This window comes from Candidatus Macondimonas diazotrophica (assembly GCF_004684205.1).
GTDB lineage: Bacteria > Pseudomonadota > Gammaproteobacteria > UBA5335 > UBA5335 > Macondimonas > Macondimonas diazotrophica.
Window position 1 is genome coordinate 1 of the sequence record NZ_SRIO01000017.1, and the last position, 40,503, is coordinate 40,503.

The following is a 40,503-nucleotide window of genomic DNA, read 5'->3' on the forward strand; positions in this document are numbered from 1 at the left end:
TATAACCGACGTTGGCTTAGAGCAGATGACTGTTACAGGCTGGAAATCCTATTGCCACGTTGGAACTGGAACTACAACTCCATCAGAAACAGACTCTGCTTTAGCTTCTCCTGTTATGAGCACTAACGCAAGAAGCAATGGTAGTGATAGTAATGCTGGGGCTCCTTCTTATTATTCCCAAGTTTCTGTAGATTATACATTTCCAGTGCAAGCGGGGACTTGGACAGAAGTAGGCGTATCAAATAAAGCCCATACAGACGGTACCCAAGTATTGTATAGCAGGGCACTTATTGTAGATGGTGCAGGTAACCCCACATCTATTACTACTTTGGCAGATGAGTATCTAGTAGTTACATATAGATTGCGTTTGTATCCTCCTTTAGCAGATGTGAATGGGGAAGTTTCTATTCTAGCGGATACATATAATTACACTTTAAGGGCTGCAAGTGTTAGCAGCTCTTTTAATTGGGCTGAAGCCCTGCAGGACAATGGGAAATCCGTATTATTTAATGGCCAAAGCGGCCAGTATTTAAAAGCTTATTTTTATGCAGGCGATATCAGGACCATAACAGATGGTGCCCCCTATTCGCCTGAAGTATATGATAGCTCCAATTCTGATTTTACTGCCCACTCTTATGTAGGAGGCTCGTTAAGGACTACAGGAGCCGTCAGACTCCCTTACGGTTCTGGCAATAGCTCTGGGTATATTAGAAGTATTATGTGGCGCCAAATGAGAAATTCTGGAGGTGCTTGGAGCTTTCAAAGATACCAATGCCAATTTTTTCCTGATATTCCAAAAGACAACACCTATCAGTATACATTCAGTTTGGGTGTAGGCTGGGGCAGATATGTCGCTTCCTAACTCTAAAATCCCATCTAATCCTACGGTGGCTTCTAGCTTTGAAGTCCCGATAGAGTCCAAGTTGGATGAAGATTACGAATATGGGGGTGTAGCTATTCAAGATCCTTCACAAGGATATAATGTAAAAATATGGACAGCTAGAATATCACAAGGTGGAAAGTACATACTAATTGGGGCTCCTGGAGTAGCTGAAACCGTTTGGTACACTTCAGAGTATGGGTACCTTACAGAGGTTTCATTAGCTTTCGACCAAAATATGCGCCCTGTAATAGCCTTTGTAGAATTAAACCAATGCAAATTCCAGTGGTATGACACCTCCATAGAGCAGCAAGTTGTTACCACCTTGGTAGCGGGGACTGCTAACCCAAGAGCTTCTATGGATGAAAAGCGCCCGTATTTTGGAACCACTAATGATGTAATTTTGTCTTACTTAAGAGACAGAAATTTGTATGTTAGAGTTGGGCGAGACAGATATGAAGTGGAGTATTTAATACAAGAGGATATTCCAGAAGGTTATTATTTACACAAAACTGGAAGAAATACAGGACTCCGGTTTCAATGGGAATTTAGGAAACCTTGGGACTCTGGTACGGCTTTGGACTACTATCTTGCCAATGCAGCTGACCCAGGTACGGATGTAACGCCACCAGAGCAAGACCCTTCAATTGAGATTCCAGGGTTGGATAGCTAATATGGCACAAATACCTGTAAGACTTACAACTAGAGAAATGTATTTTCCTTTGCTTAGCAACCAGCAAGGGCCGACAGTTATTGATGGCAGAGGAGATTTGACATTTATTAAAGGAGCTTCATCAGAAGCTAGAGATTCCCCCTCTGCTTTAGGTTATCCTGGTGTCTATTATGCCCACAATGTACTACCTTCTACTTATGGGTGGCAATCTGTAGGCTACACGGATCAATGGGAGGCTTCAGCTACAACTGGTTTTTACGATATAGAAGTTTGTCAGGGGGCTACTTTACAGGATAACTATCCCAGCAGTACAACTAGGCGTACCTATATTGCGGCTGTTTACGACAGTGGGTTAGGAACAACTAGTTTGTATTATAGAACAGAGCTAGGTGCCTGGGATACCCCTCTAATTGATGGACTTGGCACTCCACTTACAGTAGGAGGAAAGCCCCAACTAACTACTGCAAACTTAAATGGTGTAACTTATATTTATTTTCAAGGTGCCCCTGGAGCTTATGTATTAGATACTACCCTTGGGACTCTTTACTTGCGCACTTTGGCAGGTTTAAGTATTGGAAATATACGGGGCATATTCTCATCCAGCGGCTACATGCTAGCTTGGTCTAATAGTGGAGTATCTTGGTCCAGTGTAATTGATGTTGAAGATTTTGTACCTTCAGATGTTACAGATGCTGGGGGCGGAGCTATCCAAGAAATCAGGGGGGAAATTATATACTGTAGACCCTGCGATCTCGGTTTTATAGTTTTCTCTGATATTAATGCAGTTATAGCTCTGTATACAGCTAACTCTAAGTTCCCTTTTGAGTTTAGAGAGTTGTCCTCTTCTGGTGGGGTAGCTTCCCAAGTACAAGTATCCAGGGAAGATGTAGAAGGTAAAACTTATGCATACACAACCTCTGGAATTCAAGCTATTAATCAAATTAGTGTAGATAATGTACTGACGCAAGTAGCAGATTTTGTATCTAATAAAATTTTTGAGGATTTTGACGAAGCTACTTTAACCTTTACAGCGCAGACTCTAGAACAAGACATGGGGCGCGCAGTGGAAGTTATAGCTAACAGGTATGTAATAATTTCTTATTCCTCTGGCAGCTTAACTAATTTCACCCATGCCATTGTTATAGATAGTAAGTATCAGCGCATGGGTAAACTTAAGTGCCCTCATGTGTCTGCATTTCCTTATAAAGAGATTCAAGGTGGAGTACTGCAAGATTCAAAATCTAAAATAGCGTTTCTGCAAACAGACGGTACAGTAAAAGTTTTAGATTTTAATATAGAAACAACTAACAATTCCGGTGTTATTTTATTCGGGAAATTCCAGTACGCCAGAACCCGCTGGTTACAAATGCAACAAGTAGAAATGGAGAATGGCAGCAGGTTTGGGTCTTTAGACGCCATGCTTTACACTAGTTATACAGGCGAAGATTTGCTTGGGCCTATAAGTGGCTACCCAGAATCCCCGGATATTACTACAGCTAGAAGAAAATCTTGGTATTTTACTTCTGCTGGTAAAAACCTATCGCTTCTTTTTATTGGCGGTTTCGATATTATATCCCTTGTTATACATTTTAATTTGCACGGTAAATATTAAAATGTCTAATTACGAATCTAGAATTAACATTGGATTGCCTGTCAGGGCTCCCGTATCAGATCCCCAAGTATTTCCAGCTGTTCAAAATCTGCATAATGCTGTGCATACTTTAAATGCAGCTTTTGATCAAGTAGTGGATCTTATAACGCCCCCTAAAGATGCCAGCTTCAACAACTTAAGTTTCTCTTTTAGAATGTCATCTTTTTGGGGTACCATTGCCCCAGGACAGGAGCTGGAAGTTAATAAGCCTGCAACACTTAAAGGGGATGGTTTCCATAAAGGAGCTTATGCTTTTTTGCTTAGTCCCCATGATGGCAGACCTATGACAGTTGCCTATGGTTGGGTGCTAGAAATTGATGAAGAAAATTCACAGGCTCTTATGGGCTGGCCTCCTGCTATAGTAGAAGTTACAGGGGTGTCTGTAGGCGACGTATTATATGCTAAAGAAAAATCAGGGCAGTTCTTTCTAAAGAATATGGCAGATGGTTTGCCGGGAAGCTCCGATGGAATTAATGGTTATAAGTTCCACCCCATAGGCCATGCAGTTGGAACAGACCAATTGTTACTAGCTCAAAATTTGGTCAAACATAAACTCTTTAATGAGAATTGAATTATGGCAGGTATCAACGATATTACTAATTTGGCGGCAGCTATCCAAGCTGTTACGGGGTCAGAAACGGAACAGACTCAGCAAACTAAGATAACCCCAGAAGGTGTTACTCGACTTGTAAATGATATTCTTTCTGGAGAAAGTGGGCTAGGACGTATTGGATCTTCAACACGAAGGTCCGGCCTGTACAACTCTACTACACAAGAACTTCTTGTAAATGACCTGCTTTCAAGAGCAGCTACCAGAGCACAACTTGCCGGAGCTCCTACCACAACTACAACGGATGTTAAAGGTGCAGGTTTGATGCCGCTTGTTAGCACAATTGGCGGATCTATGTTACTTAACAGCGTGCTTAAAAATGGAGTCTCTAATACTTTGGGGCCGCTTTTAGGCAAAGGAGCTGGCAAAGGAGCAGCGGCAACTTCTGCTGTAACTACTGGAACTGTGCCCCCTGTAGCAAATTTAACTACTGGAGGGGCTGCCGGAGCTTCAGGTGCCGCTGGGTCTATTCAATCTTTCTTAGGCGGAAATGCTGCCCAACTTGGAGGTGGCTTGCTTTCAGGTATTTTGCAAGGTGAAGATGCTTTAGAGCCTGAAAACTTGCTGCTTACTAGCGCACTTGGGTTTCTTACTGGAGGCTTTCCTGGCCTTGGTTCTGCTCTGCTTGGTACAGGCATTGGGTCTTTTGGCGAAGATGTCTTTGGCAAAATTGGCGACATCGGCAAAGACATTATAGATAGCATTGGAGACTTCTTTGGAGACCTATTCTAATGGCTACTGTAACTTTGTCAGAGATCATTGAAACTGCAAATAAATTAAGCCAAAATAGCCGCGGTTTGGCAGAACAGGCAGCAGCGGCAACCCAAGAGCGGTCATCTGCTGCTAGGCAGGTAGCAGACAACACAAGAGAAGCGGGCAAGATTGTAAATGATCTAGAACAGAAAAGGTCTCTAGCCCAGTTGGAAGCTAAGAAGCTGGCTAAGAATAATGCCGCTGCTATGGGTTTAGATGCTACAGCTTCCAATGAAATTATCACACAAGTTGGCTCCCAGATGCGGGAAGATATGCTTAAGTATATTTCAGCATCTAAGCAGTTGGAGCAAATTGACGCTAATGATAATCTACTCAGCAACCCACTTGGGTGGTTTAATTCATTAATGAATCGCCAAGAAGTTGAAGCAGTTGCTGAGCAATCATTAGCTCGTATGAATAATGCATCTACAATGATGTCTCGTTTGTATGCACTTAGCGATTCTGACTTTAAAACCCAATTGGCTCTAGCAGAAACGGCGGATGCTAATGACATAGCGTTGGGGGCAAAAGCAGCAGCACTTAATGCAGAGTCCAACGCTCTGAAAGCTGAAATAGATGCTGCTGGATATGATATTGAAGGCTATAGAATACTTACCCAACTAGGCACTGATGAATTTAATCGCAGGGTTGGTATATATAATATGTTGCAAGACCAGCAACGCCATTCTGAGTCAATGCGTATGCAAGGAATGCAGCTAGATATTATGCGCAGAAATTTTGCTAGGGCTGAAGCACAGGATAAAGCAGGAGACTATTTGGCTGCAACTGCTAATGTAGGAGCTAGGATTCTTGGGTTTGGCGAACTTCCTAAAGAATTAATTCTGGATAATTATGGTAAAGCCACCCCAATTGGACAGCGACTTGCTTTGCTTGAGTTGGTGGGTACTAAATCTATGTTGAGCAATTCTGCCACTATTGGCGAATCTCCTATGATTACCAGAGAAATTATTCAATCAACAGGAGGCAACTTTCCTCAATCCATGGACCCTGCTATTGTTGATACTTTTGCAGAAGCTGACGAAGAGCTTAATAGGGTTATTAGTCAAGCTTCTGCTATTTCGGGACTTGCTGGTGTAACTGCTACAGCAAATACTTATGGGCTTAACGCGGATACAATTGATAACCCAGAGCTGGTAGCGGAGGCATACAATAAGATATTCAATGAGCGGCTTGAGAAAAAGTACAAAGGAATTCCCCATAAATCTTTGACTTTTTCTGAGCTAGAGAAATTACCAGATTTTAGAAGTATTGCCACTTCTCCTACATATCAAAAAGTAATTGCACCTCTTGCAGCTTCTGCTGATACCCCAATTACTATTCCAAGACTGGCTCCAATTGTAGCAGAGGCAGTTGCTTCCGGAGAAGTTTCTAGTGAGCAAGCTTCTAGTGACATGGCTAAGTTGAGTAAGATTGCTTACGCTAACTACGCTTCTGCTTCTGGGGCTCGTATGATTGGAGCCAAGTTACCAGCGGGGGATTTTAGCAAAATAGTAATTGAGACTGGAGAGACTTTTAGTATCTGGAAAGCTCTTACTGCTCCTGTAGGCTCATTTGGTGTGTACAACCCAACTAAAGAAGCTGCTACTTTCCATCAGCGGGGGCGAGTAAAAGATACAATTAACCTTGATACAACAAGTCCCTCAGATTGGAGCACTTATTTCCAGATACTTAAAGCCACAAAAAATAAAAAAGAAGTGGCAGAAAAGCTGAGTGAGGAACTCAACAAATGAAATTTGAAAGCGCGCCAGATTTTGTAAAATCAGCTGATGCCCATAACATAGCAGCGTCAGGTACTAGCGTATTCGACTTTTCTACCTCCACACCTTATGATGATTCTTCCACCGCAGAATTTATACAAGAGTCTGGGGAAGATAAATTTGGTCCTGATATTTTATACGAACCTGCCAAAGGCATTCCGGCAGCTGTAATATCTGGCGGGGTTGGGATAGCAAATAGTATCACTGGCTTGCTAAATCTGACGCTGCCTGCTGATAAAGAATTCCAGCCTATTGATACAATGGAGGTGATGGCTAGTCTAGACTCCAATCTGGCTGATTATTACGCACAACATAAAACAAGTGTTGACTTCTGGGGCTTTGCAGCTGGGGCAATTGTGCCTTCTACCCTAGCAATTAAAGGCTTGCGTGCGGGTCAAATGGCAATGAGAGGGGCTGCTTCTGGAGAAATTGGGACCAATACCTCTTTAGCCACCCGGCTGCTAGTACCAAACACAGAATTACAAGTAAAAATACATGGGGCACAATTGGCTTCTAGAAATGCCACATGGAAGTTGCTCAATGGCAACACACTTAAAACAGTAGCTTCCGGGGCACACCAAGGAGCATTGGAAGCGGCTGTTGCTGAAGCTGCTATACTAGCCACAAGTTTTAAATCTCCTATATTTGACAATTGGGATCTTGGGGATTTTGCAATTAACTACGCAGTTGGCGTAGGTCTTGGCATTCCTTTTGGGGCTGTAGGCGGGCTTGGAGCCAGTTACTTTGGCACCAAAAATTTGATGCGTAATGCTCAAGCGCGTGAATGGAGTATGGCTACTAAAGCTACTACACTGCTTAGCAGTATGGAGGATTTGAAATCTGGCAGAAAACTTGGAGACATCTTAGATGACAATGATGGATTCTTGCCTACAGATTTAGCTGATGACATTCTGCGAGCAAGTGATGATATTACTCAAGTAGCTAAGCCAGTTACCTATGATGATGTGCTTACAGCTAAAAAAGCTCAAGGTGAATCAGGTTACAGTATTTCCCCAGATGCTGTTAATGAGGAGGTGATTTTTCTTAATAGGCAGCGGGATTTAAATATTGAAAAACTTAAAAATGAAATGCGCACAAACATTAGAGCGTTGGAAAATTCGCCTAATGCTAAGAAAGATTTAGAATTTGGCAACTTGGTAGCTGATCTGTATATACATGCTCCACAAGAATCTGTAGCTTCTGCATTTACACGAATGCGCGAATTCATGCGTTTAGGGGAAAGCAGCTCCTATGAAAGAATGGTTAAAAAAGCCATGCGCACTATGCGGCTTTCCAAAGAAGAAACAGAATTGTACCTTGGCAGTGACCCCACTAGATATATAAAACTGCACTCTGGGCTCATCGGAGAAACTCTGACAGATGCCCCAAGAAACTTGCGCCTCGCTGACACTCTAAATAAAAAAGATGTAACTAAAATTATAGCTAAAGAACTAACAAAGTTTAAAGGTTCCATAGAGAATTTTGCAGAAACAGGTAAAAACATTACAGGAGCTGCATTAAAGCGCATGGAAGCTAGGTGGGCAGCTTCTAAGCATATCACTGCCGCTAAACTAGAGAAATTTGGCACAGCAGAAATGCCTGTGTATGCTACAGATTTACCTCTTATGCGAGCGTTGTTGCAGTCGGATGTGCAAGACCGGAGCTTTGTAGTATACAAAGAAATTAACGGTGTCTGGGAACCTCACATTGTAGCAAACAAAGCGGATTTAAAGCAGCTGTATAATAACACGCAGTTGGAGCTAGCATATAAACTAGGGAGAGCTGGGCACGCTTCAGATGTAATTGAGCATATTACAGATTTACGCGCAGACGTTTTAAGTGGAGCAGCTAGAGTTCCAGATAATGTGGAGACTTTCTATTCCGCACAAGATTACCATGCTGCAACATTGTCCGATAAACTCGGCAAGGAAATTACACCTGCTGATTTGTATACACTGCCAAAATATGCTAAGGTTACTTATGCTGAAGATGTAATTGAAGAAGAGTCTGGGAATATTCTGCGGGGTATGCAGGGAATCCAATATAGGCAGAAAGTATATGCAGAGGCAACAGAAAGGGCAGCTGCTAAATATTTAAAAGAGTGGAATGCTAGGTTTGTACCTATCACTGATAGCTTACTTGCTAAAGCTTGGAGAGGTGGTGTAGGTCAAGGCTTTGTTAGAAATGCAGGGGGCAGCTTTGGTTCTTTAGAAGCTGCTATTTCCCAAAATGCTAATATTGTAGCTAATGCAGAAAAAGAAATCCTAGCTAACCTGAAGCAAAGCTTAGAAAACGAAGTGCAATCACTACTGCGTAATCGAGAAGTAGCAGTAAAATTTTCTGGCTTAAATGAAATGCTTGCAGGCATGACGGAAAGGTTTACCTTGTCATCTGACGAAGTTGGCCTCATCCCAGTTAAATTGGCCAAGTGGGAAGATGAGGTGCAGCAGTCTGGTAACTACGGACCAAAGCCAGCTCTAGCTAAAGGCACCCCAGAATTTATTGAAATTGACAGCCCAGAATTGCTTGCTGTTGTTAAGAAACACATGCAACTAGATTTCATTCGGAATGGGCACAAAAGAAACATAAACTCTGTTTTCGGTCCTGGCAATAATACAGACTATGCTTTTTATCCTGTACGTCAAGACCCTAGGGATTATAAGCATGTTGCTTTTGTTGTTGATACCAGCATGGCAGGAGTAGGACATAAAAGAATGCTGCTTGCCAGAAATGCTGCTGAACTCCAAGAGCAGATTAGACTAGTACCAAAGGAGCCTAGCATTAAAATTGTTACTGACCCCCAGTCCCAGGAGTTTCATAAAGCAGTAGGGGATTGGATGTACGATGCTACACTTCATGACAACTATTTGGATGCAGAACTAACTTCCAAAGGGGTACGTAGCAACTTTTTTCCTATGACAGATCCGCAGCTAATTGCTGATACCTTTTTGCAGCATCATATTAGGAAAGAAACTGCTCTATTCCGAGAGGTGCTAAAAGTTAAATTTGCTAAGCCTATTGAAGTACTAGAGCGCAGAGGTCGGCTGTATGCCAACATTGCAGAATCTAGTACTGATCATGTATCCAAGTTGCAAGAATCTTCAAGAAACAACCCATATATGGCAATGGTTAAATCTTTGCTAAATATTACACGTCTTGAAGATATTCCAGGATTTTGGCTTAGTGCTCAACGGGCTTTAGATGAGAACATAAGCAAAGCATGGAATGCTGGAGTAAATGCAGTATGGAGAAATAGAAAGCTTACAGAGTCTAAAGTAATTGAAGCCACAAGAAATGCGCTTGGACAGCTGCCTGTATTTCATAAAGAGTTTTCCGCCTTTACTAATATGGGGCAAGCTTTGAGCTTTATTGCTACTAAATCTGGCAATAAGTTTGAGCGGGTGCTAGCTACTAAAATGCAAGAGACTCTTAAAGATGTGCCTTTCCATGTAGCAGAATCAGGCGTTAGTATTCCAGGTGGATTTGATCCTGAGTCTGCAAGGTCTTTTGGAACTTGGTTTCCTGAAGGGGGAATTCATGGAAGGGTAGTTGTAAAAGGCGCTTCCTTTGGATCTAAGACAGCTGGGATTACCAACAGAACGGTGCTGCATGAAGCTTTGCACGCGTTTCTTGAAGCTAAACGTTTTGTTGGGGAAAGCCGACTAGCTAGTGATCCAGCAGCTATCTCATTTAGCACCCGCTGGGAAGAGCTTAGAGCTAGATTCCTAGCAGCTACAGAGGACTACGCACACCTTGTCCCTGCTGAATGGGGACCAAGATACCTTATAAAGGAAAAATCAGCAGAGCTTCTTACTTATGGCTTAACCAATCCCAGACTGAGAAAAGCTTTAGAACAGATGCCTGGAACTACTAAAGGAAGCACTTTAGGTTCTGAATTTGTAGAGCTAGCTACAGAAGCTCTCGGCCTCAAGAAATCTGATAGTAACATGTTAATTGATCTGCTAAACACAACAGAGATAGGAAGCAACGTAAGACTTACGGATAAAGCAGCGGATTGGTACAATTCATTAGAGTCAAACTATACATTAGTTGACAACATCATTGCTGAGAGTGATGCAGCTTTTGGGAGCATAGGGTTTCGTTCCGCTTATTGGGGGGCAGCAGAGCAAATTTTTGCTAACACTCGTATAGATAGGGGAGTGCTATCTACTTTTATTAGAACAGCTAACACTTTCTTAACCAATACAGTGCTGCGTTGGGATCCTATCAATACTGCAATTAATAAGATAAGCCTCCCGGTTATAATGATGCCAGAGATTAAATCACTTATCAATGCAATTAAAAGCGGAAATGAGCAAGCTGCTGGAGAGCTATCTCGTTTAGCAGAGGTTGTAGTACCTGGGTCGGATGGAGCTAGAATACTTTCCCCGTATAAATTAATTGCGAATGCCTATAAAATTCTGCACTCAGATCAAGCTGGGCCTATATTGCAGGAGTTTAAAAAGCGGGGTATTGTAGTAGATACACTAGACCAGCATTATAAAGGCATGGATGCTTTAACACTCACTGGGCATGAAACTGCTAAAGATTTGCAAAAGAAAACAATTCAGCTAAGGCAGCTTCTTAAAGACTGGGGAAACATAGCCGCAGTAGCTACCGGCAACGAGTGGGCCGAAAGAACTAACAGGGCTGTGGCTGCTTTGGTAATGAAACAGCTAACAGACCTAGGCGTTAAGTATGGGAAACTTAGCGAAAAAGAATCTTGGGCCTACATTAATTTGTTCACTAACAGGGTGAATGGAGTTATCAGGGCAGCTGAGCGCCCCCTTATGTTCCAAGGCCCAATTGGACAAGCCATGGGACTATTTCAATCTTACCAGTTTAACTTAATGCAGCAAGCTTTTAGGCATATTGGCGAAGGGAATTTAAAGTACGCGGCTATGATGGCAGGATTACAAGGCAGTATTTTTGGTGCATCGTCCTTGCCTGGATTTGATTTAATCAATGACAGTCTCGTGGGTAATGCTGCGGGGAATAAGAACCACACAGATGCATATATGGTAGCGTCTGATTGGGTTCTATACGGTATGCCAAGTTACTTTACTAGTACAGCTTTATTTACTCGCGGGGATGTTAACCCTAGAACTTGGACAGTTGTTCCCAATCCTACCAATCCTACAGAGCTGCCTATTTTTTCCTCTATAGCGAAGGCTGTTAGTTCTGTCAAAACAGCTTTTGGTTCTTGGACAGAAGGAGCTCCAGCTTGGGATTCTTTCTTATTAGGACTTGAGCACCTTGGACTATCAAGGCCTCTTTCTGGTTTAGCTGTGTCTTTGCGTGGATTAACTAATGATGAATTGCGCGCTCATTCTACACAAAAGAATGCGCAGTTTCTATATGCAAACGATTTGATGTCAATAACAACCCTAACTAGAATTGCAGGTGCGAAACCTTTAGATGAAGCTAAGATGTTAAATAACTTTTATCGCATAAATGCCTATGCCAGTGAAGATAGAAGGCGACGCATGGATTTAGGAATTGCCATGAAGGTATCACTAGGTTCAGGTAATGTTCCAGATGCGGAAACCCTGGGGGATTTTGCTGCGGAATATGTGGCGAGAGGGGGGAGTCCAAAAAGATATAATTCTTATTTTATGGATCAATACAAGAATGCTAATGTATCACAAGCTAAACAACTTTCCGAACGCTTGAACTCTCCTTATGCTAGGAATATGCAATTTCTGCTTGGCGGTACAGAAGGTCTTACATATTTAGAATGAAGCGCGTTGTCTCCGGTGATTGGAGATGCCCCCTTCCTTGGGGGCTTTTTTATTTCTGATTAACTAGAAAGATCGCTATCGCAGAAAGGGCACCTGCTGGTGTAACATACTAAAGGCTGAGGTGCGGCAGAGCAGCTGGGCTGATAAAAGTTTTCGGCTTCATAATAACTAAAATAATAATTTGATTTATATGCTATGGAAAGATTCTCAAGCCGCATACAACAATATAATTTCATACTCTGTTTCTCTTTGTCTAATACAAATGTAGCTTACTTCCTTAGCCAAGCTTCTGCCTCTTCTTTAAGTTTGCATATAGACTTGCAAGATATGCCCTGGTAATCGGCTATATACCTAAAAGCAGCCTCCTCCCCTTGGCTATAAAAAATTTGATATGCCGCATCTAGTAAACTATTGCAGAAAGTACAGCCAATTACTGAGTTTTCTTTTTCAATTATAGCAAGAAACCCAAGAGGTTTCGGGGAGGTAACCTGACTTTCCAACCGGGCTACTTCTGCTTTAGCATAAAATAGAATCTTTTTAGCATCCCGCAATTCATCACTATGAGAAGAGCTGCCATACCTGTAACAAGATCTGAAAATTTCTCCGATCTGCGCATTCATATTTCTGTGAGAAATCAGATCCTGGAGCTCTACTGCTCCGGCGGGTAATTTATAATAAGAAGCGGTTGAACCGTCGCTTTTTTCCTTGCCAGTTGGCATCTTTAAATTCCTCCATTTTTACTTGGGAATACTTCTGTTACATCTTGGAAGTAATCTGCGTAAACTCTCTGGACTCTAAATCCAGCTGCGTGCTTATGTCCACCCCCTCCGAACTTAGCTGCAATTTCTGCAACATTTAAACCCTCTGAATCTGACCTAAGACTAAACACTCTACCTTCTGGAGTGTCCCAATAACAAGCCGCAAATGGATGGCCTTTTGCCATAATATGCCCAGCATCACTGGCCAAAGTATAAGGCAAATTAGCTGCAGGAACTACATAGTTATCTATTACAAATTTACGTTGAGTTACTTTTAGAAGCTCTTCAATGTCTTTGTTTTTCTTTCTTAAGAGTGCGGTTCCTTCTACTTTTAAATTGTAAATAAGATCATCATTGTGCATATACAGATCCCAGACATTAAAATTATAGGGGTATGAAAATATCGCTTCATTTACTTCTTTAGAATCCGGTAATTGAAACCGCCACAAATCTCTATCTTCAATGTATTCTAGCAACTTAGGAACAGGTTCATCCGGGAGTAAAGTTTTCCAAGTAAGTACAGCTCCAGAATGTGCCATATCAAATACGCAGTCAAAAGTAGATCCGCTTGGAGGAGAGAAATTCTTAAATTCATTTACAGCAGATTCATGATGATCTATAATTAAAATCTCTTTGGCTTTGCACAGCATCTCCGAAATTACATCTTTTTTATAACTGAAATCTACAAGTATAACATCTCTATCAGTTACATCAGGAGGAGGATTCTGATATACTCCAGGGTAGAAATCTACATTGCTTTCTCCATAAGCCTCTCTAACTGCCATAGCTGCACCAAAGCCATCTGCGCAATTGGCATGATATATACAAAGAAGTTTGTTACTCATGTCCTAATTCCTCAGCTGTGAGATATTTAGAATCAACCGTTCCATCATTTTTAAATTTCAGTTTTCTTCTACTTGCTGTAAAGCCTTCAGCGGAATATTTTATTTTACCTGCTGTAACTAGATTGCGGGTAACTCTTGCCAGCTCATCTAAATCTGATAGATCATGGTGAACCAGTTCCCATATTGCAGCAAAATCCAAAGGACGCTCAGCTGCTTCAAGTATTTCTACCACCTTATGAGCGACCCCAGCATTTTTACCTCTGCCAAACTCACCAAAAGCTTTTGGCATATAATGCTCTGCATAAGAGAGTACAGTATTAGCATATACAACATCCTCTGGTTCTATAATATTAGAGCATCTAGCTGCTGCATGAATAGTTATTAGTTTCAATAGGTGTATGAGTCTACGACTGCTATAATGGGCAAAACGTTCATCTTCTACAGGACTCCAAGTTTTGTAAATTTTATCCACTAAAGCTACAGCTTCTTCAGTTATATCTAATGCACCATTGCAGTTCAGTTTAATTGCTTTTAGTTTTGTTATAAAATCTTCCAACTGTTCTTCACTTGGGGCGGCAGGAAATGTTATACGCTTTTTAGTAGGCTCAGAAAATACAGCTATTATTCGGCTGAAAAACCCCTGGCCCAAAGCCTCTGGTGGAAAGGTATTAGCAAGAGTTGTTTGGGTGTTCCCTGCCAGCAACGATATTACAGGATCACGTATTTCAACTTGTGCTCCATTTTTAATCCTACTCTTATACACTCCAGAATAATCCCAAAGAACTCCAAGTGTAGCAAGAAAATCAAATATGTTGTTGCCAAAGAAATCATTGAATTCATCTGCGGTAATAAAAGACTCTGCCATATCATTATCAAAAGGGGAATCCAATAAGTCAGCTTCTTCCATACCAGCTAAGTCCATAAGAAATTTCTCTTTTGTTGTTTTCTCAGCTGCAAATGCATCATAGCCTGCTCGCATCAAAACTTTCTTTGCTCGTTTTATTGCACTAGACTTTTTTACTCCAGATGCTCCCATTAGCAGCACATACAAATTTGGGTACAGTTCCATTCCACTAAATTTAAAATAAGCATCTCGTCCAATCCAGGCTCCCATTGCAGTTATTATTGCCCATCTTCTATATATTGCAGGTACTTCAGTGCCTTCAGTCATGTGTATGTAATCTTTAAATATGTCATACATCATCCCCTCCCCAGCTATTACCCAACTTTTTTAAGTCCACTGGGATGGTCATATTTCGTAAAGTGCCAAAGCAGTCTCTAACTGGAATTGTATTTGTCATAAGCTCTTTTACTCTGTGCGCTAAATGATCGTGCCCCTTTCGTACTTGGAAAAAAATAGAATCATGAATCTGTGCCAGCAACTTAAAATCAGGATTATTGCCCAGCTCTTTAAATGCAGCCAGAAATGCTCTGTCTAGCAACATGGCAATCAGAGACTGCGTAACATGGGCTATATACATATTTAATGCACGCTTACTTTTGTAAGGATCTGAAAAGCAGTACCGAACCCAGCCAGTATCGCCAACAAGTTTTTTGGATACTCTTACCTCTTTCTTAATTGAATTATAATAATCAGTTTTTACCACTCTGAATTTCAGTTCATACAGATTAAGTAGATACGCAGCCACATCTAACACTGACATCCTTGCGGGTAAATTCAATAACTTCTTTGCTTCCAGTAGAGCAACAGTGCCCATTGTTTGTGCCAGAACAGCTGCCCCCATATTATAATTAGCCCCGTGGTTAATGCGCTTGCCAAGCTTTCTTACTGGGGCATTAACTTCTTCTACTGGCATACCAAAAAACATGGAAGCTTTAACTGTATGGCTATCCTGGCCGGATTCAAATATGCGGAGTAATTCTGGATCGCCTGATTTGTAAGCTACTCCTCTATCTTCAGCTTGTGAGTAATCAGCTTCCCATAGCTCAAAGCCGGGATCTGCAACTAAGGTACTTTTAACAGGTCCGGCTGCAGGGATATTTTGAATTTGCAAGCCGCACCAGAAATGATGAGCTGCGCTGCTATTTCTTCCAGTATCTGTGCCGTGGGGATTTATACTGTATAGTATCCTGCCCTTATACTCTGAAGCCTCTGACCCAGTTTTTAAATAAGTGCTGCTGAGTTTTCTTCTGCCCCTGTATTCTAATATAGCTTCAGCAAAATAGGCAGTAAGAGGGTGCTTAAGCATAGCCTCTTTGAGATCAGCTTCTGCACTACTTTTCAACCCTTTGTGCCCCAGTATATGAAGTAATGCAAGCACTTGTTTAGGGGAGCTGGGGTTAAATTTAGGGGTTCCTGCGGCTCTTTGTAACTTAGCTAAAATTGCGTCTTGTTCTTCTTGTTCTATCTGAGCAACTTCTCTGAGCTTAGCTTCGTCCCTAGCTATACCCCGCATCTCGCACATATGGGAAGGGAAGTTCATGGGGAATTTATGTAAGTAATTTTGCACTGCCCAATCAGGAGCTTCTTGTAACCAAGCAACTGCGCTATCTACTGTTGCCCAGGTATCTAGTGCATTGTATTTATATTGATCTTCTTTATTCCCGCTTGCTAAATCTTTCCAGTACATGCTGTTGCGGACAAAAAAAGCAGATACACTTCCCAAGTCTTTAGGCAATTCAGAATACCAAGCATGTAGCATATTAGCAGTATCAAAGTACCATCCATGCAGCGGCGCTCCGTATTTAAAAAACCAAGCAGCATCATACTTACCATTCTGCATTACCTTTGGGGGATCTAGCGTATTTAATCTACGCATTTTATATACAGCTTCCATACTATCAATTGGCAGTACAAAAGCTTTAGATGTGTTTGAAGCTAGATCAATGCCACAATATCCTACCATAGTCATAGCTAATTTGGGCTTTGAAACTGTTTCAATATCTACCCCTATAAGATCGCTATGGCGCAGCCAAGAAAGAGCTTCTTCATAATCTGCTTCAGTTTTTATGGTTTGCCAAATCAGCTTAGAGCTAGAAGGCCAAGTGGCAGGAGCAACAAATTTACTAATATACCTGCTGGCTAGGAATTCCCCATAAGGCACAGTTACCAGTTGCTTAAGAGGATGAATAAATAAAAATTCTATGCCCTCATGTTCAATGATACTGCCAGCATAGTTGTCTATTTTAGCTACCCTGCGCACCCCCGCAGGTACAAGTTTCATAAGCAAATCTGGGCGGGTACTAATTACATGTTTAATGCCAGCTTTCTGTAGGGGTAATATCAACTCGGATAACGTTGTAATGGGCTTCTTAAGAACTCTTACAGCTACACCTTGTAAGGCTGGAAATAATCTACTCACATAAGGAGTGTCATCCTCCGTAATAACTATTACTATTCCCTCTGGTCTATTCATTTGCAAACTCCCGTACCAGAAATTTGTACAATGGCGCTGTTTCTGCTGTAGCAATAACTGGCGGTAGCACCGAGTTTCCGAAAAAAAGAGAGGGCCATATAGACCCTCCCCAAGTGCTATTATTCTACTACAATAGCGGCAAGCGTGTTGTAAGCTCGGTCTTTGTCTTTTCTGTCTTTCCGAACTTTAAGGGTGCAAATTGCTTCTGCTCCTTTAGCTGCTCGCATAACATCTCGGGAGCTGTCACCGCCAAAAGATTCCCTAAGAACCCCAAGCAACTCTCGCAGTTGTCCTTGTCCTACTTCGTTGGGTTCTCCGTCACTTTTGTACAACATGTAAAGAATGCTTCCTGTCTTTCCAGGCTCAGGAGCAGTATCACTGAGATTTGCCAGCTCGATTGTCTCCCGATTTACAAAGGAGAATTCCACAGCAGGCTTACCATTGACTTCCTTCTCTGCAAAATCAATAGAGAGTCGATAAGTACCTGGAGGAAAAGGCTCAAAACCTTCAAGTTCTACCAAATCTTCTACTGATTGGTCAAGCAGATCAAAGTTTACATTGCTCATTTTAAGTTACCTTCAGTTTAGAAAACAAAAATAAAAGTTGGATTTCACAATTAACATTAAGTATCAGGTCATACTTCATCTCCTTCTTTTTCAGCGGCAGGGATTTTATACTTAATCGTGTCCATGCGCTAGTTTCCGCAAGCCATCTTTTGCAACTGCTCTGGCTTGGTACTCATCATATTTAATGTAGCGTCCATTGACTTTAACATAGCAGTCATCTGCAAATACCCACATTACTTGGTGCCCAGACATCTTGCCAAAAGAGTTACACTTGTATCTACCGCTACTATAGAATGCAAAAAGTATTAAGCTAGTTATTGAGCACGTTACTATGAGTAAGATAAGCAGAACCTGCATTAATTCTTTAATCATCCCCTGGTTCCTATTCTAACTCTTTCACAAACTTACCATTAACCATTGTACCTTTCCTATCTTTGATCTGATTCCAGGCATGAGCTAGACATTCCTGCATACTTACACCAGAAAGTCTCATTGCTTGTATAAGACAGACTAATATATCTCCAAATGCATCTATCCCTTCGCTGTGAGCTTCATATTCAAAACTTTCATAACATTCATGTTGCAGTTCGCCTCTGTGATTGATAAGAAATTCTAATGTATGCTCAGCTTGAAACCACTCAATTACTTCTTCCATGCATTTATACATTTGGGATTCAGGGGTAGCCCCACCTAGGGTGGTGATGTTTCGTTGGACTCCCCAGTTATTAATCTTCTTTACCAGCGTTTCCAAAGAATCACTCATGCACATTTTCTCCTGCGTCATTGCCTTTGATGAGTTTCTCTATCATAAGAGCGTTCTTTAATACTTCGAAAGCAGCCGCTTTTTTAATCCCTTTTGGATCATTGTCTCTGTAGGCTGGAGGGTACTTATCAATGTACCATTGCTCCCGCTCTTCCCAAGTATAATAGTCGGGTTCAGAAGTCATTGAAATATCTCCAGTAGGTTTGGAATATCTTTGGTTTCCAGCTGCACTCCAGCCCTACTACCTGTGATAATGTTTGATTTGTAAGTGGTGCTACTTCCCATTTTATGCTTTTTATTTACCACTTCGCAATATACTACTTCCCCAAAATACTTTGCTGCATTCCTAGAAAAGTTCCTTGTGCCAGCTACCGGTACCAATTTCTCAGATTTATCCGGCATATCTACTGCAACTTCATGGGATATGCAAACAATATTTCTTTCCCAATTTTGTACATGGGATAGAAATATATCAAATAACTTGCCAAGATGCCCCCAATCGTCCCAGTCTAGTTTGTAATCATCTGGCCTATTTCTGGTCATGTTGGAAATCAGGCTGTTTGTAAACTGGGTCAGGGAATCAAATACTATAATATCATTTGGCCCCATGTCCTGCATACAAACTTCAGTTATTAGTGCCCCTGCTTTGGGCTCTTTTGTTTTTATGTCCATGCAATGGGGGCAACTTATTTTACCGTGCTCCCAGCAGATCAAGCATTTATGGCCCCTGATTATTTTTAGCAGAGTTTCTGCTGCAATTGGATAGTCTCGGGTGTCTGGGATTCGTACAATATCAATATTGGCTTTCATCTCCGGGGGTAATTTGAATATGGTATCCCTGCCATTTTCTATATCAACATAAATGAGATTGTATTTTTCAGCTAGTTTTGCTGCTGCCTCAGTTTTACCTGATTTCGGTGGTCCATATAGCAGCACTTTTTTTGCCGCACTTTGCTCAACTTCTGTTGCTCTTACCATGATTCAGGTCTCCCAGTTGCTTTTTCAGTTCGTCTGCCTTGCAGAAATTTGTGCTCAACGGCACGCAAATCTTCTTTAAATTTGGCTAAGAGTTTCTCTACTTCTTGGTTATGCTCTGTAGAGCCAAGCGGGTTGCTTATAGTGCAGTAGGCTACTGTAGCTTCCAGCAGAAGCTTCTGTATAGAATGCAATGCTTGTATTGTTGCATCTTTCATTAGACGTATCTCACTTCCTTTGCTATAGCTGCTGCTATACAAGCGGAACAAATATCTACATCGAATACATTCGGCTTTTCTACATTTGTATCTGACTGTTTACTTATAGTTATATGCCTGCACACTACTTTCCACGGACCCACAGAAAACCTTATATTCGGATTTCCTTCTTTTATGTACACAGTCTCTGGCATTTCTCTTTTGCAAATATCACAATAGTATCTTTTCACTTCAGTATGTCCTCTACATTGAACTCAAACTGAGCTTCTACTGGATCCTCCAAATCAGCTTCTGTAGGAGCTGTAATTAGATTAGCTGTTTCTAGGTGACAAATATCCATGAATTCACAAACACGACCAAAAGCTGTACAGGATTCCCCTCGCATAGGCCAATGCCCATAGTTTCCCACTGTCTGTACAAAGTATTCTATCTGTGCTATGTCATGAAAGATGCTTTCAATCCAGCGGGCTTTTTGTACTTTATTTTTAACAAAAGGAAAGGTTTCCCAGCGTTTTAATTTTGTCATATAGATATTGTAAAGCACTTCATACGCACTATCTTCGGGCTCTAGCACGTCTAGGATAACAGAGTATCCAAGAGCTTGGGCGGAGTTTTTGTATGAAAAATGATTTACCCAATTACCCGAAGATGTTTTATTCTCGATAACAACCACCCGTCCGGTTTCTTCATCTCGCATTACTAGGTCCATGAACCCCCGGAAAGAATAGATCCCAAGAGTCCCAGGAATCCTTATTTTAAAACCCAATTCAATTGCCGGCTTATCATGCCAGTGCATTACCTGCAAATTTTTCAGCTCTGTATTTTCTTGCATAGCAGTCTCAAAAATCTCCAGAGCTAGTATTACATGAGGTAAAGATTTTTGCTGTTTCTCATTGCAATCTTCAAAGCCTACATCCCAAGATTGAACAGCTTTCCAAATTGCTGCATCTAAATCTTTGGTTAGAAGTAATTCAGCTACGCCATCCCCCACTGCATGACCAAAAGCAAAAGTCACATTTGTAGAGCGATCTTCTTTTTGCTGGGCTCTAAGGCGGTGTAGTTGATACTTTCTTGGACAAGCGTGTAACAGTTGGAGAGAAGAATAGGATTGAAACAAAAGGCGGGGATCTAATTGTGTGCCATCATCTACAATTTCTATTACAGGAATTTTATTTTCCTGCTCTGTAGGTGATCCATCAAGTAAATCGTCAAGAATTGAGAAGTCCATAGCTATTTCCTGTTAAGTAGTCTCAGAGCAGAAGCAAAACCCATTTCAAGCCATGAATAATGCACATTAAATTTCAGAGATAACTGTTGAATTTCATACTGCAAAGATTGTGCCATTACTGATCCTTTACATCTATAGCAGTGAGAGCGCAGACATCGACCAGTAGAGTTAAAATAGTTTGTACATATGCATATGTCAGGCCAATCTGTCCCGGTAAGGTACTCAGTGTATGCGGGGTTATTGGCATCCACACAGACAGAAAACAGTTTTATTCCAGTCTCCATGTAATTAATATAGCAAAGTTTTCGACATTTTAGATACAAGCAACAAAACAGGAATATATCATCTTCGGGAGAATCAGAATAAAATTTACAAGTCTGCTGCGGTAACCGGCTGTCTTTTAGCTTTTGCAGAAGATTGTTTAGATACTGGGATTTCGAGATTGGCATGACGTTTCAGGCCCTCAACAACAAGAGCAATTTCAGAATCTTCTAAAATGGTAACAACTTCGGGATCTTTTTTCATGTGATCATATATATCTTTTAGCACAGTTTGCATGCCCGGCAATCTATTCTCCAGGGCTTGTTGCAGGCTCAAAATTTTATCTTTAATTTGTTCAACGCTCATAGTTTACTCCTGTAGGATTCCAGGAATTTTTTTGGCATTGTATCATTGCGGGAAAACTGCAATTGTATTGTAAGGGTGTCTCGCAAAGATACAGACATAAATCTATAAGACTTCTTAAGTTCAGCACAAGCTAACCTGAAACCTCGGTCTTTATGAGATTCGTATCTGAATCTTCTCATGATACGGCGGTGTTGAGATTTGTCTATTTGTATCTCAATCTGTTTTCCGGTTTTCAATACTTCCCAGAGAGACTCAAAGTTCATCAGGAATCTACCCAAGCTAAAAACACAGAATCCCCCAACTGGTTAGGCTGAGGGATTCTGCACACTGGATTTTAAAGCGCGTCGGCTGATACTTGTACTTGCATCAAGCTTTCTACTTTATTGAGTGCCCAAGTAAGAGCTTTTTCATTTCGAGTCACTACATCATCAGGCGCATTTTCAGCAAAGGTAACCAACTGATCTTGCAGAATTGCCAAAACAGACTCATCCCCAGCAGCACGTTTGAAACGCTCTACAATAAGCTGAGCTGCTGCTTTGACCCTGGCTACGTCTTTGCCAGTGATTCCCGGCATGGTTTCAATGTAGTCAGAAGCAAAGGCTTCCAGCTCCTCTTTAGACATGGTATTGCGATCAGCTTTCGGAATGTTCGCAATGTGTTTCAGAGAGAGTTTGCCTTCTTCTGCCAGAGCATCACAAGTTTCTTGCGTGAAGTCCAGATCATTATCAACAAAGGAGCGCAGATGAGAAGTTACTACGCCATGAACTGCGTCTAGCACCAAATCTCGCACATTCGGGTCATCCCCATTTAGTGCAGCAATGATGCCATCTTTTGAAGGTGCAGGTACGTCCAGTTGTACATTAGGGCGCTTCCAATTACTGTCCTTATTTTTACGGAAGCCAAAGTTGACTGAAATTACGGTAGTGTCTGACATATCTATTTCCTTTCGTTGGTTGGGTTTATATCTGCCCTATGGGCGGCAGCGAGGACATGATCGCACGGGGCGGGCAGCATGTCAAGTGGCCGGGTGCTATAGTTTATTCAAGTCTGAAATAAATTTATTTAATGCATCTAGCGCAGCTAATTTAACTTTCTGTTTTAACTCTGCCAAATCTTCTTTTTTTAGCTCTTGACTTTGCATAGCCTCTGTTCTCCATTTGTATAAAGTAGCTTTAGAGATGTTAAATCTCTCTGACACCTTTTGTACACTTGCTCCATCTTCTAAAAGTTCTGCCAAAGCAGCTTCTTTTGTTTTTGATTTAATTGCATTCATTGCAAGGCTCCTTTTTCAGGGGGAACGACAACGTTTCCGGTCACTGGATGAATACCAAGCACCAGCTGAGCTGTTTCTATGTCCCAGATATTATAAATTTCGGGGGGAAACAGATTTGCTCTGTAATCTATGGCCTCTTTGAGAGTTTTAACCTCATATGAAACATCCGGTACCTCTAATAAGTCTTTAAAGTCTATGTATTTAGGAAGTATAATGTAGCATCTGGCTGTCATTTAATTGCCCCCGATAATAAAATGATTGCAAATAGAAGCCAAGCTAAAGCAAAACCTGTTACAATATTTAGCAACTTATTCAGCTTTTCCAGATTCTTTTCCGCTTTAGTTTTCATTGATATTACCTCTTAGAAGGAATTCAGTGCCAAGAACATCAGTTTGTGGGTTGCTCACATTTTGGGCTTTCTCCATATTAGCTAGTTTATTGAAGGCTTCTATTTTATCTTGTAGCGTGTCTCCTGGGATTCGTTGAGAGTTGATACCTTTTACAAAAGTGCTAGGCTCACAAATTATATGCAGCTCTTTTGCAGCTCTGGTAACTGCTGTATATAGGAGCTCTCTGTACCACATATTGCTTTGGGTGTGGTGGGTCACAAACAGAACCCGGTCCCACTCACTGCCAATACTTTTATGTACTGTAATTGCATAACCTAAGTCCAAAACATTTATATCCCCACTGCTGGACAAGGTTTGGTGAATATCTAAGGTAGCATTGTATATTTCTATGGTGTGGGATGCCTCTCTTGATATTTTTTCTGCTCCTTCTGTATGGGAAGCTAGGTGCTCTAGCATTCTATCTATATCTTCCTCCCCTTCCATGCCAGCATAAGCTGCTTTTTCACTGCAAGGCACCCTATCTAGGCCATTGTAATCTAAAGTTGCTGATGGTCGTCTTGGTAACTTGCCGTAATAGTTGCCGTTTCTTGATATTTTTGTAATCTGGCCTTCCATGCCTCTGTATATTATTTTATCTCCTTCTCTGAAGTATTTCTTTTGAATCCCTGAGAAAACTTCAGTTACAGGAGCTTCTGCTTTCTTTGCAAGATATGTAGCTATCTCAGCATTTATTGCCAAGGTGCCAAAACTTTTGTTAAAAGGAGTAAGTATGATGTCATTAAATGGATCATGCTCTCCTGCTTCTATCTTTTTTATTATAAAATCACACACTGTAATTACAGCTACTCGCTCATCTAGCTGCTTTTTCCATGGAGTTATTTTTACTGCTCCTTGTTCAGAAGTTACAGCAAAATCAGGTAAGTCCTTCGCTGCTAATTGTTTTCCATCTTTTATTCTGTGGGCTAAGTTGATTATGGGGGAATTTTTAGCTTGTCTATATATGTGAGTTAGTTCTACAGTGGCAATGCCAAGTTGTAGGGCTGCTACAAATATGGATTTGCCGAATACTGGGGGGAGCTGGTGAATGTCACCTACTATGATTATTTGTGGTATGTAGGCAATAGCTTCTACTAGCTGGTTCCAAAGGTCCACCTGTACGGTAGTGCCTTCATCTATTAGGATGATTGCTAGTTTTGGAAGCGGCTTGTATTGGTTGCGGGAAGGTACAAATTTCATAGATTTTTTAATATCACCTGAATTCGGATCTATTGTTTCGTAAAAGTCAGGTATAAATTCTAGGAGCTTGTGAATTGTCATACAGTTTTCAGCAAGGTCTGCTGGTAGCATTCTTTTTATATTTTGGATTGCTTTGTTAGTGAAGCTGATACAGGCAATATTAGGGCTCCCACTCTGTAGGGTTTTGTGTCCATCAGCTTTTAGAGGTTCCAACTTATTAGCCTTTATCACTTCGTTTACAGCTAATTTAACAAGGGTAGTTTTGCCGCTACCTGCTGGCCCCATAATTAAAACAGATTCACCATTGACTATTTTTTGTATTCCTAATTGCTGCTGTGGGTTGTATTCATACCCGTCCTGTTCGCTTCTATTTGTTTGTGCCTGTACTTGGCCTTGAGTTTTTACACGATTTAATAAAGCTTGCAATTTGGCATTTTCCACGGGGAGTATCCTTTACTGTTTTACTATGAAGTCAATTGTTGGCCACTTACGCCGTATTACTGCAAGTTTCAGTTCCTTGTAATGAAGCAAACGAACTTTAAATAATACATCATTATATGGATTTTTATACATTGAAAAATGTTCAGGGTTTTTAAAAGTTGGCCAAGCTTCATGCATCCATATTGCATCATACTTAAATTGCCCATGTGCAATGTGTGCATAATTTGCTGTTGTTATGTTTGCAAGGTGGCGAAAATCGAATAAGACATCTTCGCAATGGGTAATGTGGCGAGTATGCTGGTTAGGTATATTTGGAAGAATCAATTCCCGAAGTAATTCTAAATCACAAATCATTTGAAGCTCTCCAGACTTTTTTAGCTGCTAGGAATTCCGCAATGTTTTTATACTGGGAAAGTTGAGGTTCCCCTTCTTTGTATTCTTTTATTTGGGTATTACCTAACAGGGCAGCAATGGTATCCCCAGAAGCTACAAGTATTTTGCCCGGTCTAAATTCTTCCAATACGCTTATAGCATCTCTTAGTTTTTTAAGCAGCAATAAAGAATGCAAGGTACCAACTTCAATAGTTTGTTCACAGTGTTCTAGCAATTCAGCAATATCCTCCTGCTGTACCGTGTCACTTAGCAAGGCTACAGGAGAATCACTACTGAACAATTTTACAATGATACTTTTCCAATATTCATGCAGTGGCATTTGTGTTCCATCAGCATCAATGGGCACAGAAGTTTTTGGGAATTTTCCTACTGAAGCTGCCCAAGCTGCCATTAATTCAGGTAATTTATTTTTATCCCTGGTGCTGGCTACTTTATTTAAAGTGTTTCTTACAATTCGCAATATGGCTTCTTCTGCTCTGTCTTTTATTACTGAGGTTTCTATGAATGCGGATTCTCGCAAATCTGTTATTGCAGAATTTAAGGCTCGCATGTAGCCTTTTATTGCAGCAGGATCATTTGTGGCTTTTGTTATTCTGAATTTTGGGAGGTCTGCAACTCTGCGGTCATCATAGCGCAAAGCTACAACTGAGAGATTTTCTACTAAAGCTCCCCAATCCTCCTGCCACAATTCTAGCGGTAAATAGGTTTCCCACATTACAGGCAATTTATTGATTAGGGCGCAACCAAATAGGTGAGATTCTTCAAGGGTAAGTCTACCTGCCATGAATGGCTCTAGCTGACCTTTTATCAGGGATTTTACAGGTAAATTAAATATTGGATGCGGCACTCTGCCATGACCATAGCCTATGTTGCAGGTGTAGGATATGCCACTTTTAGGACAGTGTAATTTCACGTTTTATTACTCCCTTTATTTTACATATCTGTTTAAAATTTTCTCAGCGGTTTTCCAGCCTTCTGGCTCATTATATATTAGATAGCTAGAGAGTATTTCTGTAGCTAGAGATATATAGTTTTTGCCTAAAGCAATTTGTATTGCCCAGAAGGTGAGAGACTTTTTCTGATATTCTGGACTTGCCATATTTGTCCCCAAATATAGGAAATTAGAAGCTATAAAGTGACCATATAATGTTGTCTTTGGGTGCAGCAATTTTTCTATCTTAGTAATTGATCTTTTTTTCTCCCATTCTGAGCAATTACTGCGATCTATAGCATGACACATATATGGTGCGCCTTTATGCCATGAAGCGTAATATGGCATTGCTTTAATCAGGACATTTGCAAACTGAGCTTGATTCATTTTTCAGCTACCCTTTCTACTTTACATAGTGGTTTAAAAGTTTTTTAGTGAGTTCCCAACCTTCAATGTCATCGTGTCTTATATAACTCCAAAGAAGTTTTTGCATGTCTAAATTAGGATTTTTACCTTCAAGTATTAGATCGGTCCAAAATGCGAGAGCTTTTCTTTGATATTCGGTTTCACGTATTTCAACATCGTAACGGATATAACCTTTTTCTATAAAATTGTCATATAAATAGGCGCAAGGGTGAAGTATATCTGCTATTTTATTTTTTGCTCTTTCGCCTTTTTTAGACCAAAAGTAGCGTCCATAATATTTATTTATTGCAAAACACATGCAATTTCTGGTTTTTGGGTGATCCTTATTTTTAATTCCAATTGCATAGCTTCTGTAGTATGGCATTGATTTAATTAACACATCAGCAAATTCTGCATTATCCATTTTAAACTCTCCTGCGTCTCAGATTTCAAGAACCAATAAAATATCTTCTGCATTCCAGAGATTTAAATTTTGGTTATGCAAAGCAAGTAGCAATCTCTGTATAATAGAAAATGGCGCTTCAGTGATGCTAGCAATATAATATGCCCAAAATTGCAGGGCCTTTTTATCATAGTTGGTGCTAGCAAATTCAATGTCTTTGCGCAGTTTGCCAGTTTCTGTTAGGTATTCTAACAAACTTGAATAGGGCCAGAGGCGTTTGTTAATTTCAAGTTTAGCCTCTTTTGCTTTTTCTTCCTCCAATAAGCCATCTTTTGCCATATATGCCAAAGTATCACACATTCTGTAAGAGTATATATTAACGCCTTTATTTGGAAACTCAAAATGGAAAGGAGCATAATATGGCATTGCCTGTCTCAATATTTCCGCCATTGTTTCTGGGTTCATACTACTGTCCCCCAATGATATATTTTCCAATGAAATTGATTTCCTCTTTGCTAAGCTCTGCTGGTTGTTTTGATTGCAGTGCTATTGCAATATCTGCTGCTTCCATTTCCTGCCTAGCTTCTTGGAAGGAATTAAAACTTGCATACTTTTCTGCTAGCATCGCAGCAAGTGCAGATTTTTTTGGCTCCGCTTTCTTGTTTTTGCTGTTGCTGCCAACTTGGGCCCGGTATAGTAGCAAATCCAGCTTTCTTATCAATGCCACCACAACTTCTGTATCTTCTGAATACTGTTGCAGAGCTTTCATAATTAGCTGTACTTCATCTTCTGTGAGTACAGGTCTGTATTTCATATTCCGTACTCCCTTAATTCTGCGGCTACAATTTGCAACTCTTGCGCCCAAGTTTTTGTCATTTCCGCAAATGCATTTGCACCTACTTTTTGGTTAATCGCACTCAGTTGCATAGCTACAAAGCCGGAAATGCCAGAATAGAAAGCACTTTTCAATGCCATTTTGCTAGCTTCTGAGCAATCTTCTGCAATCATAATGCTGCTGAAATGTTCCCATAATTCCTGAATTGTGTTTGCTTGCATTGTCATGTTTAAATCTCCCGAAATTTATTGATTCGTGTATTTTGCGCCATATAACGCTGCCACTGGTTCACTTCATTATAGAAAATATCTGGCAATTCCTTATTTGTTTTCAGCACCAGCTGAATTCTATGATGCATTTCAATTTCACTGACGCCAGATTCTATGGCGTACTTAACTGCCGCTACCACTGAAGTAGTTTTAAACATTGGTTTCTCCTCTGGAAGCTTCTACCGGACAGCCTGAAATTGCAGTTTCAGACTCCTTTGGAGCCATCTTTACTTCCACACGTGCTAGATTAATAAAGCTCAGTATTGCATTGTAAAATGTTTCTTTGTGTGCAGTTCTTTCCTGGGGCGTACAATTTGCTAGGTAATTATTGGATTCTGAAAAATCCTTCCATAGTGCTTCTATTATGTTCATGTGTTAGTTTCCTTGTTTTGAGTTGCTTGTGGCGGATGCGCCCTGACTGACTGCCTGACGGACGGACGGACCGCATGACTAGGGTACCATGCCCGCCGGCCACCGTCCATGCCCCAGCCTGCTAGTATTGCATCTTACCTAAGTACCTATATCCTGATTGCTACCTATACCTTGCTTACCTTATCCTATACACTTGGCGTATATTTTAGGGAGGTACTTAAAATTTAAAGAAAAAATTAGAAAATAGTTAATTAATTAAAAGAGGGTATATAAGGGAATATAAGATGGTAACATGGGTATATGATAGTAGCAGGGATGCAATGTGTGATAGGTGGGGAAGTTATGGAAGTATAGTTAATTAGTGGTGGGAGGTGCATGTGTGGGGCGGTGCGTCACTCGGTCAGTCTGTCAGTCCGTCAGTCACACGGGCACTGTGTCACTGTGACATTGTGACCTGCTGACCGGCTGACGCGCCACCAGAAAATAAAAAGCCCCACCAGCCGAAACTAATGGGGCATGGATAACTAATTGAATGTATCAGAGTGCAGCGGCATCCACTGTTACATTGCGACATTCCGCCAACAATTCCAACAACTTCTCAAACACTGGCGCATGTTCTGCCAATTGTTCCATTTCCTCCGAATCTTCGCTATCTGCAACAGCAGCAACTAGTGCTTCAATGTTGTTCATCATGGCATCCGCTACTGCCGGATTACCCGCTGCCGCTTTGCATTTCTCGCGGATAATGCGGCTTCCAGCAGTAGCGGCAGCTTGGTCTTTTCCGAGTAAGCGGATTGAGGCAGAGAAGTAATAGCTTCCGGCAGCATCCAAAGTTACTTTAGTAAGTACTCTAGACCAGCCGCCCCGCTCAGCATCAAGACTCTGTACCAATGCTTCCAGATTGCAGTTTTCTGGCGTAGGCTGGAAGTCCCAGTTGTCGCCATTTTCTAGCAACAACTTTCTTCCGAACGCCTCAATAGCAGCATTGATCGCCTTTGCTTCCGGGCAGCTTGGTTCAAATCCAGCATACTGCCATTCTAGATTCTCCCGCTTTTGCCCGTAGCGAGGAGAGTTTTTGGCACTGACTTTATGAAAGTAGCTGCTAGCTTTCTGCACTTGCGGAATCAGATTGACGTTGCTCATGTCATGCACCTTCTAATCAGTTACGTTGTCCTACTGGCACCATGCCAGCAAGCACTTGCAGCCTAACATACACTGCGCTAAGCTGCAAGGGTTTGCTGACTCATCGGTTCATTTCACACCTCGTCAAGAATACGTTCTAGGCCAATATCCAACGCTCTAAGTAAATGACTCTTATGAGGAGCCAACCTAAAAATTTCCCCACCATCCAACACGACGACCATAGCACATTTATCTTCTCCCAAATCAGTAACGTCGATTTTTACGCCCATTTCCATAGCCGTCAACAGCCGGTTAAGGAATGCATCACGTTCTTTCGCTTTCATACAAGTAACCTCACCTTTCATAACATTCACCAATGGAATTCCAATAGTGCCGCAACTTACAACAGAATGCAAGCTGTTGGAAAGTAAATTGTAGACTATCTTTGCTGCTGTAGTCACAGTAAATACAAATGATAATGATATGCAATTGTAAAGAAGGTAGGGGCAGGGTACCCTTTTTTACTTATTTGTGGCGGCCCTATCCTATACCACTTCAAAAATTTTTCTAAACTTTTTTACTTCCCAAGAAGTTTCAATACCCTTAAATCCTCCCCCAACATTATATAATTACCTCAATAGCGGCAAAGGGGCACCTTCATGAATACTGAGCGAGCCATACAACTATTAGGGCAGGGGCACCAGCCTAGCGTAGTAGCAGCGGCCCTTGGTGTAACGGAATCTGCTATCTCCCAATTGCTTTCCCAAGATACTTATGCAAAAGAAGTAGCAGAAAAAAGGGCTGCCGCACTTAGCCGCTACTCAGATTTAGACAGTAAGTGGAATAACTTAGAAGATAAGTTACTGGATAAATTAGAAAAAGTTGTTCCACTTCTGATGAAGCCTAGGGATATTTTGCATGCACTAGATAAAGTGAATGGAGCCAAACGTCGCGGATCTTTTGCTCCACAAGAATCTCTGCCTCAAGATAGAGTTGTAATGCTTGAATTGCCCCCCAGCGTACAGTATAATATTGTAACAAACATTAACAAGCAGGTAATAGAAATCCAAGGATCAGATGGTAAAAGTCAAAGTTTGGTGACTATTCCTACCAACCAATTGGATGGATTAGCAAATGAAAAGCGCAAAAGAGAGGCTATTGCAAGCGGATCAGCAAAGAGCTCAGAAACTGAAAATTCAAATTCTCAAGCTCTGCTCAGCAAACCGCCAGAAAGTCTCGCGGATAGCTTGTGAAAGAAGCGGTACTTAATGCCCATGAGGTAATAGAGGCAGCAAAAGAGCATTTAGATTTTCTATCTGCTCTTTCAATGCCTACTATCCATGAGTATTCTTGGCCTCCATTATACCAAGGTATCTGGGATTGGTTCCGAAAGCTAGCAAGTGCTTCTAGGGAATCTGGTTGCTCAGTAGATGAATTATTTGAAAAAGTAGCTCTGGGGCTCCCTCGCGGGTTTGCTAAATCTACTTTTATCCGCTTGTATGTATTGTACATAATTTTATTCACTGACCGCAAATTCATCATCATATTTTGCGCTACTGCAACTCACGCCAGAAACGCACTTTCTGATATTGCTGATATGCTAGATGAAAGCAACATTAAGAAAGTATTTGGGGATTGGCGGGTTGGCATGGAGCAGGATACTCAAGATGTTAAGAAATTTGGGTTCCGGGGCAGAAATGTTGTATTAGCTGGTATTGGTGCTGGTGGCGCAGTCCGGGGCCTCCTTACAAAAGGCGATCGTCCTGATGTAATGATATTTGATGATGTACAAACTAAGGAAGATTCTGAATCCAAAGTAGTAAGTGATTCTTTATATACTTGGTTGATTGGTACTGCAATGAAAGCTAAATCACCAAAAAGGTGTTTAACACTTTTCATTGCCAACATGTACCCAACTGAGAATTCAATTCTGCGCAAACTTAAAGCTAATCCGGAATGGACCAAGTTTATTGCTGGTGGCATACTATCAGATGGCACTTCTCTCTGGGAAGATTTGCAGCCAATAGAGCAGCTTTTAGCAGAATACAGAAACGATGTTGCAGCCGGTAAGCCTGAGATATTTCATGCTGAAGTTCTAAATGATGAATTTGCTGCGGTTAACAACCTACTGGACTTTTCATCTATTCCTGAATTTCCAGCAGCTGAGGGGGATATTCATCTAGGTAGTTATATAATCATTGACCCATCAAATGATAAGCACAACTCTGATTCGGTGGCTATTGGGTATTTTGAAGTTCATGGAAACCAAATACCTTGTTTGATGCAATTAGTGGAAGAGCGGTTGTCTCCTGGTGATACAATAAAAAAAGCTTTGCAGCTAGCCATAGATAATTCTTGCTCTCTTATAGCCATTGAATCCAATGCTTACCAATACTCCCTACTGTACTGGTTTAACCTATTCTGTCAGCAGCTGGGTCTCGTAGGAATCAATGTAGTGCCTATCTATTCGGGTTCTAGGTCAAAGAATTCTCGCATTCTGGATTTCTTTAAAGCCTATATGGCAGGGGAAATTTCTGTGCACCCCAAAGTAAAGGCTATACTAGAAGCCCAGATGAGATCCTTCAACCCAATGAAAACAGACAACATAGATAACACTCTGGATCTTATGACATATTCCCCTAGAGTACTTACTGAGTTTGCAGATCAGCTTAAAAACTACACAGTAGTTGGAGCCCAAGAATGGCAGGAAGATTCTAATAAAGCTTCGCTATTTTCTGATGAAACAATTTGTTCTTCTTTTTGAGGTTACATAATGCTACCTTACCTACTATCAGAAAAGTCAGCCTCAGCTGTTATAGCCTTTTACAGGGAAGCTATTCGTCTGAGTTTTGGGCAGCAAAACTTCAGAAACAGCTTTAGAAAAACAGATATGGATTACTTGCGCACTCTGGACCTAACAGAGGAGCAGTTTAAAGCTAAGTACGCGCAAGAGTTAGGGGATCCTACTAAATTTCAGAATGTTATTCTACCTGTTGTAATGCCCCAAGTTGAAGAAGCTTTGGCATTTCAGCAAGAAGTCTTTCTTTCAGGTACTCCTATTTTTGGTGCAGTAGCTCCTCCTATCCATATGAATGCTGCATCCCAAATGGACGCTATCATATTGGATCAACAAATTAAAGCCCGTTGGGTACCTGAACTCCTTAAAACTCTGCGCAACGGACTTAAATATAATTTTGGCCCAACTGAAATCGCAGATGTAACTCAAGTATCCTATTCTATTGAGGATGTACGTAAAGCTGGGAAACGGGCTAAAGAAGAAAATAAAGAGATCCTGTGGTTAGGAAATAAAATAAAATCTTTAGACCCTTACAATACCATATTTGACCCAAGAGTTAATCCTACAGATTTGCCTACCAGAGGTGAGTTTGCTGGGTACTCAGAATTGTATCCTAGAACAGCTTTTAAAGCTTTTGCTGCTTCCCTGCCTTTTCGTACTAGCATGCGGGAAGCTCTAGAATCAAGACCTCCAGCTCTCACTGCAAGTAATGCGGAAGAAGTAAATTCTTTCTATGTACCAGATTTAGATCCTTGCAGTTCTTACATAAATGATACAAACCCTCTGTATAATGCAGGTAGTATGAATTGGTTTAAATGGGTAGGGATCGCAGACCCAGAAAACCAGCCCCGTATTAATTACACTGACATGTATGTTGTCACTACTCTGTATGGCAGGATTCTACCTGAAGATTTTGGTATTAGGGATGTGCCTGGCATTAATACACCACAGATTTGGAAATTTATAATTGTAAATGGGTCTGTGGTGATTTATGCTGAGCGGTTAACTAACATGCATAACTTGATCCCTATTATTATTGGTGTTCCTAAAGATGATGGGTTAGGTTATCAATCTAAATCTGTAGCACACGATGTCCAACCTTTCCAAGCGCTCACCACAGCTTTAGCTAATAGTGTGATTGCGGCTCGTCGTAGAGCTATTAGTGATAGACTTCTTTTTGACCCCCTAAAAATTTCCCCTTCTTCTATCCGCAGTGATTCTCCAGTAGCTAGAATCCCTGTAAGATTGGGACCATTAGGTGGAACCATAAAAGACGCAGTACACCAACTGCCTTTTAATGACGCCCAATCTCAATATGCCGCGCAGAATATAAATTTGTTTCTTGGGCTCGCTGATCAAACTACAGGACTTAACCCAGCAAGGCGGGGGCAATTTGTTAAGGGCAATAAAACTCGCTTTGAATTTGCGGAGACTATGAGCGGTTCAACTTCTAGAGACCGCACTATGGCGTTAGCATTAGAAGGTAATTTATTTCAACCTATCAAACAAATTTTGAAGGCTAACATACTGCAATTCCAAGGGGCCTCTTCTATTTTCAATTCTGAGACACAAGAAGTTGTTGAAGTTGACCCTGTGCTATTGCGCAAAGCCAACATAGAGTTTAAGCTAAGTGATGGAATGCTCCCCAGTGATAAGATGATAGACGGTGAAACTCTAACAGCAGCCTTTCAAGTTCTCTCTCAATCCCCTGAGTTGGCAAGTAATTATAATTTGGGTCCAATGTTTTCATACTTAATGAATTCAAGAGGGGCTAAATTGCGCAATTTTGAGAAATCCCCAGAGCAAGTTGCGTATGAACAAGCTGTACAGGCTTGGCAACAGGCCGCACTAACATTAGCTCAGTCTCTTACACAAATGGAAAATCCTCCAACTCCAGAGGAGCTACAAAAATACTTGCCGCCTCAACCTACTCCTCAAGATTTTAATTACACTCCAGGAGTTCCCACTAATGCTATTTCTCCTATAAGTTCCAGCGTAATGCAACAGTACAAAGAATCTATAGACAAAGTAAATCAGGCCAGAGCCCAGGCAGGTAATAATGCAAATGTTCAGCAACGATGATTATAACTATTTTCAAAGAATCCCAATGACAGAGGAGGAGCAGAAGGCTGGAGCTACTTTCAACCCACTTCAAAAAGTTTTTATTCAAAATTACATATCCCAACTAGCTGGCAGTCTGTTATCTGTAGGGGCTAATTTAGAAACTCCTGCTAAGGCGGAAATAGAGCGCGGTTATTTGCGCGGTCAGATTGACGCCCTTAAATCCTTAATTGACATTGATCCCAACGAGGAAGATTAAAATGAAATTCTCCGATATTTTTCGTAGCTCTCCCGCAACCGAGCCTGTTTCTGCTCCTGCGGAATCTAATCAAGAAGAATCAACAGAACCAAAAGTTTCACCCCTGGAAGCGTTCAAAGATATATGGCAATCTGACACCACTGAAGCAGAGCAGGACGATGCTGATCTTTCCTCCCTATTCAGCATTGACCCAGAAAAAATCAATTCTACTGTCTCCAACATTGACTTTACTAAGTCTCTCGATCCGCAAGTTTTAGAATCTATAGCAGCTGGTGGAGAAGATGCCCAGAAAGCGTTTTTAACTTCTCTTAATTCAGTAGCTCGTGATGTTTTCTCTCAGTCTATGCTTGCTAACGGAATGCTAGTCAAGCAAGCCCTCACCAAAGCCCAAGACAAGATTGATACTCGCACTTCGCGGAGTTACAATCGTCTTAAAGCTTCAGAAGCACTTACCTCCTCAAACCCCCTTTTAAAAGATCCTGCTGTAGAGCCTATGATCTCTGCTATTCAGGAAAGGCTTCATAAGAAGTATCCTGATGCAGATAGTGAATCTATCAAACAGCAAGCTGAAGAATATCTACTTAAGTTTGCAGATGTGATTCGTGGCCCCTCAGAGCAGCGTAAACAAGAGGAGACTTCAGCTAAGGAGACGGATTTCAGTACCTTTTTAGACTTTTAATTAATTGGAGATAGAAATGGCAATTGTCAAGAAAGTACAAGTAGTAGCAGAAGATACGGTTGCAGGTGTAGTTGGCCTTCCTTCATACGCACCACTTCAAAGTGGTCTTGTGCAGGCGGATGCAATTACGGATGCAGCAGTACCTTTTGCAGACCTTACAGCCGCGGCCACTAAAGTAAATGAAATTTTGGCTGCTTTGCGAACTGCTGGCGTAATCGCTTCAGCTTAATAGGAGTAACTTAGATGCCCCCGACCACCCAAGGAATTTTTAATTCTAGCCGCTTTACCCAGGATCATGCGAAGAAGTCTTTCGCTGCTATGATTACTAGGCTTATGCCTAATGGGACAGCTCCGCTGTTTGCCCTTTCTTCTATGCTGTCCAGAAAAACGGCAGTACAAGTAGAGCACGGGTTTTTTACTAAAACTGCGGTTTTTCCTAACTTCACCCTGACCGCTAATATTAGTGCTGGTGACACTGTTTTCACTATTGCTGATACTTCTACTCTTATTCCTGGACAGCTCCACCGTTTGCAGGAATCTGGGGAAGTTGTGATTATCAATAGTGTTGACTCTGCTACCCAAATCACAGTAGGCCGTTCTGTTGGTACTGTAGCTGCTGCCGCTATTGATGTAGGCACAGATATTACTACTGCTTACCAAGTGGGTAATGCTTTTGAGGAAGCCTCAATTCGACCCAATGCTCTGTCTGTTCAAGTAGAGCGAGTTACCAATCTTACCCATATCTTTCGAGATACTTGGGCACTTTCTGGTAGTTCTGCTGCTACTCGGGTCATTGCAGGGGATTCCCCAATTGCAGAAAATAAAGCAGATGGTGCAGCTTTCCATGCTGGCGCAATTGAGAAAGCTTTGTTTTTCAGCCAAAAATCACAAGGTACGCGAAATGGTCAACCCTTCCGTACTATGGATGGACTGATTAACATTGTAAGCGATCTCACTTACTACCCTGATTCTTACAGTGTGCCCAATGTGTATACTGCTGGTGCTACTACTACTTATGACCAGCTGGTTGCAATGTTGGACCCTGTATTTAATCAGGTAACTGACCCAATGGGCCCACAAGAGCGGTTGCTTTTTGTAGGCGGCGGGGCTCGGAACGTACTGCACCAAATTGGCAGGCTGTCTGGACAGTACGAAATCATGAACTCCCAAACTAACTTTGGGCTGCAATTTGATTCTTTCAAGATTCCTCGTGGATCTTTTAAAATCATTGAGCACCCGCTGTTTAATACCAACCCTTACTGGAGTAAAATGGCAGTAGCCGTTGATCCTGCGAGCTTCAGCATTGCATATCTGGAAGGCCGGGATACTCAACACTTGGAATTTAATTCTAAGGGTGTTCCTGTTGATAATGGTATTGATGCTGTTGGTGGTACACTCACTACAGAATGTACCGTTGAAGTCCGCAACCCCCCAGCTAACGCAGTGGTTTGGAACCTTACTGCCGGCGCTGCTTCTTAATCCCTCCCCCTAGCGCGCAAGGATGCGCCGCTCCCTAGGAGATATAAAATGTACAGACTGTTTAAAAACAAGCAGCCCCAAGTAGCGGTTATTTTGTCTGATGCTTCTCGCGTAGAGTTCCTTAATGGTATATATATTACTAACAAGGAAGCAGAAATTGCCCAACTGGAATCTATGGCAAAGACTAAAGAATGTGGTGTATATTTTGATGCAGATGATACTAAAGTAAGCGAAGAGAATTTGCAAGAGTTGCGTTCCCGATATGTACCTGTGCGCCGCAGCAAGGCAGCAAAAAATCGCATTCGCTCCCCCGGTATTGGCAGTTCTAAATCTCTTACAGGCAGTCAATTTCAGGCAGGTGTATCAAACACTGTTACAGTTCTAGGCTCACAAGAAAATAAAATTGAAGAAGCTGTAAAAGTATCAGGAGACCCAAAAAATGTTTCAGCTGCTGAAGCTCTTAAAAACCGCCTTGCCTCTAAGTAGAGGGGCTGTATACGGAGGTCTAATAGCAGCTCTTGCAGCTTGTGTTATTTATCTGCAATTTCAACTAACCAATTTATTGAAAGCTGAATTGGAGCACAGAGAGCAAGAGCTAGAAATTCAAGCAGACATGTATGAAATGAGAGTTCAGCGCCTACTTGATTTAGACACAAAACGCCAACAACAATTAGCTGAACTGGAGCGCAAAAAGAATAAAGTTCATGTTATAGTAAAAGAGCTAGAGGTTAATCCGGAAGCTAGGGAGTGGAAAGATGCAGCGTTACCTAGTGTTGTGGTTTCTTCTATTGATGCTATTCATTCCAGCTTGCGCAACTCCTCCAGCTCCTCCGACTCCGCTAACTTGTGATATACCAGAATCTCTTTTAATGGATTGTGTTGTGGTCTATTCCAGCATCAAAACTAATGGGGACTTACTACTAGCCTATATAGCAGCTTTAGAAGAGCTAGAAAGGTGCTCTATAGATAAAGCTCTAATTAGAGGCAGCTTACAATGAACTTCTCAGAATTAGTTGACGAAGTAAAAAGTATAACAGCTAGGCCAGATTTACAAAGCAGCGCAGAATCCGCAGTCTCTGCTGCAACTTTAAAAGCCCACACTTCTGGGTTTTATTATAATGATTTAGTAGAGCTTGCTGTCCAATTTGATGAGCCCCGCAGAATTCAGACTTTTGATCCAGCGGATGTATCCAGTTATTATCGACGAGTTAAATACATCCGTATTTGGGAAGGTGATGCAGATGGGGAAGCTAAAGAGATTCTTGAGCCTATAACTACGGAAGTAGCTCTAGATTCTTACGGGTATCCGCGTTTGAATGTTTTTTATATGGCCGGAAAATTTCTGCAAATCCGTACATATGCGGAACTAGATAAAATATTGTTTGGGTTTTATCGCTACCCCGATATAACCTCTGAGAGTTTTAGTTCTTGGATTGCTGTTGAGTTGCCTTGGGCAATTATTTGGGAAGCCGCAAGAACTATATTTAACCGCATTGGCTATCAAGAACAAGCGTCCCAAATGCAAGCACTTGTACGCGAACAATATAGCCAACTTGCCTTTCAAGCTGCTGACGTGGTACCAAGCTAATGGCAGATGCAACTATTTGGGATACTGGTACTGTTGGACCTCCTGGGCCCCCTGGACCTCCGGGGCCTACTGGGCCTTCTATTGAATTGCAATCTACGCCAACTTATATCCAATGGAGAGTTTCTGGAGATGTAAGTTGGCTTAATTTAGTAGCTTTGTCACTTATTACAGGACCGCAAGGTATTCAGGGACTCCAAGGGGCTAAAGGAGACCAAGGGGTTCAAGGAATTCAAGGTATCCAAGGAGTTGCTGGGCCTCCTGGAGCTGATGGCGATTCTTCTTTTATATTCTCAGATGCGGGTGCTCCATTAGATGAAGATGGCAGCACCGGGGACTATTATATCAATCTTACTAATGGAGATTTTTACGGTCCTAAATCTGGAGGAGTTTGGGGAGCTCCTGTATCTAACATTACAGGACCCCAAGGCCCGCAAGGTATCCAAGGCCCAGCTGGTGTTAGTAATGCCACTTGGTTTGCGGCTTCTGGAGTTCCGGCCAGCGGGTTAGGTAATGACAGTGACATGTATTTAAATACTGACAATGGAGATGTTTATCAGAAGCAAGCTGGTACTTGGGTGCTTTTGCTTAACATCACAGGTCCGCAAGGTATTCAAGGCATTCAAGGCATTCAAGGTGACCCTGGTGAAGATGGTTCAGTTTGGTATACTGGGACAGGAGCACCAGCTTCTGGACTTGGCGTAGTTGGAGATTTCTACTTAGATTCAAGTAATGGCGATTATTATGAAAAAACTGGCGCATCTACTTGGACACTGCAAGGCAATCTAACTGGTCCACAAGGAATCCAAGGTGATCCTGGTCCGGGCATTTCTGACGGGGATAAAGGTGATATTACTGTATCCGGCAGTGGGACTGTCTGGGAAATAGATGCAGGAGTAGTTGGTCCAACTGAGCTTGCAGATACTGCTGTAACTCCAGGTTCCTATACTAATGCAGATATTACTGTAGATGCTCAAGGTAGACTTACTGCCGCTGCTAATGGCACAGGTGGAAGTGGGGCATCTAGTAGCAACGCTTATATTCTAGACAACCTCACTATTGTAGCTTCTAGGTCTGCTGGAGCAGAAACTTTTGCAGTTAAAACTGAAGCTGGTACTGACCCAAGTCCAAGTGACAAGGGAAGAATTGGGTTTCTTAATACTGCAGGGGGTTACGATATTATTGAAGTAACTTCCGCTATGAGCATAACTATACCCAGTGGGGCTTCTTTAGGTTTTATATCCAATTTAAAATGGACTGTAGGTGTAGGATTCCTAAACAATGCAGGAACTGTAGAACTTGCAGTGGTAGGTAGGCCATCTGGGCTTTCTGACAACTCTGTAGTTTCCACTTCAGTTTTAGACACTGCTTCAGACTCCCCCAGGATTATATACAGTGACGCAGCCAGGGCTAGTGTCCGGTTTAGGGTTTTTTGTTATTTAGATTATACTCTTGCTACTCCCGCCACTTGGGATACTGCACCCAGCAGAATCTTGCTTACCAGAGCAGCGGTTACAGAAATTAGCGTAAGAGAGCTTTTATATGAAAAAACTCTTGCAGCTGATGGAGGATTTGATACAGATGAGTGGTGGCCCGGTGGCACCCTTCCAAACAATTATGATTCTTTTGAAATGGAGGCTGTTCTGCGAGGAGCTGGAGCTTCTGACATAAGATTAGTACACTTGTTTTTTAATGGAGACACAACAGTAGCAAATTACAAGTATGCTACTGATTACGGGGGAAACGTGTCTACTGGGGGAACAGGTGATGGCCCCAGAGTAGGATACATACCTGCTACAACTGCTGTAGCTAATGCTTTCTCTCCTATCAGAATACAAATTCTAAATCCCAGCAACACATCTTACATGAAGGTAGCACTTGCTGAGTCTTTTGACAGACGGGATTCATCTAATACATTTTTACGGCAGCATGGGTTTGTATGGGAGTCTGTATCAGCTATTAATCGTATAGTACTCGGCCCCAGCACAGGCCCCTCAGACTATTATACAGCTAGCAGTTACGCAAAATTGTACGGCCTCAAAACCATGACGGTGCTTTCATGAGATCAATTAAAAAACTAATCGTACATTGCTCTTATACTCCGCCAAGTATGGATATTGGAGTGGAGGAAATTCGGGTTTGGCATACCCGAGATAACGGATGGTCAGAT

The 40,503-nt window shown here is 41.5% G+C and carries 45 protein-coding genes; 19 read left to right on the forward strand and 26 right to left on the reverse strand.

The annotated features are described in order from the left end of the window. The 7 genes from E4680_RS14090 to E4680_RS11380 form a co-directional block, all read left to right on the forward strand. Positions 1–862: hypothetical protein (locus tag E4680_RS14090; RefSeq protein ID WP_205688917.1), on the forward strand; the 862-nt coding region annotated here is incomplete at its 5' end. A gap of 61 nt (positions 863–923) precedes the next feature. Further along, positions 924–1,553 (forward strand): hypothetical protein, encoded by a 630-nt coding sequence (locus tag E4680_RS11355; protein WP_135282536.1) that lies wholly within the window; start codon positions 924–926, stop codon positions 1,551–1,553. A 1-nt stretch (position 1,554) separates the two neighbouring features. Further along, positions 1,555–3,165, forward strand: coding sequence for a hypothetical protein (locus E4680_RS11360; protein ID WP_135282537.1), 1,611 nt, complete (start codon positions 1,555–1,557; stop codon positions 3,163–3,165). 1 nt (position 3,166) lies between these two features. Further along, positions 3,167–3,775: a hypothetical protein gene (locus E4680_RS11365; RefSeq protein WP_135282538.1), complete on the forward strand. Its 609-nt coding sequence runs from the start codon at positions 3,167–3,169 to the stop codon at positions 3,773–3,775. Positions 3,776–3,778: 3 nt separating this feature from the next. Next, on the forward strand, positions 3,779–4,546 hold the full coding sequence (locus E4680_RS11370; protein WP_135282539.1) for a hypothetical protein: 768 nt from the start codon (positions 3,779–3,781) through the stop codon (positions 4,544–4,546). Next, on the forward strand, positions 4,546–6,318 hold the full coding sequence (locus E4680_RS11375; protein WP_135282540.1) for a hypothetical protein: 1,773 nt from the start codon (positions 4,546–4,548) through the stop codon (positions 6,316–6,318). The genes E4680_RS11370 and E4680_RS11375 overlap by 1 nt, the downstream gene beginning before the upstream one ends. After that, positions 6,315–12,086, forward strand: a complete 5,772-nt coding sequence (locus tag E4680_RS11380; RefSeq protein WP_135282541.1) for a hypothetical protein — start codon at positions 6,315–6,317, stop codon at positions 12,084–12,086. The genes E4680_RS11375 and E4680_RS11380 overlap by 4 nt, the downstream gene beginning before the upstream one ends. Before the next feature lie 269 nt (positions 12,087–12,355). Here E4680_RS11380 and E4680_RS11385 read toward each other — a convergent pair whose 3' ends face one another. From E4680_RS11385 to E4680_RS11510, 26 genes are all read right to left on the reverse strand, one after another. Beyond that, positions 12,356–12,805 (reverse strand): hypothetical protein, encoded by a 450-nt coding sequence (locus tag E4680_RS11385; RefSeq protein ID WP_135282542.1) that lies wholly within the window; start codon positions 12,803–12,805, stop codon positions 12,356–12,358. A 2-nt stretch (positions 12,806–12,807) separates the two neighbouring features. Continuing rightward, on the reverse strand, positions 12,808–13,689 hold the full coding sequence (locus E4680_RS11390; protein ID WP_135282543.1) for a DHH family phosphoesterase: 882 nt from the start codon (positions 13,687–13,689) through the stop codon (positions 12,808–12,810). Then, positions 13,682–14,860: a YfjI family protein gene (locus tag E4680_RS11395; RefSeq protein WP_167792488.1), complete on the reverse strand. Its 1,179-nt coding sequence runs from the start codon at positions 14,858–14,860 to the stop codon at positions 13,682–13,684. The genes E4680_RS11390 and E4680_RS11395 overlap by 8 nt, the downstream gene beginning before the upstream one ends. Positions 14,861–14,882: 22 nt before the next feature. Next, positions 14,883–17,066, reverse strand: coding sequence for a DNA polymerase (locus tag E4680_RS11400; RefSeq protein WP_135282545.1), 2,184 nt, complete (start codon positions 17,064–17,066; stop codon positions 14,883–14,885). A gap of 119 nt (positions 17,067–17,185) precedes the next feature. Continuing rightward, the gene (locus E4680_RS11405) at positions 17,186–17,632 is read right to left on the reverse strand and encodes a hypothetical protein (RefSeq protein ID WP_135282546.1); all 447 of its coding nucleotides are present in this window, start codon (positions 17,630–17,632) and stop codon (positions 17,186–17,188) included. Between the two features lie 382 nt (positions 17,633–18,014). Next, positions 18,015–18,395 (reverse strand): nucleoside triphosphate pyrophosphohydrolase family protein, encoded by a 381-nt coding sequence (locus E4680_RS11410; RefSeq protein WP_135282547.1) that lies wholly within the window; start codon positions 18,393–18,395, stop codon positions 18,015–18,017. Then, positions 18,388–18,579 (reverse strand): hypothetical protein, encoded by a 192-nt coding sequence (locus tag E4680_RS11415; RefSeq protein ID WP_135282548.1) that lies wholly within the window; start codon positions 18,577–18,579, stop codon positions 18,388–18,390. Before E4680_RS11415 ends, E4680_RS11410 begins: the two co-directional genes overlap by 8 nt. After that, positions 18,576–19,373 carry an AAA family ATPase gene (locus E4680_RS11420; RefSeq protein WP_135282549.1) on the reverse strand — a complete coding sequence of 266 codons (798 nt, stop codon included), beginning with the start codon at positions 19,371–19,373 and terminating at the stop codon, positions 18,576–18,578. Before E4680_RS11420 ends, E4680_RS11415 begins: the two co-directional genes overlap by 4 nt. Continuing rightward, positions 19,367–19,588, reverse strand: a complete 222-nt coding sequence (locus tag E4680_RS11425) for a hypothetical protein (RefSeq protein WP_135282550.1) — start codon at positions 19,586–19,588, stop codon at positions 19,367–19,369. Before E4680_RS11425 ends, E4680_RS11420 begins: the two co-directional genes overlap by 7 nt. 226 nt (positions 19,589–19,814) lie before the next feature. After that, complete coding sequence (locus E4680_RS11430) at positions 19,815–20,816, reverse strand: PD-(D/E)XK nuclease family protein (protein ID WP_135282551.1); 1,002 nt, start codon at positions 20,814–20,816, stop codon at positions 19,815–19,817. Between the two features lie 369 nt (positions 20,817–21,185). Then, complete coding sequence (locus tag E4680_RS11435) at positions 21,186–21,443, reverse strand: hypothetical protein (protein ID WP_135282552.1); 258 nt, start codon at positions 21,441–21,443, stop codon at positions 21,186–21,188. Between the two features lie 334 nt (positions 21,444–21,777). Then, positions 21,778–22,377: a hypothetical protein gene (locus tag E4680_RS11440; RefSeq protein WP_135282553.1), complete on the reverse strand. Its 600-nt coding sequence runs from the start codon at positions 22,375–22,377 to the stop codon at positions 21,778–21,780. Between the two features lie 96 nt (positions 22,378–22,473). Continuing rightward, a complete protein-coding gene (locus E4680_RS11445) occupies positions 22,474–22,716 on the reverse strand; it encodes a transposase (protein WP_135282554.1) in 243 nt (80 codons plus the stop codon). Continuing rightward, the gene (locus tag E4680_RS11450) at positions 22,713–22,949 is read right to left on the reverse strand and encodes a hypothetical protein (RefSeq protein ID WP_135282555.1); all 237 of its coding nucleotides are present in this window, start codon (positions 22,947–22,949) and stop codon (positions 22,713–22,715) included. Before E4680_RS11450 ends, E4680_RS11445 begins: the two co-directional genes overlap by 4 nt. Positions 22,950–23,054: 105 nt before the next feature. Further along, complete coding sequence (locus tag E4680_RS11455) at positions 23,055–24,743, reverse strand: ATP-dependent DNA helicase (RefSeq protein ID WP_135282556.1); 1,689 nt, start codon at positions 24,741–24,743, stop codon at positions 23,055–23,057. Positions 24,744–24,755: 12 nt separating this feature from the next. Continuing rightward, positions 24,756–25,097, reverse strand: coding sequence for a hypothetical protein (locus E4680_RS11460; protein ID WP_135282557.1), 342 nt, complete (start codon positions 25,095–25,097; stop codon positions 24,756–24,758). Next, positions 25,087–26,049 (reverse strand): hypothetical protein, encoded by a 963-nt coding sequence (locus E4680_RS11465; RefSeq protein WP_135282558.1) that lies wholly within the window; start codon positions 26,047–26,049, stop codon positions 25,087–25,089. The genes E4680_RS11460 and E4680_RS11465 overlap by 11 nt, the downstream gene beginning before the upstream one ends. Before the next feature lie 15 nt (positions 26,050–26,064). Beyond that, positions 26,065–26,454, reverse strand: a complete 390-nt coding sequence (locus tag E4680_RS11470) for a hypothetical protein (RefSeq protein WP_135282559.1) — start codon at positions 26,452–26,454, stop codon at positions 26,065–26,067. A gap of 16 nt (positions 26,455–26,470) precedes the next feature. Next, positions 26,471–26,896 carry a hypothetical protein gene (locus tag E4680_RS11475; protein ID WP_135282560.1) on the reverse strand — a complete coding sequence of 142 codons (426 nt, stop codon included), beginning with the start codon at positions 26,894–26,896 and terminating at the stop codon, positions 26,471–26,473. Between the two features lie 18 nt (positions 26,897–26,914). Continuing rightward, the gene (locus E4680_RS11480) at positions 26,915–27,340 is read right to left on the reverse strand and encodes a hypothetical protein (RefSeq protein WP_135282561.1); all 426 of its coding nucleotides are present in this window, start codon (positions 27,338–27,340) and stop codon (positions 26,915–26,917) included. Between the two features lies 1 nt (position 27,341). After that, entirely contained in the window at positions 27,342–27,689 is a 348-nt protein-coding gene (locus tag E4680_RS11485; protein ID WP_135282562.1) for a hypothetical protein, read from the reverse strand. After that, a complete protein-coding gene (locus tag E4680_RS11490) occupies positions 27,686–27,937 on the reverse strand; it encodes a hypothetical protein (protein ID WP_135282563.1) in 252 nt (83 codons plus the stop codon). The genes E4680_RS11485 and E4680_RS11490 overlap by 4 nt, the downstream gene beginning before the upstream one ends. A 2-nt stretch (positions 27,938–27,939) precedes the next feature. Next, positions 27,940–28,137 (reverse strand): hypothetical protein, encoded by a 198-nt coding sequence (locus tag E4680_RS11495; RefSeq protein WP_135282564.1) that lies wholly within the window; start codon positions 28,135–28,137, stop codon positions 27,940–27,942. Beyond that, positions 28,130–28,351 (reverse strand): hypothetical protein, encoded by a 222-nt coding sequence (locus tag E4680_RS11500; RefSeq protein WP_135282565.1) that lies wholly within the window; start codon positions 28,349–28,351, stop codon positions 28,130–28,132. Before E4680_RS11500 ends, E4680_RS11495 begins: the two co-directional genes overlap by 8 nt. 537 nt (positions 28,352–28,888) lie before the next feature. Continuing rightward, positions 28,889–29,494 (reverse strand): hypothetical protein, encoded by a 606-nt coding sequence (locus E4680_RS11505; protein WP_135282566.1) that lies wholly within the window; start codon positions 29,492–29,494, stop codon positions 28,889–28,891. Between the two features lie 113 nt (positions 29,495–29,607). Further along, on the reverse strand, positions 29,608–29,838 hold the full coding sequence (locus tag E4680_RS11510) for a hypothetical protein (RefSeq protein WP_135282567.1): 231 nt from the start codon (positions 29,836–29,838) through the stop codon (positions 29,608–29,610). A gap of 294 nt (positions 29,839–30,132) precedes the next feature. On the opposite strand from E4680_RS11510, the gene E4680_RS11515 reads away from it, so the two are divergent. Genes E4680_RS11515 through E4680_RS11565 form a run of 12 tightly spaced genes read left to right on the forward strand, consistent with a single transcriptional unit; the run spans position 30,133 to position 40,396 of the window. After that, the gene (locus tag E4680_RS11515) at positions 30,133–30,726 is read left to right on the forward strand and encodes a hypothetical protein (RefSeq protein ID WP_135282568.1); all 594 of its coding nucleotides are present in this window, start codon (positions 30,133–30,135) and stop codon (positions 30,724–30,726) included. Further along, positions 30,723–32,237, forward strand: coding sequence for a hypothetical protein (locus E4680_RS11520; RefSeq protein WP_135282569.1), 1,515 nt, complete (start codon positions 30,723–30,725; stop codon positions 32,235–32,237). Before E4680_RS11515 ends, E4680_RS11520 begins: the two co-directional genes overlap by 4 nt. Positions 32,238–32,246: 9 nt before the next feature. Beyond that, entirely contained in the window at positions 32,247–34,352 is a 2,106-nt protein-coding gene (locus tag E4680_RS11525; RefSeq protein ID WP_135282570.1) for a hypothetical protein, read from the forward strand. Beyond that, entirely contained in the window at positions 34,336–34,590 is a 255-nt protein-coding gene (locus E4680_RS11530; RefSeq protein WP_135282571.1) for a hypothetical protein, read from the forward strand. Before E4680_RS11525 ends, E4680_RS11530 begins: the two co-directional genes overlap by 17 nt. A gap of 1 nt (position 34,591) precedes the next feature. Then, entirely contained in the window at positions 34,592–35,269 is a 678-nt protein-coding gene (locus tag E4680_RS11535) for a hypothetical protein (RefSeq protein WP_135282572.1), read from the forward strand. 16 nt (positions 35,270–35,285) lie between these two features. After that, a complete protein-coding gene (locus E4680_RS11540; RefSeq protein ID WP_135282573.1) occupies positions 35,286–35,498 on the forward strand; it encodes a hypothetical protein in 213 nt (70 codons plus the stop codon). 14 nt (positions 35,499–35,512) lie between these two features. Further along, positions 35,513–36,748 carry an SU10 major capsid protein gene (locus tag E4680_RS11545; protein ID WP_135282574.1) on the forward strand — a complete coding sequence of 412 codons (1,236 nt, stop codon included), beginning with the start codon at positions 35,513–35,515 and terminating at the stop codon, positions 36,746–36,748. A 48-nt stretch (positions 36,749–36,796) separates the two neighbouring features. Continuing rightward, positions 36,797–37,234, forward strand: a complete 438-nt coding sequence (locus E4680_RS11550; RefSeq protein ID WP_135282575.1) for a hypothetical protein — start codon at positions 36,797–36,799, stop codon at positions 37,232–37,234. Then, positions 37,188–37,598: a hypothetical protein gene (locus tag E4680_RS11555; RefSeq protein WP_135282576.1), complete on the forward strand. Its 411-nt coding sequence runs from the start codon at positions 37,188–37,190 to the stop codon at positions 37,596–37,598. The genes E4680_RS11550 and E4680_RS11555 overlap by 47 nt, the downstream gene beginning before the upstream one ends. Next, positions 37,540–37,746: an Rz1-like lysis system protein LysC gene (gene lysC, locus E4680_RS14645; RefSeq protein ID WP_422666678.1), complete on the forward strand. Its 207-nt coding sequence runs from the start codon at positions 37,540–37,542 to the stop codon at positions 37,744–37,746. Before E4680_RS11555 ends, lysC begins: the two co-directional genes overlap by 59 nt. Continuing rightward, positions 37,743–38,336 carry a hypothetical protein gene (locus tag E4680_RS11560; protein WP_135282577.1) on the forward strand — a complete coding sequence of 198 codons (594 nt, stop codon included), beginning with the start codon at positions 37,743–37,745 and terminating at the stop codon, positions 38,334–38,336. Before lysC ends, E4680_RS11560 begins: the two co-directional genes overlap by 4 nt. Continuing rightward, the gene (locus E4680_RS11565) at positions 38,336–40,396 is read left to right on the forward strand and encodes a collagen-like domain-containing protein (RefSeq protein ID WP_135282578.1); all 2,061 of its coding nucleotides are present in this window, start codon (positions 38,336–38,338) and stop codon (positions 40,394–40,396) included. Before E4680_RS11560 ends, E4680_RS11565 begins: the two co-directional genes overlap by 1 nt. The last annotated feature ends 107 nt before the right edge of the window (positions 40,397–40,503 follow it).

Bases quoted from the DNA above. Each gene is read 5' to 3' on its own strand.
- lysC (WP_422666678.1), top strand. From the start codon at position 37,540: ATGCTATTCATTCCAGCTTGCGCAACTCCTCCAGCTCCTCCGACTCCG.
- E4680_RS11400 (WP_135282545.1), bottom strand. From the start codon at position 17,066: ATGAATAGACCAGAGGGAATAGTAATAGTTATTACGGAGGATGACACT.
- E4680_RS11420 (WP_135282549.1), bottom strand. From the start codon at position 19,373: ATGGTAAGAGCAACAGAAGTTGAGCAAAGTGCGGCAAAAAAAGTGCTG.
- E4680_RS11460 (WP_135282557.1), bottom strand. From the start codon at position 25,097: ATGATTTGTGATTTAGAATTACTTCGGGAATTGATTCTTCCAAATATA.
- E4680_RS11550 (WP_135282575.1), top strand. From the start codon at position 36,797: ATGTACAGACTGTTTAAAAACAAGCAGCCCCAAGTAGCGGTTATTTTG.
- E4680_RS11515 (WP_135282568.1), top strand. From the start codon at position 30,133: ATGAATACTGAGCGAGCCATACAACTATTAGGGCAGGGGCACCAGCCT.
- E4680_RS11505 (WP_135282566.1), bottom strand. From the start codon at position 29,494: ATGAGCAACGTCAATCTGATTCCGCAAGTGCAGAAAGCTAGCAGCTAC.
- E4680_RS11500 (WP_135282565.1), bottom strand. From the start codon at position 28,351: ATGAACATAATAGAAGCACTATGGAAGGATTTTTCAGAATCCAATAAT.
- E4680_RS11375 (WP_135282540.1), top strand. From the start codon at position 4,546: ATGGCTACTGTAACTTTGTCAGAGATCATTGAAACTGCAAATAAATTA.
- E4680_RS11540 (WP_135282573.1), top strand. From the start codon at position 35,286: ATGGCAATTGTCAAGAAAGTACAAGTAGTAGCAGAAGATACGGTTGCA.
- E4680_RS11560 (WP_135282577.1), top strand. From the start codon at position 37,743: ATGAACTTCTCAGAATTAGTTGACGAAGTAAAAAGTATAACAGCTAGG.
- E4680_RS11410 (WP_135282547.1), bottom strand. From the start codon at position 18,395: ATGAGTGATTCTTTGGAAACGCTGGTAAAGAAGATTAATAACTGGGGA.
- E4680_RS11450 (WP_135282555.1), bottom strand. From the start codon at position 22,949: ATGACAGCCAGATGCTACATTATACTTCCTAAATACATAGACTTTAAA.
- E4680_RS11395 (WP_167792488.1), bottom strand. From the start codon at position 14,860: ATGACTGAAGGCACTGAAGTACCTGCAATATATAGAAGATGGGCAATA.
- E4680_RS11440 (WP_135282553.1), bottom strand. From the start codon at position 22,377: ATGTCAGACACTACCGTAATTTCAGTCAACTTTGGCTTCCGTAAAAAT.
- E4680_RS11415 (WP_135282548.1), bottom strand. From the start codon at position 18,579: ATGACTTCTGAACCCGACTATTATACTTGGGAAGAGCGGGAGCAATGG.
- E4680_RS11485 (WP_135282562.1), bottom strand. From the start codon at position 27,689: ATGAAATACAGACCTGTACTCACAGAAGATGAAGTACAGCTAATTATG.
- E4680_RS11490 (WP_135282563.1), bottom strand. From the start codon at position 27,937: ATGACAATGCAAGCAAACACAATTCAGGAATTATGGGAACATTTCAGC.
- E4680_RS11530 (WP_135282571.1), top strand. From the start codon at position 34,336: ATGTTCAGCAACGATGATTATAACTATTTTCAAAGAATCCCAATGACA.
- E4680_RS11545 (WP_135282574.1), top strand. From the start codon at position 35,513: ATGCCCCCGACCACCCAAGGAATTTTTAATTCTAGCCGCTTTACCCAG.
- E4680_RS11390 (WP_135282543.1), bottom strand. From the start codon at position 13,689: ATGAGTAACAAACTTCTTTGTATATATCATGCCAATTGCGCAGATGGC.
- E4680_RS11435 (WP_135282552.1), bottom strand. From the start codon at position 21,443: ATGAGCGTTGAACAAATTAAAGATAAAATTTTGAGCCTGCAACAAGCC.
- E4680_RS11430 (WP_135282551.1), bottom strand. From the start codon at position 20,816: ATGGACTTCTCAATTCTTGACGATTTACTTGATGGATCACCTACAGAG.
- E4680_RS11565 (WP_135282578.1), top strand. From the start codon at position 38,336: ATGGCAGATGCAACTATTTGGGATACTGGTACTGTTGGACCTCCTGGG.
- E4680_RS11510 (WP_135282567.1), bottom strand. From the start codon at position 29,838: ATGAAAGGTGAGGTTACTTGTATGAAAGCGAAAGAACGTGATGCATTC.
- E4680_RS11365 (WP_135282538.1), top strand. From the start codon at position 3,167: ATGTCTAATTACGAATCTAGAATTAACATTGGATTGCCTGTCAGGGCT.
- E4680_RS11360 (WP_135282537.1), top strand. From the start codon at position 1,555: ATGGCACAAATACCTGTAAGACTTACAACTAGAGAAATGTATTTTCCT.
- E4680_RS11380 (WP_135282541.1), top strand. From the start codon at position 6,315: ATGAAATTTGAAAGCGCGCCAGATTTTGTAAAATCAGCTGATGCCCAT.
- E4680_RS11525 (WP_135282570.1), top strand. From the start codon at position 32,247: ATGCTACCTTACCTACTATCAGAAAAGTCAGCCTCAGCTGTTATAGCC.
- E4680_RS11535 (WP_135282572.1), top strand. From the start codon at position 34,592: ATGAAATTCTCCGATATTTTTCGTAGCTCTCCCGCAACCGAGCCTGTT.
- E4680_RS11385 (WP_135282542.1), bottom strand. From the start codon at position 12,805: ATGCCAACTGGCAAGGAAAAAAGCGACGGTTCAACCGCTTCTTATTAT.
- E4680_RS11480 (WP_135282561.1), bottom strand. From the start codon at position 27,340: ATGAACCCAGAAACAATGGCGGAAATATTGAGACAGGCAATGCCATAT.
- E4680_RS11425 (WP_135282550.1), bottom strand. From the start codon at position 19,588: ATGAAAGATGCAACAATACAAGCATTGCATTCTATACAGAAGCTTCTG.
- E4680_RS11495 (WP_135282564.1), bottom strand. From the start codon at position 28,137: ATGTTTAAAACTACTTCAGTGGTAGCGGCAGTTAAGTACGCCATAGAA.
- E4680_RS11470 (WP_135282559.1), bottom strand. From the start codon at position 26,454: ATGAATCAAGCTCAGTTTGCAAATGTCCTGATTAAAGCAATGCCATAT.
- E4680_RS11445 (WP_135282554.1), bottom strand. From the start codon at position 22,716: ATGAATGCAATTAAATCAAAAACAAAAGAAGCTGCTTTGGCAGAACTT.
- E4680_RS11370 (WP_135282539.1), top strand. From the start codon at position 3,779: ATGGCAGGTATCAACGATATTACTAATTTGGCGGCAGCTATCCAAGCT.
- E4680_RS11555 (WP_135282576.1), top strand. From the start codon at position 37,188: ATGTTTCAGCTGCTGAAGCTCTTAAAAACCGCCTTGCCTCTAAGTAGA.
- E4680_RS11405 (WP_135282546.1), bottom strand. From the start codon at position 17,632: ATGAGCAATGTAAACTTTGATCTGCTTGACCAATCAGTAGAAGATTTG.
- E4680_RS11475 (WP_135282560.1), bottom strand. From the start codon at position 26,896: ATGGATAATGCAGAATTTGCTGATGTGTTAATTAAATCAATGCCATAC.